Origin of the sequence: Bradyrhizobium sp. HKCCYLRH1034 (assembly GCF_051168375.1) — a bacterium.
GTDB lineage: Bacteria > Pseudomonadota > Alphaproteobacteria > Rhizobiales > Xanthobacteraceae > Bradyrhizobium.
Map to the genome: position 1 here is coordinate 334,143 of NZ_JBNPUW010000004.1, position 56,534 is coordinate 390,676.

Here is a 56,534-nt window from a genome sequence, read left to right on the forward strand (position 1 = left end):
CTCAGGAGGGCTACAAGCCGCGCGAGTGGGAAAAGCCGCATGAGCCGAACCTGACGGGGACTGCGCTGGCGTATCGCCCGGCCGGCTCGACCTTGGGCAGCGGTCGCAGGCCAAAGGCCACCGGTGATTATCAGCCCTGGACTCCTGGCGGCTGATTCGATTTCGCTCGAGATGACCCGATCGGAAAAGGCCGCCCCGAGCTCCGGGCGGCCTCTTTACGGTCGGGAGCCTGCCAAGCCTGCGCTACGCCGGGTTGGTCTTGAGGGCGGCCGCCGCATGCTCCGCCGCCTCGATCCGCCGCTTCCGGAACGGTGCGATCCGCTCCAGCATCCGTGACACCACCTCGGGCGGCGCCGTGTCGGGGGATCCAGCGGTGAAAGGGGGCGCCGGATTGTATTCGAGTCTGAGCTGGATTGCCTCCGCTGTCTGACGATCGACCAACTGCGCCACCAGGGTCAGCGCGAAGTCGATGCCGGCCGTGACGCCGCCGCCGGTGATCCGGTTGCGGTCGATGCAGACGCGCTCGGTGCTGGCGGTTGCTCCGAACAGCGGCAGGCACTCGCGCGCGCTCCAATGGGTTGCCGCGCGATAGCCATCCAGCAGGCCGGCGGCGCCGAGCGCGAGCGAGCCCGTGCACACCGAGGTGACGTACCTTGCTCCTTCGGCCTGGCGGCGGATGAAGCCGATGACCTCGGCGTCATCGAGGATGGCGTCGACGCCGAAGCCGCCGGGAATGCAGATCACGTCCGCCTGCGGACAGTCAGCGAAGGTGGTGGTCGGCATCAGTGTGAGGACCGAGTCGGTCGGAATCGGCTCGATCCTCTTCCACGCCAGATGCAGTGTCGCCCCCGGCACGCTGGAGAACACCTGCACCGGACCGGTGAGATCGAGCTGGGTCAGATGTGGAAACAGGACGAGAGCGATCGAGAGCGGTTGGGCCATGGCGGTGCTCGCAGGTGTGGTGCTTGACGGCGGGCATTCTGCATGGTCCGCTGGATGGCGCATATGCCAAAGTTCCCTCGTTTCCGGACGGGCTTGGGATTTCACACTTGGGCTCACGGACTTGGGCTGACGGAGCCATCCACCATGATCGGCGTGCTCATCTACCCCGATTTTCAGTTGCTCGACGCCGCCGGACCGATCTCGGTGTTCGAGATCGCTTCGCGTTATGCGCGCGCCGCGCCATCGATCAGGGTCGTCGCCGCCACGCCCGGACCCGTGCGGTCGTCGTCAGGGGCCGAAATGCTGGCGCGCAAATTCGGTCCGGTGTCGGCGCTGACCACGCTACTGATCGCCGGCGGCGAGGGCGTGGAAGCTGCGAGCCGCAACGCATGCACGCTGAACTTCGTTCGTAAGGTCGCGCAGCGCGGCACCCGTCTTGCCAGCATCTGCTCCGGCGCCTTCGTGCTGGCCGAAGCGGGCCTGCTGGACGGGCGGCGCGCGACGACGCATTGGCAGCGCACGCGGCAGTTCCTGCGCGCCTACCCCCATGTGAAGCTCGAGCCTGACAGCATCTATGTCCGCGACGGCAATGTCTGGAGCTCGGCTGGGATCACTGCCGGCATCGATCTCGCGCTTGCCATGGTCGCCGACGATCACGGCGAGGAGATCGCGCAAAAGACGGCACGGCAGCTCGTGCTGTATCATCGCCGCAGCGGCGGGCAGTCGCAGTTCTCCTCGCTGCTGGAGCTGAAGGCGCCGAGCGGCCGCTTTGCGGATCTGCTCACCTGGGCGCGGGAGCACCTCGATGCCCCGCTGACCGTCGACGATCTCGCCGAGCGTGCCGGCATGAGCACGCGGCATTTCACCCGCGCCTTCGTCGCCGAGACCGGCACCACGCCGTCGAAGGCGATCGAGCGTCTGCGGCTGGAAGTGGCGCGCGATCGGGTGCAGGCCTCGCATCAGCCGATCGAGCTGGTGGCGGAAGCGACCGGCTTTCGCGATCCTGAGCGGATGCGTCGCGCCTTCATTCGCGCCTTCGGCCAGCCGCCGCAGGCCCTGCGGCGCGCGGCACGCGTCACCACCTGACCTGCATCAGTGGACGAGGAGCCGCGGGCAGAGATCCTCGTCGGCAATTGAAGCAATTTAAAGTTGTATAACATGCAGGATGCGCTCATAGTGAGCGCATTGCCACTGTTCATGGAGGATACGATGCGCGTATTGCTTTACCTGATTTTATTCGTTGCTGCCGCGGTCGGCGGTCTCGACAGCGCTTTTGCGGCGAAGGCCGAACTCACCGGAATGTGCGTCTGCAAGAAGGGCGGCAGCGTGCTGAGCACCTATAGCGAGACGCAATGTGTGAAGAACGATCATGCGGGCTGCACGTCGGTGAAGGTGGCCTGCGTGAACGCCAATGCCGCCGCATGCCGCACGGCCGGCGGCGCGATCTCCCAGTCGACCAAGACGTGCAGCGTCGGCGCCAAATGCTGAGCAACTGATTTTATCAGCTTCGCTCGGACGGTTCCGAACGTCTGAGGTAACAGGCAGTCCCGCGCGGCGGACATCGGCGCATGTCCGTCCGCGTGTTGGCATCGGCAGGTCCGGGACCTATAGTCCGCCCCGCGAAACGAGGGGCAGACCAGGGCGCGATGCGTGTCACCATCATCACCGGCAGCGGGGCCGGCATCGGCGCTGCCGTGGCGCGCCGCCTGGCCGCGCCGGGGCAGGCCGTGATGCTGCACGGGCAGGGGGCTGACGAACCGGGTCTCGCGCGTCTGCGGGACGTCGCCGCGGCGTGCCGGGAGGCCGGCGCCGAAGCCGAGTTTCATTGCGGTGACCTGGCCAGGCAGGGCGTTGCCACCGGTTTGGCGGCTGCGGCACGAACGCGTTTCGGCCGGATCGACGCGGTGGTGCATGCCGCTGGCTTTGCCGACCGCCGCAGCTTTCGCGATCTGCCGCGCGACGGGCTCGACCGCTCACTCGCAGTGATGCCGGCGGCCTTTCATGAACTCGCCAGCGCCGCGCTCCCTGACCTCGTGCAGAGCACCCATGCGCGCGTGGTCGCGATCTCCAGCTTCGTCGCGCACCGCTTCGTGCCGGGCGGCACCTTCCCGGCCTCGGCCGCCGCCAAGGCGGCGCTGGAGGCGCTGGTGAAATGTCTGGCCATCGAGCTGGCTGCGTGCGGCGGCACGGCGAATGTCGTCGTGCCCGGCTATACGCGCAAGGATGCGGGACGGCTCGGCTCGCTCGATCCGGCCGCGTGGCAGACGGCGGCGTCTGCCAATCCGCAACAGCGCCTTGCCGAGTCCGACGACATCGCCGCGGCTGTCGCCTTCTTGCTGTCGAAAGATGCCGGCCACGTCACCGGCGCGGTGCTGCCGGTCGATGGCGGCCTGACCCTGATGTAAACGGCGGATGGATCGAGAGACGATGGAGCGTATGCAGCAGACAGCCGACGTGGTCGTGCTGGGAGCGGGGATCGTCGGCGTCTCCTCCGCCTACGCCATCCGGGAGCGTGGGTTCTCGGTGGTGCTGGTCGACCGCAAGGCGCCGGGCGAGGAGACATCGTATGGCAATGCCGGCATTCTCTCCTCCGGCTCGATCCTGCCGCTCAACAAGCCCTCGCTGTTCTCGGCGCTGCCGTCCTATCTCCGCAATCGGAGTGCGGCCGTGCGCTGGGATCCATCGTGGACTCTGCGCAACCTCGAATGGGTGCTGCGCTTCCTCGCCAATGCCGTGGAGTCCCGCGTCAAGCCGCGCGCGACCGCGCTGCATGGCCTGATCGGCGCTTCGCTGACGCTGCATCGCGACTGGATCGTCCGATCTGGCGAGCCGCAGCGCATCCGCGAGACTGGCTGGCTCAAGGCGTGGCGCAGCGATGCGGTCGCAGCTGCCAAGGCCGAGCAGGCGTTCCTGGCCGAATATGGCATCAAGAGCGAGCTGCTCGACCGCCAGGGCATCTCGGCGCTCGAGCCGAATTTGCTGCCGGTCTACAAGGTCGGCCTGCTGCATAGCCAGACGGCGTCGGTCGATTCGCCCGGCAACGTCACCAAGGCCTATGCGCGCATGTTCGAGGGCGCGGGCGGCGTGCTGCGCCAGTCCGAGATCAGGGCCTTGCTGGCCGACGGCGATGGCTGGCGCGTCGTGCTCGGCGACGGCGAGATCCGCGCCCGCCAGGTCGTGGTCGCGCTCGGGCCGTGGTCGCCGGACATTCTCAGGTCGCTCGGCTACCGCGTGCCGATGGCGTTCGAGCGCGGCTATCACCAGGAGTTCACACCCAATCCGGCGCGCATGCTGCACCGTCCGATCCACGACGCCGAGGGCAGCTTCCTGATGACGCCGATGGAGAACGGCGTGCGCGTCACCTCCGGCGTCGAGCTGACCGATCGCGATGCGCCGTCGAATTTCGCCCAGCTCGAGCAGGTGGTGCCGCTGGCGCGCGGCGTGGTCGAGTTCGGCGAGGCCGTGGCCCAGCCCTGGCGCGGCGCGCGGCCGACCTTGCCGGATTCGCTGCCGATGATCGGGCCGGCGCCGCGCCATTCCGGCCTGTGGCTTGCATTCGGCAATCAGCACATCGGCTTCACCACGGGGCCGGCCACGGGCGCGGCGATCGCCGCGATGATCGCGGGCGAGGCGCCGCCGTTCGACGCCTCCGCCTTTGCTCCGAGCCGGTATCTGTGAGGGGCCGCGACCGCGTCACGCCGGAGCTGCGATGAACTATACCTGGGATTTCGCCATCCTCGCCAAGTACAGCCATCTGTTCTGGGTGGGGCTCGGCTGGACGATGGCGTACACGCTCGGCACCATCCTGCTCGGCTCGGTGATCGGGCTCGTCGTCGGCATCGTCAGGCTGCGCCGCCCGGTGGTGATCGACTGGCTGCTGATCGGCTATATCGAGCTGTTCCGCTGCACGCCGCTGCTGGTGCAGATCATCTGGTTCTACTACGCGTTCCCGGTGGTGATCGGCATCAACATTCCGGCGCATGTCGCCGCCGTCACCGTGCTGTCGCTCTATGCCGGGGCGTTCTATGCCGAGATCGTGCGCGGCAGCATCGAGAGCGTGCCGCGCGGGCAGTGGGATGCGGCGCGCGCGCTGGGTCTGCGTCCGTGGCGGATGATGCGGCTCGTGATCCTGCCGCAGGCGCTGAAGCCGATGCTGGCGCCTTACGTCAACCAGTCGGTGACGCAGTTGAAGAACACCTCGCTGGTGTCGGTGATCGCGGTGCCGGATCTCGTCTACAACGCGACGCTGATCAACGCCGACACGTATCGGCCGCTCGAGGTTTACACCATCATCGCGCTGATCTATTTCGCGATCCTGTTTCCGGCGACGCTGCTCGGCCGCCGCTTCGAGCGCGGCATGACCTACGACAAGGCGTGAGGCGATACATCATCGAATGCCTCCGTCGTTGCGAGCGAAGCGTAGCAATCCAGGGCGGCACGCGCGGTCCTGGATTGCTTCGTCGCTGCGCTCCTCGCAATGACGGTAGGAGAGAGCGTGGCTTCGCTTAGATATTAGATATTCACTTCGACCGGCACGTCCTCGGCCTTGACGCCGGCCAGCCCCAGGCCCTTGACGAACCATTCGCGCATCTGGCCGATGCCGCGGTTGTAGTCGATCCACACCGCGAGGAAGTCGCGCCAGCGCTTGTCGGCCTCGCGGCGCACGCCCATGCTGGAGGGGATCGCGACCGAGGGCGACTGCAGGATCTTGTAGGTGCCGAGATTGGGGTTCTTGGCGATCGCGGTGAGGCCCAGGATCAGCGCGTTGACGACGACGTCGACGCGGCCCGATGCCATCTCCAGCATCACCTCGTCGCGCGACTTCAGCGACTTGATGGTCGCGTTCGGCGCAAAACGGCGCGCCACCGCCTCGTTGGCCGAGCCGACGTCGACGGCGATCTTCACTTCCGGCTTGTTGATGTCGGCCCAGGTCTTGGCCTCCATCCCCTTCTTCAGCATCGCGCCGAACGGATGCGGAAACACCGTGCCGCAGAAGTCGATGACCAGCGCGCGCTGCGGCGTCGGGTTGAGCGCGAAGCCAAGATCGATCTTGCCGGCCTGCAGGTCGAGCACCGAATTGCCGTAGGTCGACTCGACATATTCGAGCTTCACGTCGAGCAGCTTGGCGATGTCGTTGGCCATCTCGATCGAGAAGCCCGACCACGTTCCGGAGGCGAGGTCCTTGTTGAAATAGGGCAGCTCGCCCGGCAGCACGGCGATGCGCAGCACCTTGTTGGCGCGGACCCGGTCGAGCGTGTTGTCGGCCGCTTGCGCCGAGGCGGGCGTCGTCGTCATGGCGGACGCGAGCGCGGCACCGGAGCCGATGGCGAGCGCGTAGCGCAGCGCATCGCGGCGGTCTTCGGAAATTTTCTGATCGTCTGACGTGGTCACATAATCCTCCTGCACCAACAGGCACGGAGCGTAGCGCCGGCCTTGCACGCCAGCAACAACCATGTCGGCCTTGATAGTAAGCGGCTGGCCGTCGCGTCATGCCGGAGCGGCCGCGTGCCGTTGCTGCTTTGCCTCATTCCGATGCAGGATTGATCAAGCCGTGATCGGTCCCGCCCGATGGAAGCGGCTTTGGACGCAGGCGCTCGGCGAGAGGGCGCAACAGTTGCGGCGCAAGGTGGATCGGGAACTGGCTCATCGCGAAATACAGCCAGGTGGTGCCGGGGATCGCGCCCTCGGTCGCCGCGAGCATCAGCCCCATGTTGCGTAGCGACACCATCATGCCGAGCGCCATCGCGCGTTCGCGCCCCGCGCCGCGAAACAGCAGCATCGTGGTACCAAGCAACAGGAAGAACACGGTGAAGGCGAGCAGCGCCAGTCCCAGCATGCGGAACGGGCTGGCGGCCAGGTCGGCCAGGAAATGGGCCATGATGGCGGACGCGAACACGAACAGGATGAGGACGTTGAAGCCGTCGATCGGCGCGCGGTGGCGGCGGATCGTCGCGATGCCGAGGGCAAGGCGGATCGCGGCGGCCGCCGCCAGGGCGCCCGCAAGGATGGCGGCGAGCTTCAGCCCGAGCGCGGCCGGAGACAGTGACAATGTCTCGCCCAAAAACACATAGGCGAACAGCGGCGCCGTCAGCGGCACCAGCGCGGTCGAGGTCACCAGCGTGATGAGAACCAGCGTCGCGTCGAGCCCCATCAGCGCGGCGAGTGCGGGCGAGGCCATCATCGGCGAGGCCGTCCCCTGCAGCATCAGCGCGAGATACAGGTCGGGCGCGACGGCATCGACGCCGGCGATGCGCCCAATCGTGCCGACCAGCGTCGGCACGGCGATCGTGGTCCATGCGGTCGCGGCCACCACCAGCAGCGGGCGGCGCAGATGCGCTGTTAGCATCGCGACGTCGACGCGCATGAAGGAGATGCAGAGCAGCAGGAAGATCGCCTGTGTGACGTAGGGCCGCGCCAGCTCGCCCAGCGGCGGCACGGCGATTGCCGCCAGCAGAACCGCGACGATGGCGCGGGTGCCCTGATTGCCGAGCCAGCTCAGGGCCTGCAGAGGAAAAGCGAGAGGCCCGAAGGACGGCATCTTCATTCCGAACGATGGGAATCAATGAACGCGCGAACCATGCGTCGGCCGCGCGTTCATGCAAAGTCACATCTGGTTACGGACGATGTCGGCGCCTGCGCATCACTGCGCGCTGGAGCCGCCGACCACGATCTTCTCGTTGAGCTTGAAGTCGACCGTCTGCACCGTCTGCTCGATCTCGGGGTTGGGCATGCCGAGCTGCTGCGAGATCAGCTTCACCAGAAGGTCGACGCGCTCGATGAACGGCGCGCCCGCGGCGACGGCGCGCGCGGCCGATGACGGCTTGAGCAGGCTCTCGGCCGCCTTGGCGTATTTCTCGAACGGCACCTGGTCGCTCGGATCGGCGCCGAGCTTGCGGGCGATGGCATCGACATGCTCATAGATCGATTTCGACTGGGCGAGATTGCCATGAACGGCATCGCGGATCGCCTGCGGTTCACCGCGGGTGATGCAGCGGTAGTTGCCGGTGAGCAGCATCGACCACTTCGCCAGCGGCACGAACAGCGAGTCGAACACCTTCAGCTTCACGGGCACGTCCTGGCCGTCGAGCCTGACCGCGTCGATGTCGCGCTCCAGCTCGCGGAGCAGCGCGTTGTGCGTCTCGTCCTCGAACGCGGCGGCCTTGAAGTTGGTCGGCAGGCCGACATGCAGCACGTTGGCGGCTTCCTCCGGCGGACGGAAGGCCTGCGGATCCGGCGAGCACAGCGTGACCAGCCCGGGCGTGAAGCGCTCCCACACCGCGGGATTGGTGTAGGCCTCGTCGAGGTCGACGTTGGCGAGCGCCGGGATGCGTTTGAGATAGGGCAGCGGCGGCATGTTCATGATCGAGAGGCACGGCAGCTTGGCCTCGGCGATCTTCACCATCAGCACGCGAATGGTGTGGTTGGTGTACTGTGGCTCCTGCATCGCAAGACCGACCAGGTCGTAGCGCGACAGGTCGACGCTATCGGGCGTGGCCGCGTCGAGCTTGCCCGGCAGGTCGCGCGAGAAGATCGAGCGATGCGCCGGCTCGTCGCGCAGCTTGATGCGGACTTCCGTGCCGTCGCGGTTGATCAGCTCGGCTGTCTTCTTGCGGCAGACCAGCGTCACGTTGTGGCCGGCCATCAGCAGCTTGGTGCCGAGGAGGGAGCCGTAGGAGGCCCCGAGAATCAGAATGTTGCGTGCCATACCTTGGTCGTCCCCAGAGATCGGTTCGAGATTTTGCGTTCGCGTTTCTTGTTGGCGATCCAGCCGTACCGACGAGTCCGTCAGGCGTCCGGCAGGAGCGGACGGATGCGGTAACCCATTGCCTCGGTTGCTGGCATACCAGAGCTTTCATCCCACGGAATGCGCCGTCTGGCAAGGTGCAGCGCACTCGTGCGGCATCCGGCGCGTGTCACGGTGGGGCTATCCGAGCGCAGATCGACCGTGCGCTTGGAGCTCGGCCGTTCAGCTCAGCGCCATATAGCGCCCCGGCTTGTGGTTGATCGCGATGATGACGTTGACGATCACGATGCCGAGGATCGACAGCGCCAGCCGGTTCACGGGGATGACGAAGAATGCGGCGATCATGATGAGGAAATCGACGGCGAGCTGGAAATAGCCGGCGCGGATCTTCCAGTGCTCCTGCAGATACAGCGCCAGAATGTTGATCCCGCCAAGCCCGGTGCGATGCCGGAACAGCATCAACAGGCCGGTCCCGGTCAGGCCGGCGCCGATTACGGTGGCATAGATCGGATCGATATGGCTGATGTCGATCCATGACGTCGTCAGCCGTGAGAACAGGGCGACGAGCCCGACCGCGACAAAGGTGCGGATCGTGAACGGCCAGCCCATGCGCCGGACGGCCAACGCATAGAACGGCAGATTGATCAGGAAGAAGCTGACGCCGAAACCATAGCCGCTGATGTAGCTCAACAGCAGCGACAGACCGGCGGTGCTGCCGACCAGCAGCACCGTCTTGCTGTAGATCAGCATGCCGAGCGACACGAACAGCGTGCCCAGCGTCAGCGCCATCGCGTCCTCGTAGAGCTTGTGCCGCTCCTGAGCGACGATCTCTGTCACGGCCTTGATCCTTGCAGGCGATGTTTCAAAGCGACTTGAACAGGCCGGCAACGCGCGCGACGTCGGCGAGCTTCAGGCCTGCAATGTTGATGCGGCCCGAGGTCGGCATGTACACGCCGTGCTTTTCGCGCAAAGTCATGACCTCGGCCGGCGTCACCGGCAGCAGCGAGAACATGCCTTCCTGGACGCCGATCGCGATCGTGTTGGACCAGCGCCCGCCGAGCGCCTCGGCAAAAGAGCGGCGCAGCGCGGCGAGGCGCTGGCGCATCGTCTCGAGCTCGCTGCTCCAGTCGGCATAGAGGTCCGGCGTGTCGAGAATCGTCTTGACGATCGCCGAGCCATGGTCGGGCGGCATCGAATAGCTGGTGCGGGCGATGGAGACGAGATTGGAGCGCGCGGTCTCGGCTGCGGCCTGTGCCGAGGCGACGGCGTAGAGCGCGCCGGTCCGCTCGCGGTAGAGTCCGAAGGACTTCGAGCAGGACACCGCCAGCAGCGCCTCGGGCACGGCCGCGACCATTGCCCGCAGGCCGGCGGCATCGCCCTCGAGACCGGCGCCAAAACCCTGATAAGCGGAGTCGATCAGCGGCACGAGGCCACGCGCGGCCATCACGGCGGTGATGCGCGCAAAGTCCTCGGTGCTGAGCGGGGCGCCGGTCGGGTTGTGGCAGGAGGCGTGGATCAGGACGGCGTCGCCGGGCGCGGCGCGCTGCAGCGCCTCCAGCATGCGGTCGAGCTGCAGCGTCTGCGACGGAACGTCGAAGTAGGGATAGGTCTCGACCTCGAGCCCCGCCGCGGCGAAGATGCCGGCGTGGTTGGGCCAGCTCGGCAGTCCGAGCCAGATCTTGCCGGTGCCGGCCTGGCGGATCAAATCGGCGGCGAGGCGGAGCGCACCCGAGCCGCCCGGGGTCTGCACGCCTGCGGCATGGACCGAGGGCGCGGGGCCGCCGACGAGCGACCACAACAGGTCGAGGAAGAGCTGGTCGCCTTCCGGCGCCACATAGCTCTTGCTGTCCTGGCTCTCCCAGATGATGCGCTCCGCAGCTTTCACAGCGCGGAAGATCGGCGAATGGCCGGCCTCGTCGCGATACACGCCGACGCCGAGATCGACCTTGTCGGCTCTCGGGTCAGCCTTGAAGATGCCGATCAGAGCGAGCAGGGGATCCTCGGGCTGGCGGGTCAAGCGGTCGAACATCGGGGCGATCCTATTGGAGGAGGGGCCTGCCAGACGGCCATAAGCCGTCCTTGCGGGCGACGGGACACTATCTCGGTTGCAGCGCAAGAACAGCGGACATTTCGGCGATGCTCCGCTTCGTTCGCTGCATGGGCGGCCGTTGCGCCCTCAGAACTTGCCGTGGCCCGCCTGAGCGAACTGAGCGACAAGCGTCAGCGACTGCCTTCTGAGCCAGAACGGGGCTCGGGAGCCGGCTGTGGGGACTCGTTGCGGATCTTGCGCGCGCGCCTGGCGGCAAGCTGTGAGCGAACCCTGCCATCGACTTTGCGGCCTGTCGCACGTTGCCATTTCCGAAGCTCGGCCGCGGTCAGGATCACTTTCACGATCCGCTCGTCCGGGCGACTGCCGATCGTGTCGATGACCTCCTGAGCGCTGGCCAGCCATTCTTCATAAGTGTCGTGCAGATCCGGGCAGATCCGCCTGATGTCCTCCCACTCTTCGGGCTTGAACCAAGCCAGCGCAATCTCCAGAGTTGGCTCCATGTTTATCCTGCTCACCTGTCCGCTCTGAATGATATCTCAAGCTCGCGGAGGCCCGAAGGTCTGACGCCTTCTGGCGAGTCAGATGCGCGGCTTGGGCGCGGGCACCCGGTCGGAGTCGCCGGAGTTCGGTTCGCCCTTGGGTTCGATCAGGAGCACCTTGACCTCCTTGGCCGCGCGCGGCCGGTGGACGACCCCTTTGGGGACGACGAACAACTCGCCGGCCTTCACCGTCCGCGACGGCTGCCCCTGAATGTCCATCTCCATCTCGCCTTCGAGGACCAGGAAGAAGTCATCCGTCGTGTCATGCTTGTGGAACGGGAATTCTCCCATGAACTTCACGACCATCACGTCATTGTCGTTGTAGTCCGCGACCACGTGCGGGTCCCAATGGCCTGAGAATTGGCTCAGCTTGTCGGCGAGGTTCACGGTCTTCATGTGGGAGTCTCCTGCTGCGAGGAATGAAATGTGAGCTGTCCAGTCGTCCCGGCCGGCTTGCGCGGGATGTAGCTGCTGCTCGAGCGCGAGCAAGCCGATCTCACACGCGACGACTTCGGCCGCATGTGAGCACGACCCGCGAACTCGCGGGTCGGTGCGTTCTGAGCTCAGCGCGGTAACGCTCAGATGCCGCCGGGCCGGTCGAGCTGCTTCAGCCAGGCGCCGATGTCGCGTGCGGCGACATTGGCCTGGTCGAGCAGCTTGCCCATCGTAAAGAAGCCGTGGAATTGGCCGGGATGGTTGCGATGCGTCACCGGCACGCCGGCCTCGCGCAAGCGGCGCGCGTAGTCGTCGCCCTCGTCGCGCAGCGGATCGGCGCCGGCCGTGAGCACATAGGCGGGCGGTAGCCCGGCTAGGGTTTCCGCCTTCGCCGGGGAGGCCCGCCAATCGTGGATGTCGGCGGCACTGTTGAGATAATGGTCGCGAAACCAGCGGATCACCGAATGCGTCAGCAGCACGCTGGTCTCGGGCTCGCTGTGCGAGGGATGGCTCATCGAAAAGTCGGTGGCCGGATAGATCAGCACCTGGCCTGAGAGCTTCGGGCCCTTGCCGTCACGCGCCAAGAGCGCGACGACGGCGGCGAGATTGCCGCCGGCGGAATCGCCGCCGACGCTGAGCCTGGCGGCATCGATGCCGAGCGCGGCAGCATTGTCGGCGATCCATCGTATGGCCGCGGCGGCGTCGTCGACCGCGGCCGGAAACTTGTGCTCGGGCGCGAGGCGGTAGTCGACCGAGATCACGATCAGTTCGCCTTCGTGCGCCAGCGCGCGGCAGACCACGTCATGCGACTCCAGATTGCCGATCACCCAGCCGCCGCCGTGATAGAACACCAATCCTGGTGCAAGACCGTTGGTCTGCCGCACCGTCCTTGGTCGATAGAGCCGTGCCGGGATTGTGCCATGCGGGGCAGGGATGGCGAGGTCCTTGACGTCCGCAAGCTCGGGCGGCTCGGGATTGCTCACGACGCGCGCGGCCAGGTAGTAGTCCCGCGCCTCCTGTGGTGTCAGCGTCTCATAGGCCGGCCGACCGGCCTCCTGAAATGCTTTGTAGACGGCAGCGGCATCGACATCGAGTTGCACGGGCATTGCAAAAACCTGTCGGGTTGAAAGACGGTCAAGTTGAAGGGACGTCAGGCGGCGGTGCGGCCGCCATCGACGGTGTAGGCCGCGCCGGAGACGTAGCTGGCATCGTCGGAGGCGAGGAAGGCGACGATCGAGGCGACCTCCGCGCCCTGGCCGAGCCGGCGCGCGGGGACGCGATCGACCACCTTGTCGGCCGGAACCGCGGCGCCGCTGCGCCCTTCGATGATCGCGCTCAGCATGCGGCTCTCGATCAGCCCGGGGCAGATGCAGTTCACACGGACATTGGTGCCGGTGCACTCCCAGGACGCGCTCTTGGTCAGGCCGATGACCGCGTGCTTGCTGGCGCTGTAGACGGCGATCTGCGGCGAGCCGATCAGGCCGGCGATCGAGGCGGTGTTGATGATCGAGCCGCGGTTCTGCTTCAGCATCACCGGCAGCACGTGCTTGAGGCCGAGGAAGACGCCGACGACGTTGACGTCGAGCACGCGACGGAACGCCTCCAGCGGATATGCGGTGATCGGCTTGATCTCGCCTTCGATGCCGGCATTGTTGAAGAACACGTCGATGGTGCCGAACCGATCGCACGCTTGTCGCACATAAGCCGCGACCTGGTCCTCGTCGGTGACGTCGGCGGCCACGGCGAGCGCCTCGGCGCTCGCCGGCAGGGCGGCCGTCGCGGCGGCGAGATCGGCCTCGCGCCGGTCCACGGCGACGATGCGGGCCCCGCGCGCGGCCAGCAACCGCATGGTCGCGGCGCCGATGACGCCGGCCGCGCCGGTAACGACGGCCACTCGGCCGTCGAGACGGATCGAATCAGACATCGATTTCCTTCCCTTTGGCGCCGGTTCCGATCCGGCTCTTGATCACGACTATCTCATTGGAAGAACCGGCTGACCAGCACGCGGAGTGCTGGCAGCTCGCCCTTCCCCCGCCGTATTCGACATGTTAACGGGAGGGCTGATCGAGAGCGGCGGATGGGTCATGACGCGATTTGATTGTCCTGAACCCCGATTCGCCTGATAAAGCCGCGCGAGATGCACCGAACAATCGTCCTGACCGGTATCGCGGCATTGCTGGCCGCCACATCCCTCACGCTGTCCGTGCCGGCGCGCGCGCAGATCGGTACCATTTTCTCCGATCCCGTTCCGCGCCCGCCGGGCAACATTCCGCGCCGTGGCGAGCCGATTCCGCCTCCTGAGGAAGAGGAGGAGATCCCGGAGCTGCCGCAGGGCCGGGTGCTGCCGGCGCCAACCCGTCCGCCGCCGGGGCAGGGCGCCGCCCTGCCGGGTCCGGTCCAATCCCAGCCGCTGGCGCCGCCGCCGGGAACGACGATCCTGCCACAGAACAATCCTCCGGTCGCGGCCGTGCCGCCACCCGGCCAGCCGGGGGCTGCGCCTGGTCAGCGGCAGGCACCGCCACGCGGCGCACCCCAGAATGCGGCGATCCCGCCGAACGGCGCGGTACCGCAGACCCCGGCCACCATCCAGCCGGGCGACGAGGTCGTGACCGAACCGCCGGCGCAGAAGATCGTCAACAAGAAGGCGAGCTTCTCCGGGCTCGACAAGATCACCGGCCGCATCATCAATTTCGACGAGGATATCGGCGAGACCGTGCAGTTCGGGGCGCTCCGGGTAAAGACCGACGCCTGCTACACGAGGCCAGCCACCGAGGCCGCCAACACCGACGCGTTCGTGCAGGTCGACGAGATCACGTTGCAGGGCGAGGTGAAGCGCATCTTCTCGGGCTGGATGTTCGCGGCTAGCCCCGGTCTGCACGGCGTCGAGCACCCGATCTACGACATCTGGCTGGTCGACTGCAAAGAGCCGCAGACCACGGTCGTCAGCGCCGCGCCGGATCAGAAGCCGGCCGCGGCGCCGCAGCCTGCGCAAAAGCGTCCGCCGCAGCAGCGGCAGGCGGCGCCCAGGCCGCCATCGCCGCCGCAGCAGTATCAGACCCAGCAGGTGCCGCCACCACCGCCGCCGCCCCAGGCGGGCGGACCGTTCGGCGGAGTGTTCAGATAACCTCGCTCAGCCGCGCGCTGCGATGATCGCGAGTGCCTCGGTGCCCGAGATCGGCCGATCAACCGCCAGCCTGGCGAAATTGGCGGCCGGCCCCCTCAGGGCCTTTTCGAGCAGCACGGTGTAGCGCCGGCGCGGGATCTCGACGGCGCCGAAGGTCTTGAGGTGCTCGGTGACATATTGGGTGTCGAGCAGCTCGAAGCCCCCGGCGATCAGCCGCGCGACGAGATGCACCAGTGCGACCTTCGAGGCGTCGCGGGTGCGGTGAAACATGCTCTCGCCGAAGAAGGCGCGGCCCAGGCTGACGCCGTAGAGGCCGCCCACCAGCTCGCCATCCTGCCAGCATTCGACGCTGTGGCAATGGCCGAGCGCGTGGAGGCCGCTGTAGAGCTCGCGGATACGCTTGTTGATCCAGGTGTCCTCGCGGCCGGGCTGCGGCTCGGCGCAGCCATCCAGCACCGCCTTGAACGCCTGGTTCACGGTCACGGCGAAGGCATCCGACCGGACCGTGCGCGCAAGGCGCGAGGCGACGCGAAAGCCGTCGAGAGGAATGACGCCGCGCAGCTCCGGCTCGACCCAGAACAAGGTCGGGTCGTCAGCGCTTTCGGCCATCGGGAAGATGCCGCAGGCATAGGCACGCAGCAGGACCTCGGGCGTGATCTCGGACGCTGCAGAGTCGCGCGTATTCATGGGACCAGCATAGCAGGCCGATGCCGGGCGCGCGATGGTCGCGTGCCGGCTGCGTCGGCTCAGCCGACCGCGGCAGCCGCGGGCTTGGGAGTATCTTTTTCGAGGCGGAAGCGGACCACGATCTTGGTGCCAGCATGGCTCGGATCGGGGCCGACGGTGGCGTCGAGCTTGGTCGCCATGGCGCTGACGATGCGCTGGCCCATTCCGGTCGAGCGCGGATCGCTGGTTGCGTTCAGGCCGACGCCGTTGTCGGCGATCGACAGCACGATGTCCCCGCCTGCAAGCTTAAGCTCGACGTGGATCGGGCCCGGCCCATCGGGGTAGGCGTATTTGACCGCGTTCATGACCAGCTCGTTGACGACGATACCGATCGCGACCGCGCGATCCGGGTCGATCTCGACCGGCTCCGCCTTCAGGGTCAGCCGCGACATCCGGTTGCCCTCGGCCGAGCGGCGCAAGTCGTCGAGCAGCGAATCCAGATACTGGTTGAGCAGCACGCTCTTGAGATCCTGAGACGTGTAGAGGCGGCGGTGCACCTGCGCCACGGCGGCGACGCGGCCCATTGCATTGGTGAGCGCGGCCTTGACGTCGTCCTGGGTGCTGGAGTTGGCCTGAAGATGCAGCAGCGAGGCGATGATCTGCAGCGAATTGCCGACGCGGTGATTGACCTCGCGCAGCAGGACCTCGCGCTCGGCCGCCAGCGCCGCGTAGCGGTCGCGTGATGCCCGCACTTCCGCCTCCGCCTCGTCGCGGGCCTTCTGCAGCCGGGCCTGGCGCACCGCGCCTTCGGCCGCGACCTGCAGCAGGGGAATGAACTCGCCCTGCACGTCCTTGACCAGGTAGTCGGCCGCGCCGGCCTTCAGGGCCGTGACCGCGATCTTGGAATCCTGTGAGGCGGTGACGAACACCACCGGCGGCGGTTCCGGCAGCGCCATGATGCGCTCCAGCGTCTCGAGCCCGTCGAAGCCTGGCATGTACTGGTCGAGCGCCACGACGTCGATGCCGCCGCGCTCCAGCCGCTGCAAGCCCGCGCTGCCGTCGGCGGCGTGTTCCACCGTGAAGCCCAATCGCTTGAGCCCGCGCTCGACCAGCCGCGCGAGCGCTGCGTCGTCGTCGATATAGAGCAGCGTGGGGGCGGCGGAGCTCATGCGGCGGGCGGAACCTGGATGACGGAGAAGAACAGGCCGAGTTGGCGAATGGCGTTGGCGAAGCTTTCGTAGTTGACCGGCTTGGTGATGTAGACGTTGCAGCCGAGTTCGTAGCAGCGCTTGATCTCCTGCGAGTCGTCCGTCGTGGTGAGGATGACCACCGGCGCGCTCTTCAGGAAACTGTTCTGCTTGACCATCTTGAGGATGTCGATGCCGGTCATGTCCGGCAGGTTCAGGTCGAGCAGGATCAGCAATGCGTGCCCCTTGTGATCAAGGCCGGTGCCGTCAGCACCCAGCAGATACTTCACGGCATCTGTACCATTGGTGAACGGCTTGATCTCGTTGTTGACGCCGGACCGGCGGATGTTGCGCTCGATCAGGCGGGCGTGGCCTTCGTCGTCCTCGATCATGATGATCGTCACGGGCATGGTCATCGGTCTGAGTTCCGGTTTGAGGCGTTCCAGTTGATCGGGAGCGTGATGGTGAACGTGCTGCCCTGGTCTAGCTCCGACGCGACCGACATGGTTCCGCCGAGCCGGCGCACCAGCGCGCGGACATGCGCCAATCCAATCCCCTGACCCGGACGGTCCTGGGTTCCGGCGCGACGGAAAAGATCAAAGATACGTTGATGATCCCTGGGATCAATCCCCCGGCCGTTGTCCGTAACCTCGAAGATGGCAAAACCGAGCTTGGTACGGGCGCGAATGGCGATGTCGCCGGGAACGCCCGGCTTGAGATATTTGATCGCGTTGTCGATCAGGTTGGAGAAGATCTGCTCCAGCGCCAGGCGGTCGCTGACGATGGCCGGCAACGGTTCCACGCGGATGGTGGTGTCGGTTTCCGCCGCCTGATGCGCCAGGGTCGAGACGATGCCCTCGATCAGCTCGCGGGTATCGATCCGCACCGGCACGAACTCGCGGCGGCCCTCGCGGGTCAGGTTGAGGATGGCCGTGATCAGCCGGTCCATCTTGGCGATCGAGGATTTGATGAAGCCGAGCGCCTCGCTGAAATCCTCCGACAGCTGCTGGTCGGCGCCTTCGAGCTCGGGCTCGGCGCCTTCCGCCGGCGGCGGCGCGTCGGAGGCCGCCCGCGCCAGCGTTGCGATCCGCCGGAAGATGTCGTTGCGCAGCTCGTCGAGCTCGCTGGTGAAGCCCATGATGTTGACGAGCGGCGAGCGCAGGTCGTGGCTCACGATATAGGCGAAGCGCTGGATCTCCTCATTGGCCTCGCGCAGGTCCGCGGTGCGCTCGTCGACGGTGGCTTCGAGGTTGAGGTTGCTCTCGCGCAGCCTGGCCTCGGCCTCGTCGCGCGCGCTGGTCGAGCGGCGCACAAGGAGCACCGAGATGATCGCGAGCAGGACGACCAGGGCCGAGCCAGTCACCGTCACGACGGTCGCCAGCTGCTGGCTGCGGTCGGCATTGGCGGTGCGCAGCACGAACAGCCGCTCTTCCTCCAGCCGCATGCGATTGGCGAGATCGCGGATGTTGATGCTGGTGTTGCCGGAAGCGGCGCTCCGCACGAGCGCGGCGGCGGCGGCGAGGTCACCCTGCGCGGCCAGTTCCTTCTCCCGCCTGAACTGGCCGAGGCGGGTGTCGATTTCGGCGCGGACCTGGCGGAGCAGCTCGACCTGGGCAGGATTGTCGGCCACGAGTGTTCCGAGCTTGTCGAGCACCGGCGCGATCGCGGTGACGGCGGCGTCGTGATCCGTCAGAAACGTATTGTCCTGGGTCAGCAGGTAGGCGCGGGCGCCGCTCTCGGCCCGGCGGACCTCGAGCAGCAGCGCGTTGATCTGGTTCTCCGCCTCGATGGTGTGCACCACCCAGGCGTTGTCTTTGCGGGCCTTGTTGACGAGCAGCACCGAGGCCGTGCTGACGACGACCAGCACCAGGAATCCCGCCGACAGCAGCAGGATTTGTCCCAGCGTGCGCCTTTGTCCAATCTCAGGCGCCACCGCTCACTCGCATGCCAATTGAAATACCTGCCCCCTCAGCGGAACCGCCGAAAGAGCAGAACGCAGTGCGGGCTGGAGGGTTCCGGCGCGTCAGTGGAATTTTGCGGTTAGCCGCTCACTCCGCCTTCTGGCCAGCGAGGTACTGTTCGAGCCAGTGGATGTGATAGTCGCCATCGATGATGGCCGGCTCGCGGACAAGGGCCCTGAACAGCGGCAGCGTGGTCTCGATGCCGTCGACGACCATCTCGTCCAGTGCGCGCCGCAGCCGCATCAGGCATTCGACCCGGGTCTTGCCGTGGACGATCAGCTTGCCGACCAGCGAGTCGTAATAGGGCGGGATCACGTAGCCCTGGTAGACGGCAGAGTCGATGCGGACGCCGAGGCCGCCAGGCGGGTGGTACTGCAGGATCTTGCCCGGCGAGGGCCGGAAGGTGACAGGGTTTTCCGCATTGACGCGGCACTCGATGGAGTGGCCGTTGATGACAACCTGGTCCTGGGTCATCGGCAGGTCGCCGCCGGCGGCGATGCGGATCTGCTCCAGCACGAGGTCGATCCCGGTGATCATCTCCGTGACGGGATGCTCGACCTGGATGCGGGTATTCATCTCGATGAAATAGAATTCGCCGTCCTCGTAGAGGAATTCGATGGTGCCGACGCCGATATATTTCAGCTCCTGCATCGCCTTGGCGACGGTGTTGCCGATCTTGGCCCGGGCCGCTGCGTCAAGCACCGGGGAGGGGCCTTCCTCCCAGACCTTCTGATGGCGCCGCTGCAACGAGCAGTCGCGCTCGCCGAGATGGATGGCGCCGCCGCGGCCGTCGCCGAGCACCTGGATCTCGATGTGACGCGGCTTCTGCAGATACTTCTCCAGATAGACCGAGGCGTCGCCGAACGCCGATCTCGCCTCGTTGGCCGCTGTGGTCAGCGCCAGCTGTAGGTCGGCCTCGGTGTGGGCGACCTTCATGCCGCGGCCGCCGCCGCCGGCGGCTGCCTTGACCAGCACCGGGAAGCCGATCTCCTTGGCGATCGCCATCGCGTCGTGGTCCGGAGTGACAGCGCCATCCGAGCCTGGAACGACGGGAATGCCCAGCCGCTTGGCCGTCTTCTTGGCCTCGATCTTGTCGCCCATCAGGCGGATGTGCTCCGCCTTCGGCCCGATGAAATGCAGATTGTGGTCCGCGAGAATCTCGGCGAAGCGCGCGTTCTCCGACAGGAAGCCGTAGCCGGGATGCACGGCGTCGGCGCCGGTGATCTCGCAGGCGGCGAGCAGGGCGGGAATGTTGAGATAGCTGTCCTTCGACGGCGGCGGCCCGATGCAGACGCTTTCGTCCGCGAGGCGGACATGCATCGCATCGGCGTCGGCGGTGGAATGCACCGCGACGGTGGAGATACCGAGCTCCTTGCAGGCCCTGAGGATGCGAAGGGCGATTTCGCCGCGATTGGCGATGAGGATCTTGTCGAACATGGTGCCTCGGGCGCGAGTGGCGAGTAGCGAATAGGGAGTAGCGAATAGGGAACGGACGGCTATTCGCTATTCGCCATTCGCTACTCGCAATTATTCAATGATCACCAGCGGCTCGCCGAACTCAACGGGCTGGCCGTCCTCGACCAGGATCTGCGTCACCGTCCCGGCGCGCGGTGACGGAATCTGGTTCATCGTCTTCATCGCCTCGATGATCATCAGGGTCTGACCGACGGACACCTTGGAGCCGACCTCGACGAACGGCTTGGCGCCGGGCTCGGGCGCCCAGTAGGCGGTACCGACCATGGGAGAGGGCACCACGCCGGGATGTTTTGACAAGTCCGCGCCGGCGGCTGCCGCGGTGGCGGCTGCGACCACGGGAACGCCAGCGGCGGCGGTTCCGATGGCCGAATGGACGGCCGCCGCAACGGTCACGTTGCGGGCAACGCGGATGCGAAGGCCGGCACGCTCCAGCTCGATCTCGGTCAGGCTGGTCTCATCCAGCAGCGCTGCGAGCTCGCGAATGAGCTGGCTGTCTTCGGATTTCGCGATGGTCTTGTCGTCGGGCTGGGGCGCCATGATCTGATCCGGAACGTTGGGTGCGTGAGGACTGTGACGTCAGGCTTGCGCTAGATGTCGGTCTGCGTGACGGCTTTGGCGCCGATCTTGGCGGCGAGGCCGGTGATCGCCAGCCGGTAGCCGTCGATGCCGAAGCCGCAGATCGAGGCAAACGCGGCCTTCGCGGTGAAAGAATGGTGCCGGAAGCTCTCGCGGGCGTGAATGTTGCTGATGTGCACTTCGACGGTGGGGATCTTCACCCCCATCAGCGCGTCGTGCAAGGCAATGGAGGTATGAGAGTAGGCGCCGGCATTGAGGATGATTCCGACCGCACCGCGGCTGCGGGCCTCATGGATGCAATCCACGAGCACACCCTCATGGTTCGACTGCCGGCACTCCGCCGTCAGGCCGAAGCGCGCGGCCGTCTCGACGCAGAGCCGTTCGACGTCTGCCAGGGTGGCATGGCCATAGGTCTCCGGCTCGCGGGTGCCCAGCAGGTTGAGGTTGGGTCCGTTGAGGACATAGATCGTGTTGTGCGCGGCGTCGGCCATTCCCATCCCGGCGGTGTGGCGGCAGTGGGCGGCGTTATAGGTAACAAAGCCGCCAAGGGGAAGCCTTTCGGCAGCCGGGCCGGCTGCCCGAGGCTTGGTCCGTCAGACGAAAAAACCGTCTTAAGTGTACGAAATTGCTGGTTAACCAGGTTTGTCCACCCGGCTGCACGGGCTGCGTGTGATCGCCCTTACGTGCTCTTTGCGCAATAGAATGGGGCGGGCATTGCTGCCCGCCCCATGTCCTCATCGCCTGCCTGGTCGGGATCAGGCGTCGAGAACTGCGACGATCTCGTAGGTGCGGGGATCGATCACGATGATCTGCTCACGAACCAAGATGAAGTCGTATCCGCGCCATTCCGGATAGATCGTCACGACTTCCGCCGGGAGCCGGTGGAAGTGAACGTCGCGCGGCACCCGGGTGCCGACCGAGATGTTGAAGTTCACGTTGGTCACCGGCTCGACGCGCTGGCTGCGGATCACGCTGGTGATCTTGGTGCGCTGCTCGGTCGAGAGCTTGGCGCCGGCGCCAGCCTGTCCGGTGGTGGTCTGCGACCGGTCGCTGCCGGTCTTGGTTTCGGCGTTCGTGCTGGTGCCGCTCTTGCTGTCGCGACCCTCGGCCTTCATGTTCTTGGAGCCGGCCTTGTCGGTCTCGGAGGTCGCGCCCTTGGCATTCGGACCCTTCATGCCTTCCTCGGCGCGCTGGCCCTTGGTCGCACCGGGCTTCTGCTCGGACTGACTGGAGCGCATGTCGGACGCAGGCGAGCCGCTGTCGCGATGCATCGCGCCGCCGGGCGCGTTCATGCCACCGCTCGATGCTCCGCCGGCAGCACCACCGGTCGCACCGCCCTGCATGGCTGCGCCGCCGGACTGTCCAGCTGCGCCGCCCGCACCGCCGGTACCTTGCGCATGAGCAAAACCTGCACCCGCCAGGAGCGCGATTGCAGCAACTGATACCATCAAGCGATTGGTCATCCTCTATCCTCCTCGTATTTGCACTGCCCGCGCCGACAACGGCAGGAGGTAGGAGTCGTTCCGTGCGTCGCTGATCGTTCCGGAAAAATGTCGCAGATCGCAACTTTATGAACGGATGCTCAGGGTCATGAATGCTGCATGACGACAACAGTGATCCGTTGCGTGTCGCCGGCGACCTCGCATGAGCTACGCGCCGTGACGTTCGCGCGCGTAGCGGACGAGCGCCAAGAATCGATAGAGGCCGTGCACGAACTTGCCGTAGGGCATCGTGATGAAGAGCGCGAACACCGCACCGAGATGGAGCGCGAGCAGCAGGCCCATCGTGCTGGTCTCGCGTAGCAAGAGGAGGGCGAGCCCGGTTGCGCCGGTAAGGACGAGCATCGCCAGGAACGCGACATCCATGGCGCGACTGCCCGCATCCATCATCGCAGGCTCACGCCTGCGCTTGGCGGTGTGGAGTCCGAGCGGACCGACCACGATGCCCAATCCGCCCAGCGTGCCGAGCACGACCGGCAGGTCCCACAACGGATAGGGCGCCTCACGGTGCAGAAGATAGTGATAGAGCGTCGCGACGCTGGTCGATGCGACGCAGAGCATGAAGCCCCAGAACGTCAGATGGTGATAGAACCGCCGGGTGTCGCGTGGCCGCTCATCCTCGTTGTAGCAGCCAACGCCGCCGCCATCGAGATAGCGCAGGCTGGCTGCGTCGCGAACGGCGCGCAGCAGTGGACGTGGGCGCGTCAAGGTCGAGCTCGGCTCGCCGATATCATTCCAGAACGCCCGAGCGCCCATGATGAAGGCGATGATGGCCCACAGGAAGGCGGCGCCGAACAACAGCGCCATCGCGTTGTGGGGCATGAGCGCGTAGAACGAGCCGGGGCCGTGCCGGCTTGCAAACACCGCGGCGGGATCGTTGAAGGCCACGATGCCGACGATGAACGCGGCCATGCTGACCACCACGATGAGCGACACCGCGAGACCATTGCGCCTGAACAGCGGCGCCAGCGCGCGCGGCCAGGCATAGTCGGCATAGCTCTCGTGCCGCACCCGGGCCAGAACGGAGGGGACGCGAACGTCGAACTCGTGCGGGGGGGAGAACTGGCAGTCGACGTAGCAGGCCCCGCAGGCATGGCAGAGATTGGCGAGATAGTTGAGGTCGCCGCCGGTGAAGGCGCGGCGCATCTCCATTGCCGGAAACACGGCGCAGAGTCCCTCGCAATAGCGGCAGGAATTGCAGATCGTCATCAGCCGATCCGCCTCGGTCAACGCCTCACTGCGCTGCATGTGTCGCTGCTCCCTGGCCGGCGATACGCCCGAACACGCTGCCGATCGTCATGCCGATTCCTGCGGCATAGCCGCGGCCGAGCACGTTGCCGGCCATGATCTCGCCTGCGGCGTACATGTTGTCGGCGGGACCGCCGGACTTCATCATCATCTTTGCGGCGTGATCGACCCGCACGCCGAGATAGGTGAAGGTAATGCCGGGCCGAACTGGATAGGCGTAGTAGGGGCCGCTATCGATGCGGCGCGCCCAATGCGATTTCGGCGGCGTCAGGTTCTCGGTGCGGCAATCGTCGAGGATGTCGGGATTGAATTGTCCGTCGCGCACCGATGCGTTGAAGTGCGCGACGGTGGCGGTCAGCTTGTCCGGATCGAGGCCGAGCCTGCCAGCGAGCTCGGTGATGCTGGCCGCCTCGATCGCGGGGTAGAGCGACGGCATGAACAGGTTCGCCGATTTCGCGTCGAAGATGATGTAGGCAATCTGGTCCGGCTGAGCGGCAACCAAGCGTCCCCAGATCGCGTAGCGCTTCGGCCAGACGTCCTCGCCTTCGTCGTAGAATCGCTCAGCGTTGTTGTTGACGACGATGCCGAACACGACGCAGTCGAGCCGCGTGATGATGCCGCCGTCATATTTGGGGGCGCGCGCATCGATGGCCACCGCGTGGCACTGGGTCGGATCGCCAATGCTGTCGACGCCGGCGCCGAGCAGCATGTCGAGCACCGTACCGCGATTGTTGGGCGTGCCGCGGATCAGGAAGTTGCGCGCGATCTCGCCCCAGCCCTCGACCAGCCTGTCGATGTTGGCTTCGAAGCCGCCCGCTGCCGCAACCAGCGCCTTGCCGCAGATTCGCGTCCTGGCGTCACGCTGCCGGATGATCGCAGCGTCGAAACGGGTCTCATCGATGTCGAGCCCGACGACCTCCGCCTCATACAGCACGTCGACGCCGAGCCGCTCGGCGGTGAGATACAACGCATTGAGCATGGCCCGGCCGCCGCCCAGGAAGAACGAGTTGGTCCGCCCTAAGCTCAGCGTCCCGCCGAGCGACGGCTGGAAACGCACGCCCTGTGCGACGATCCAGTCGAGCATGTCCTTGGACTCGCGGATCATCAGGCGCGCCAGTTGTTCGTTGGTCTGGCCTTCGGTGACGCGCAGGAGATCGTCCCAGAACTCGTCCTCGGTGTAGGGGCCACTCAACGTCGCGGTCGCCGCGTCATGGGCGCAGCGCATGTTGCGGGTGTGGCGCGTATTGCCACCGCGATAGAACTTGGAGGCAGCCTCCAGCACGATGACCGAGGCCCCGGCGCGCCGTGCCGCAATGGCGGCGCAGAGGGCTGCGTTGCCGCCGCCAACCACGACGACGTCGTAGGTCAGGGGATGGTCGGCGATATCGCTCTGATCAGTCATTGCAGGCCCTCGCGGACGCAAGGCGGCGGGGCCTGGACCGGGTTTGGTCCACACAGCCACCCCTCCGCATGCCAGCCGTCGGCCAAGCGATGATGGATGGTACGGAAGTAAAGGCTGCAGTAGGCATAGAATTGGTATGCCATTGTATACAAAAATATGCAAGATAGGCTGTTGTTCGCAACGAGATTGTGAAATCGTGACCCCCATGTCCTCGGAAGCGCCATCGCTCACCATCGATCGTGACAACGTCTCTCTCGGCGAAGCGGTATTTCGTGCGCTGTGCCATGCGCTGGAGAACGGCTTCTATCGCTCCGGCGATCGGCTGCGTGAGGACGAGGTCGCCCAGAAGCTGAACGTCAGCCGGACGCCGGTCCGTGAGGCTTTCGGCAAGCTGGTGGCCAAGGGGTGGGTGCAGCCGGCTGGTGGACGCGGCCTGATCGTGCGCAGTCTCGACGAGAATGAAGTCCTCGAGCTGTACGCGATGCGGGAAATTCTCGAAGGCGCCGCGGCCCGGCTCGCCGCGCAGTATGCCGTGTCGGCCGAGATCGCGGCGCTCCGCGACATTCATGCACGCTTTGTCAGCGGGGGGGACGACGCCGCCGAGCTCGCGCGGCTGAACCGGCTAATGCACGGTGCGATCCAGCGCGCGGCGCGCAACCGCTACCTCGATGCCGCCCTCGAGGACATGCATGTCGCGACAGCGCTGCTGGGAACCACGACGTTTGCGGCCGAAGGACGTGCAGCAACAGCCGCGGCCGAGCATGGTGAGCTGATCGAAGCGATCGCGATCCGCGATCCCGATCGGGCCGAGGCGATTGCACGCGGGCACATCCGCGAGGCACTTCGAACCCGGCTCGGCATGAAGCTGAAGGGATAGGCGAGGGCGCTGCCGCCACCCGGCTGCCGCTTCGCCACCGGCTCACGGCAAAAGCAGAAGGCCGGCTGAGACAGCCGGCCTTCGATTGATCCCGTGATGGCGAGACGCTTTGGCAGAGATGCTCAGCAGCTCGCCTTGCCGCAGCGGGCCGCGCTGATCTTCTCGCGCAGGCCCTCGACGCCGACGGCGCCGATCACGACCTGCTTGCCGATCACGTAGCTCGGCGTCCCGTTCATGCCCATCTCCTCGGCGAGCTTGAAGTTTTCCTCGATCGTCGCCTTGGCCTCGGGGCTCGCCATGTCCTTCTCGACGCGCGCCATGTCGAGCCCGAGATCCTTGGCGACCGCGAGCGCATGGGCCTTGTCGGCTTGGCCGCGGCCGCCCAGCAGCTTCTGGTGGAAGTCGAGATATTTCTGCGGGGCTTGAATGCGAACGGCAACGGCGACCTGCGCGGCCTCGACGGAGCCCTGGCTCAGCACGGGAAATTCCTTGAGCACGACCTTCAGCTTCGGGTCGCTCTTCATCAGCTCCATCATGTCGGCCATCGCGCGCTTGCAGTAGCCGCAATTGTAATCGAAGAACTCGACGAAGGTGACGTCGCCATCCTTGTTGCCGAGCACGACACCGCGCGGCGAGTTGAAGATGGTCTCGGCGTTCTTGCTGACGCTGGCCTCGTGCTTGGCCGCCTCGGCTGCCGTCTGGCGCTTCTGCAGCTCGGCCATCGCCTCTTCGAGCACCTCGGGATGCGCGATCAGGTAGTTTCGGACGATGGTCTCGATCTCGCCCCGCTGGCTGTCGGAGAAGCTCTCCGCCGACGCGAGCTGAGGCACGCCGCAGAGCGAAAGCGCGAGCAACATCGCGGGAATGAGCGTGCGGACTGACGGCATGAAGGAGGTCCTCTGGGTCAAATGATCGGGTCCTTGTCGATGGTCGTGACGGTATTTTGATATTCTGGATCGGATGATAGCAGTAGTTCAAAACTTCAGCGGGCGCCAACCCCGCTGTCCGACACCCTACTGGCCGGAAAGCGGCTTTGCCGTGACGATGTCGTCAGCCCTGACCCAGCCTGGCGAGCCGACCGCGAAGCGGGTTTTTGCACGCGAGGCAAGCTCGCGCGCCGTCTTGTTGTCGCCACGCAGGAAGGCGGCCTGCGCCGAGGCGAGATCCGCCTCCGCATAGTCGCCCTTGCGACCGTAGGCCATCGCGAGCTGGGAATAGCCGAGCGGCGCCTCGGATTCGCGCGCGACCGCCGCGCGCAAGATCGAGATCGCCTCCTCAGTGTAGGCTTTGTTCTCGGATGCCACCAAGGCCTGACCAAGTAACATCTCGATGAGCGGGGCGTTATTGGACAGGTGCACCGCCTTGCGCAGCGGGGCGATCGCCTCAGTGGGGCGGCCGCCCTCCAGCAGGGCCTGGCCGCGGACCTCGTAGAAATAGGCGTTGTTGGGTTGCACCTGGATCAGGGCGTCGATCTGGCTCAGGGCGCTGCGCAGGTCGCCATGCAGGTAGGTGGAGATTGCCCTGGCGTAGCGGGCGGGCAGGCCGGTGTCCGACAATGGATAGCGCCGTGCCACCGTGTCCGGCCGTTCCATGAAGGCCGAGATCTTGGCACGGACCATGTCGTGACGGAGCTGCAATGCGGGGTCGTCCTTCTTGTCCCAATAGGGGCTTTGGCGCGCGAGGCCCTCGAGCGCCTCGACGCGATCGGCCGGCATCGGATGTGATTGCAGATAGGGGTCGGCGCCGCGCGCGGCGAACAGGCTCTCATTGGTGAAGCGCTTGAACGTCTCGTACATGCCCTTCGGCGATTGCGCCGTCGCAGTGAGGAATTTCACCCCCGCACGGTCGGCGTTCTCCTCCTGCTGACGCTGATACGACAACAGCGATCGGCGGATGACCTCGCCCGGGGCCGACAGCGTCGCGGCGCCGGCATTGGCAAGGCCGCTGCCGCCGCCGCGCGCGCCGACCGCGAGGGCGCCGGCGCCGAGAATGGTGGCGATGATCATCTGGGTCTGGGCGGTGGCGAGCTGCTGGCGCAGCTTGGCGAGATGGCCGCCGGCGAGATGGCCGGTCTCGTGCGCGAGAACGCCGATCAGCTGGTTCGGATTTTCCGACTGCAGGATGGCGCCGTAATTGACGAAGATGCGGCGGCCGTCGGCAACGAACGCGTTGAAGGACGCATCGTTGATGATGACCATCTGGATGTTCTGCTTTTCGAGCCCGGCGACGCGCAGGATCGGCCGGGTATATTCACGCAGCAGCACCTCGGTCTCGGTGTCGCGCAGGATCGGCGGTCCCTTGCCTTGCTGCGCCGATGCAGGCGCGAGCGGCGCCAGCGTCACGGCCGCCGCGACGACCGCGGCAAGCCCGCCGGACAGTTTCTTGCGAAGCACGATACGGAGCGACATCAGGCGATCTTTGCAATTGGCGCGAGGCGCGAGACGGGCTATTGCCCACCAAACGGCGGAATGCGGCTCATCTGCGGCGAACGAGGCCCATGGGCTGACCCCGACCGGTTCACGGAGCGGGTCCGAACAGCCGGGGTCAATAGCAGATATCGATGGTGGATGCGACAGTGATACCGACATTGGAACAGCGGATCGCCGACCTGACGGCGCCGTCCGCGCGCAGCAATGTTCCGCCGTTCATGGTGATGGACGTGATGGCTGCGGCCGAGCGGATCGAGGCGGGCGGTGGACATGTCATCCACATGGAGGTCGGCCAACCGGCGGCGCCTGCGCCACGAGCGGCCATTGCGGCCGCGCATGCCGCGCTCGATCAGGCCCGCATCGACTACACCTCGGCGCTCGGTCTGCTGTCGCTGCGACAGCGAATCGCGCGGCACTATCGCGAGACGCACGCTTGCGAGGTCGATCCGGCGCGGATCGTGATCACGACGGGATCCTCGGCCGGATTCATCCTGGCGTTCCTGGCCATGTTCGAGCCCGGCGACCGCGTGGCCGTGACCGTGCCGGGCTATCCGCCCTATCGCCATATCCTGACGGCGCTGGGCTGCGAGCCGGTGCTGATCGAGACCACGGCGGAGAACCGTCACGCCCTGACCGGCGAAGCGCTGCTCGCCGCGCACCGCAAGACGCCGCTGAAGGGTGTGCTGGTGGCAAGTCCCGCCAATCCGACCGGCACCATGATGTCGCGTGAGGCGCTGGGCGGTGTCATCGCAGCCGCACGCGACGCCGGCATCCGCTTCATCTCCGACGAGATCTATCATGGTCTGGACTACGCGTTTCCGGCGGTGACGGCGGCGGAGCTGTCGCGCGAGGCCCTGATCATCAACTCGTTCTCGAAGTACTTCTGCATGACGGGCTGGCGCATCGGCTGGATGGTGGTGCCAGATGCGCTGGTGCGGCCGATCGAGCGTCTGCAACAGAACCTCGCGATCTCGGTTCCGACCCTGTCGCAGATCGCTGCGGAAGCGGCGTTCGACGGCCGGACCGAAATGGAGGCCATCAAGCACGGTTACCAGGAGAACCGGCGCATCCTGATCGAGGGTTTCCCGAAGGCCGGCCTGACCCGGTTCCTGCCGGCCGACGGCGCCTTCTACCTCTATGCCGACGTGTCCGACTTCACCTCCGACAGTTTCGACTTCGCCAAGCGGATGCTGGAGGAGACCCATGTGGCGGCCACGCCGGGCGTCGACTTCGATCCGATCCACGGCCGCAGCTTCGTGCGCTTTTCCTATGCGCGTTCGGCCGAGGACATGCGTGAGGCGGTGGCCCGGATCGCGCGCTGGTTAGGCTAGGGCGCGCGAGCCGCGTGCACTGACCAACATCACCGCAACTGCATCGCCGCCGTGTTCGTCTCGTGGCGCGAAGACGAACTCGACCATGATCTCCTGCAGCGACGGCTCAATCAGCAGATCGATCCGTCGGATGTCGAGACGGCCGTGACGACCGGCTGAGCGGCCTCCGGTCGTCACGGTCAAGAACGATCGCCATACGAAGAACGCCATATGAAAAACGCCATATGAAAAACGCCCGGCCAATCTGGCCGGGCGTTTTGCATCGAAGCGTCGGAGAGCGGGGGCTTACTGCCCGCCACCGAAACGGCGGGACCACCAGCCGGCCCGGCGCGGGGCCGCAGGGGACGAGGAATCGGTGGCCGCCGGCTCGGAGGCAACCGGTCCGGACGCCGCGACGTCGACAGCCGGAGTGGGTGCGCTGCTCTCGGCGACGTTGACGGCTGAAACCGCGCCCTCCGGCCTCGGCTCGGTGAGGAAGCTGACCTTCTCGCGAACCGTCGAACGGCGTGGGGTCTTCTCGGATTCCGTCTTCGGAGCCTCGGTCTGCTGCACTTCGGGCTGTCCCGGAGCAGCCTGTGGCATGGGCACGGAGGCGCCAGCGACGGACTCATCGGCCTCGGTTGCGGCCGACGCATGGACCGGCGCCGCAGGTTCTGCCGGCTCTTCCTCGTCGTGGTGGGAAGCGCCATTGCCGTCGAAATCGGCCACGGCGGCTTCTGCCTCCGATGCCGAAGCCGGCGCGAGCTCGTCGCCGATCGACGCGGCGAGACCTTCTTCCGCGCCACCGCGCCGACGACGACCGCCGCGGCGTCCACGCCGGCGCGGACGCCGCTCGCCGCCAGGCTGATCCGTCTGCTCGCCTTGTGCGAATGCAGGCTGTTCCTCCGACTCGTCGTCTTCGCCGTCGGTGTCCTCGGCTGACTGCTCGGCGGCAGAGCCCGGCTCGGCGGGTTGCAGTCCGGCCGTGCCTTCGGGGAGCGCGCCCTCGCGGGCCTCGCCGCCGCGGCCACGCCGGCGCCGTCGCCGCTTGCGGCGCGCGCCGTCCCGCTCGCCTTCGGCAGCGCTGCCGTCGGCTGCGTCCTCGGACAGGCCTTCGGTCTCCTCGGTCTCGACCTCGGATTCCGTCTCGATGTCGAACGGTTCTTCCTCGTCGTAGATTTCCTCGGCCGCCAGCGGCGGGGCAGAGGCCTGCGCGGCGAGCAGCGCCTTGGCGGCCTCGAGCGTGTGCACCTGCTCGCCCCGATCGATGATGAAGGATTGCTGGCCGCTCACGCTCGGATCGGCGATGACGGCGAGCGAGACCTTGAAGCTGTTCTCGAGGTCACGCAGATGGCCGCGCTTGTGATTGAGCACGTAGAGCGCCACCTCGGTGCGGGTGCGGACCACGAGATTGTGGGTGGCGCCCTTCATCAGCGTCTCTTCGAGGCTGCGCAGCAGTTGCAGCGCCACCGAGGACACCGAGCGCACGTGACCGGTGCCGCCGCAATGCGCGCACGGCTCGGTCGAGCTTTCGAGCACGCTGGCCCGGATGCGCTGCCGCGACATCTCCAGAAGGCCGAAATGCGAGATCCGGCCGACCTGGATGCGCGCGCGATCCTGCCGCAGGCAGTCCGACAGCTTGCGTTCCACGGAGCGGTTGTTGCGCTTCTCGTCCATGTCGATGAAGTCGATGACGATCAGCCCGGCCAGGTCGCGCAAACGGAGCTGCCGCGCCACTTCCTCGGCCGCCTCCATATTGGTCTTGAGCGCTGTGTCCTCGATGTGATGCTCGCGCGTGGCGCGGCCGGAGTTCACGTCGATCGAGACCAGCGCCTCGGTCTGGTTGAGCACGATATAGCCGCCTGAGCGCAGCTGCACGGTCGGCGAGAACATCGCGTCGAGCTGGCTCTCGACGCCCATCCGGGAGAACAGCGGCTGGCCGTCGCGATACTGCTTCACCGCCCGGACATTGGTCGGCATCAGCATCTTCATGAAATCGTGCGCCTCGCGGTAGCCGTCTTCGCCGGCCACGAGGATCTCGTCGATCTCCTTGTTGTAGAGGTCGCGCAGCGAGCGCTTGATCAGCGAGCCTTCCTCATACACGAGGGTCGGGGCCTGCGACTTCAGGGTCATGTCGCGGACCGTTTCCCAGAGACGCAGCAGATATTCGAAGTCGCGCTTGATCTCGGGCTTGGTGCGGTTGGCGCCGGCGGTGCGCAGGATCACGCCCATGCCCTCGGGCACGTCGAGGTCCTGCACCACTTCCTTCAGGCGCGAGCGGTCCTGCGCCGAGGTGATCTTGCGGCTGATGCCGCCACCGCGCGCCGTGTTGGGCATCAGCACGGCATAGCGGCCGGCCAGCGACAGATAGGTCGTCAGCGCCGCGCCCTTGTTGCCGCGCTCCTCCTTCACGACCTGCACCAGCATCACCTGGCGGCGCTTGATGACTTCCTGGATCTTGTACTGCCGGCGCGGACGGAAGGTGCGCTCCGGCACTTCCTCCAGCACGTCATCGCCGCCGACGGATTCGACGAGCTCTTCCTCGATCTCCTCGCCGTCGTCCTCGTCGTCCTCATGGTCGCCGGACGCGGTGTCGGAGCCGTTCTCGTCGCCGGGCACGATGGTGACGCCGTGATCAGCATGTTCGCCCACGGCAGCGACGTCATCGTCGTCGTGCTCATCGTGATCATGCTCATGATGGTGGTATTCGTGATGTTCGTGCTCATCATGCTCGTGCTCGCCGTCATGATGCTCGTCGTGACCGTGGTGCTCATGGTCATGCTCGTCGTCGTGCTCGTCTGCCGCGACAGCCGGGCTGGCCGCCTCGGCAGGGTGCGAGCCGCCGGTCTGCGCGCTCGCGGCCTCCGCAGCTTCGCCGGAGGGCTGCTCGGCAGCAGCGTCATGGTCCTGCGCGGCGACGGCATCAGGCTGGCGGTCGGCATGCTCGCGCGATTCGTCGGCTGCGCCCTGCCGAGCTTCGCCCGAGGCGTCCCGACCTTGAGCCTCGACCGGGCCTTCGGAGAAGCCCTGCGCCTCGCTGGGAGCGGTCGCGTCGGCGTGCGGCTGATCGTCCTGCGCATAGGCGTGGTGGTCTTGCGCCTCGTGGTCGGCCTCGTGCCCTTCGGTCGGGGCAGGGAGGCCCGCCTCGGCGGCCTCGACGATCTCGCTCTGGACCCGTTCGCCGCTGCCGCGGCGCCGTGAACTGCGGTGCCGGTTGCGGCGGCGGTTGGAGCGGTTCTCGCTTTCCTCTTCGGCTTCGCGGTGCGCGCGCTCCTCGGCCTCGATCAGAGCCTGCCGGTCGGCGACCGGGATCTGATAGTAGTCCGGATGGATTTCGCTGAAGGCCAGGAAACCGTGGCGGTTGCCGCCATACTCGACGAAGGCGGCCTGCAGCGAGGGCTCGACCCGGGTAACCTTGGCCAGGTAGATGTTGCCGCGGAGCTGCTTGCGTTGGGCCGTTTCGAAATCAAATTCCTCGACGCGGTTGCCGCGGACGACAACGACCCGGGTCTCTTCCGGGTGGGTAGCATCGATCAACATCTTGTTGGGCATATTGGAACTCTTGGAGGCGACGGGCGCGATTGGCCGCGAGCGCGTGGCGCGCTGTCGGATGACGCGACGGTCCACCTGATTCGGGGGTGAGGGGAAGGCCTAAACGCAGCTGGTCGCGCCGCGCCAACCCTGATGCCGGCGGGGCGATTGGCCGGACGGGGGTCTGGCCCCGCATCGGCGCGGATCGTCCGCTGGTCATGGTTGGCAACTCAGTCTGGCGCATCAAGCGTCGGCCCGTCTGGAATATGTGGGCGGCAGCGGGTGCCGCCTTCTCTGTTGCCGAAGGCCAGATTGCGCCGAAACGCTTGCCTGGATCGAATACCCACCCTGTCACGGGTGCGGTATCAGGCTATACCGTGTCTGACCTGGTGCCCGGGCGGTCTCTGCGAGGAGGCGCCCTGACAGGCGCCACTCGGCTCGTGACCGGCTCTCCGTTGCGGCCGCGCGGGATCGCGCAGGCTTTGGTGGAGCGTCGGAAAGGCGCTGGACTCTTCGCAACGACCGAGGACCCGATATCGAGCACCCCGATCACGAAGCTTCCGGCGTTTCACCGGAGGTTGAACGCGACACAACCGGCAGTAAGGATTAGCCTTCAGCCCTTCGTACATACGAGGAATGGTCAGGTCGCGCAAGCGAAGCGTCGCGGAACCGCAACAATCGGTGGCCTTTAACGAAAATGACAAAATTTGGCGGTTAACCCCTGGGATTGGTTGCGGTAAGACGATCCCGCGGAGGCATCGATTTGGCAATTGGCCGGGCGAATTACCTTTCCTTGCTGGGATGCGCGTCGCTGTGCGTCACGCAAATGTTATGTGCGGCGGTCATTCCGGCCCGCGCCCAGAGCGGGCCGGTCGGCCAGGTGCCGCCTGCCGTGGTCGGGCCCGGGTTCCCCATCGCCACCGACGCACGGGTCGCCGGCGATTCCCGACAGACCCGATTCGTGCTCGATCTCGACCGGACGGTGCCGTTTCGAACCTTCCTGCTCAGCGAACCCTATCGCGTCGTCGTCGACCTGCCCCAGGTCAGCTTTCATCTGCCCACTGGAGCCGGGACCAGCGGCCGTGGTTTGGTGAAGGCGTTCCGCTATGGGATGGTGATGCCCGGTGGGTCCCGCATCGTCTTCGATCTCACCGGCCCAGCTCGAATCGCCAACTCCACGGTGCTGGATGCCGCCAACGGTCAGCCGCCGCGGCTGGTGCTCGAACTGGAGGAGGTCGACGAGGCGACCTTCGCCCGCGCCATCGGCAGCGACAGCCGTCTTGCGCCCAGGGCTGCCGATTCGGGGTCCGCGACGGCGTCGGTCGCGGTCGCAGGAAACCCTGCGCCGGCAGTCCGGCCGCCGCCGACGACGGTCGCCATCGCCCCCCCTCCGGCGGATGGTCCGCCGGACACCCGGCCCGTGGTCGTGATCGACCCCGGTCATGGTGGTATCGACTACGGCACCCAGGGCGGCGAGGTGCCGGAGAAGAATCTGGTGCTCGCCTTCGGCCAGGCGCTGCGCGACCGGCTGGAACGATCGGGCAAGTTCCGCGTGATCATGACTCGCGACGACGACACCTTCATCCCGCTTGGAGACCGGGTCCGCATCGCCCAGAAGCAGTCGGCGGCTCTGTTCGTCTCCATCCACGCCGATGCGCTGCCGCGAGGTGAGGGCACTGCGCAGGGCGCGACCATCTATACGCTGTCGGACAAGGCGTCCGACGTCGAGGCGGAACGGCTGGCCGAGGCCGAGAACCGGGCCGACCAGATCGGCGGGGTCAATCTGACCGAGGAGCCGGCTGACGTCGCCGACATCCTGATCGATCTGGCCCGCCGGGAAACCCGCACGTTTTCCAACAGGTTCGCCCGTGTGCTGATGAACGACATGAAGACGGCGGTGCATATGCATAAGCGCCCGCTGAAATCGGCCGGTTTCCGCGTGCTCAAGGCGCCCGACGTGCCATCCGTGCTGGTCGAACTCGGCTATGTCTCCAATAAGGGCGATATGGGGAACCTGGTCTCCGACGCATGGCGGTCGCGCACGGCGGACGCAATGGCGCGGGCGATCGATGCCTTTCTGGCCAAGCGCATCGCCAACGCGGGCCCCGAGAGGCCGGACAAGCCGGCGGCGGTACGCGCAAAGCCCTAGTTTGGCCACAGCAACATCCGTATAAACGTGCTGCGAGGCACCCGGAATCAGTGAGGATTCCTTCTCGGCAGACTTGTGATAGGCTTGACCGCTGATAGGCTTGACCATGCGTTTCTCTGGCATGGGTCACGCGGCATTGCAGCCGACCGTGTGATTTTTGGCGGTAGCGCCTGTGGGTGCGCCGCGTCCGAGCCGAGAGACGAAACAAGAGTTGGAACGGATATTCGCCGATGCGCTTTCTGGTGCGGTTTTTGGGCTTCCTGTTCGCGGCCGGTACCGTCTTGTTCCTGGTCGGTGTGGCAGCAGCGGCCGGCCTGATCTGGCATTTTTCCAAGGACCTGCCTGACTACTCCCAGTTGCAGGATTATGAGCCGCCGGTGATGACGCGCGTGCACGCGGTCGACGGCTCGCTGGTCGGTGAATATGCCCGGGAGCGCCGGCTGTACCTGCCGATCCAGGCGGTTCCCAAGCTCGTGATCAACGCCTTCCTCGCCGCCGAGGACAAGAACTTCTACGAGCATGGCGGCATCGATTTCACCGGCATGGCGCGCGCCGCCGTGGTCTACGCCCAGAACTTCGGCTCCAATCGCCGTCCGCAGGGCGCCTCCACCATCACCCAGCAGGTCGCCAAGAACTTCCTGTTGACCAACGAGGTGTCGTTCGCCCGCAAGATCAAGGAAGCGCTGCTGGCGATGCGCATCGAGCGCACCTACTCGAAGGACAAGATTCTCGAGCTCTATCTCAACGAGATCTATCTCGGCTCGGGCGCCTATGGCATCGCCGCGGCGTCGCTGGTCTATTTCGACAAGTCGGTGAACGAGCTCACCGTGGCGGAGGCGTCCTATCTCGCCGCGCTGCCGAAGATGCCGGGCAGCCTGCATCCGATCCGCAATCGCGACCGCGCCATCGAGCGCCGCAACTACGTCGTCGATCGTCTGCTCGAGAACGGCTGGATCAAGCAGGCCGACGCCGACAAGGCGCGCAAGGATCCGCTGACGATCGCGAGCCGCAACACCGGCGCCCACATCTTTGCGGGTGAATATTTCGCCGAGGAAGTTCGCCGCGACATCTTCGAGCGCTATGGCGAGAAGAAGCTCTACGAAGGCGGCCTGTCCGTCCGGACGACGCTCGATCCGAAGATTCAGGTCATGGCGCGCAAGGCCATGGTCGCCGGACTCGTGAGGTACGACCAGGAGCAGGGCTATCGCGGGCCTGTCTCCAAGCTCGATACTTCGGGCGATTGGGGGGTGAAGCTCGCCGACATCAAATCGCTCTCGGACATCTCACCGTGGCGGATGGCCGTGGTGCTCGAGACCAGTGACCAGTCCGCCCGCATCGGCTTCCAGCCGCCGCGCGAACTCGGCGGCGCCGTCAGCAAGGAACGCCAGACTGGCCTGATCACGCTTGACGGCGTGAAATGGGCGCGGGCTGCGACGGCCAACGGCCGTGGCAAGGTGCCGACGTCGGTCGCCCAGGTGCTGCAGCCGGGCGACGTGATCTATGCCGATCCGCTGTACAAGGAAGGCAATCCGGTCGAAGGCCAGTATCGCCTCGAGCAACTGCCCGAAGTGTCCGGCGCGATGGTTGCCATGGACCCGAACACCGGCCGTGTGCTCGCGATGGTCGGCGGCTTCTCCTTCGACCAGAGCCAGTTCAACCGCGCAACGCAGGCCTACCGGCAGCCCGGATCGTCATTCAAGCCGATCGTCTATTCTTCGGCGCTCGACAACGGCTATACGCCGTCGACCCAGGTCGTCGACGCACCAATCGAGATCGACCAGGGGCAGGGCGGGCAGGTCTGGCGCCCCGACAACTTCTCGAACGGCAAATATCTCGGGCCCACGACCTTGCGCAACGCGCTGCGTCTGTCACTGAACACGGTGACCGTGCGTCTCGCGCAGGACGTCGGCATGCCGCTGATTTCCGAATACGCCAAGCGGTTCGGAGTCTATGACGAGCTGCCGAATTACCTCTCCTACGCCCTCGGCGCCGGCGAAACCACGGCCATGCGCATGGTCACGGCCTATTCGATGATCGCCAATGGCGGCCGTCGGGTGAAGCCGACCTTGATCGACCGCATCCAGGACCGCTACGGCCACACCATCTTCAAGCATGATGCTCGCGAGTGCCGCGGCTGCGACGCCCCGGACGGCTGGAAGAACCAGAGCGAGCCGCAGCTGGTCGACCGCCGGGAGCAGGTTCTGGATACGATGACGGCCTACCAGATCACCTCGATGCTCGAGGGCGTGGTGCAGGCGGGCACGGCGACCGTGCTGAAGGAGGTCGGCAAGCCGATCGCCGGCAAGACCGGCACCACCAACGAGGCCAAGGACGCCTGGTTCGTCGGCTTCTCGCCGGACCTCGCCGTCGCCATCTACATGGGTTACGACAAGCCCCGGCCGCTCGGTAGGGGTAATGCTGCGACCGGCGGTCATCTGGCCGCGCCGATCGCAAAAGACTTCATGAAGCTCGCGCTGGCCGACAAGCCGGCCACGCCCTTCAAGATCCCGGCCGGCATCAAGCTGGTCCGTGTCGATGCCAAGACTGGCATGCGCGCGAGCCCCGGCGATGGCGGCCGCACGATCATGGAAGCGTTCAAACCTGGTACGGCGCCGCCGGACAACTACTCGGTCATCGGTGTCGCCGACGCCGATGGACGCGTGATGCCGTCGCAGAGCGGCGGCCAGCCTGATGCTGGCAGCTTCATCATCCGTCCAGGCACGGGAAGCCTCTATTAGGCATTGGGCCGGGCTGAAACTGATGCTGGTGCGGTGCAGAGCGATTGCGCTTTGCGCCGAGCGCCGTTACATCCCCCTGTGAGAGATGATGCTGCGGCGCTTCGAGCCGTGGCCTGAAGAGAGCGACATGCGCGCGGAAATCGAGAAAATCGTAGAAGAGATCAAGCAGTCGGTCGGGCTGCTGAGGAGGCATCTTTGACGTCGAGACATCGACGGCAAGGCTGGCCGAGCTGAACAAGCTCGCCGAAGACCCCAATCTCTGGAACGACCCCCAAAAAGCTCAGCGGCTGATGCAGGAGCGGACCTCGCTGGAGGATTCGCTCACCGGCATTGGCAAGGTCGAGCGTGAGCTCAGCGACAACATCGAGATGATCGAGCTTGGCGAGGCCGAGAACGATCCCGGTGTCGTCACTGAAGCCGAGAATGCGCTGAAGGAGCTGAAGAAGGAGGTCGCGCGGCGCGAGCTCGAGGCGCTCCTGTCCGGTGAGGCCGACAAGTTCGACACCTATCTCGAGGTCCATGCCGGCGCCGGCGGCACCGAGAGCCAGGACTGGGCGCAGATGCTGCTGCGCATGTACGCCCGATGGGCCGAGAAGCACGGTTTCAAGATCGAGTATCTCGAAGAATCGTTGGGCGAAGAGGCCGGCATCAAGTCGGCGACCATCCAGATCTCCGGGCATAATGCCTATGGTTGGCTGAAGACTGAAGCTGGCGTGCATCGCTTGGTCCGAATCTCTCCGTTCGATTCGAATGCACGCCGCCACACCTCGTTCTCTTCGGTGCAGATCTTCCCGGTCATCGACGACAGCATCAAGATCGACATCAAGGAGTCCGATGTCCGCGTCGACACCATGCGGTCCGGCGGCGCCGGCGGCCAGCACGTCAACAAGACCGAATCGGCGGTCCGGCTGACGCACATCCCAACCGGCGTTGCCGTGGTCTGTCAGGCTGGCCGGTCACAGCACAAGAACCGCGCCCAGGCCTGGGACATGCTGCGCGCACGTCTCTATGAGATCGAGTTGAAGAAGCGCGAGGAGAAAGCGGCGGCCGACCAGGCGGCCAAGACCGAGATCGGTTGGGGCCACCAGATCCGCTCCTACGTGCTGCAGCCGTATCAGATGGTGAAGGATCTGCGCACGGGCGTGCAGACGTCCGACACCGCCGGCGTGCTCGACGGCGATCTCGACGAGTTCATGGCGGCGACGCTGGCGCAGCGCGCGTTCGGCACGACGCCAGGCGCTGCGATCGAGGACGTCGATTGAGCGTGGCGCGCGTTGCCTTCATCGGGCTCGGGCGCATGGGCCATGGTATGGCCGGTCGTTATCTCGACGCAGGCTATTCCGTGGCGGTCTGGAATCGCAGCCGGGCGAAGGCGGAGGATCTGATCGCGCGCGGCGCGCGCTGGTCGACCTCGCCAGCTGATGCGGCAATCGATGCCGATGCGGTCGTGACGATGGTGGCTGATGACGACGCCTCGCGCGCGGTTTGGCTCGGGCCGGATGGCGCCGCGGCCACCATGCGGGTCGGCACGATCGCGATCGAATGCTCGACCGTATCGCGCGACCATGCGCTGCGTCTGTCGCGCGAGCTGGATGCGCGCGGCGTGACCTATCTCGACTGCCCGGTGACCGGGCTGCCCGACGCGGCCGCGAGCGGCAAGCTGACCTTGCTGGTCGGTGCCGACGCTGCCGATCTCGACCGCGCGCGGCCGTATCTGGCGCCGATCGGCTCGGCCATTCGCCATTTCGGGCCCGTGGGCGCCGGGACAGTCTACAAGCTGATCAACAACCTGCTTGGCGCGATGCAGATCGCAGGTCTTGCGGAGGGGCTCGCAATCGCCGAGCAGGCCGGCCTCGACATGAAGCTCGTGCTGGAGGCGATCCAGAGCGGCGTCGCGGCGAGCCCCCAGGTTCTGCGCCACGCGCCGCGCATGATCGCGCGCAACTTCGCCGATGCAAGCTTCACCGCGGCGCTCCGTCACAAGGATGCAGCCTATGCGCTGCAGCTCGCCGAGCAGCTGCTTGGTGAGCGTCCCATCATGGCCCAGGCAGCCGTCGATGCTTATGCGCGGGCGAAGGCGGCGATGCCGGATGAGGACGAAGGCCGCATGATCGAGCTGGTGTCGCGGCCGAGATCCATGCCGTAGGCACACCAACGGAAAGCGGGTGGACGGCGCGAGGCTTCGCCTGCAAGGCTCGCGCAGATGAAACAGCGGTTTGCGGCGATGACATCCCAGAACGAGAGCATGGACGCGCGGGACTGGTCGCTGCTCTGCCTGCTCTCGCTGCTGTGGAGCGGATCGTTCATCTTCAACGGCCTCGCCTTGAAGGAACTGCCCCCGCTGACGCTGGTGCTGCTGCGCATCGTGCTGGCGGCGGCGATTCTGCTGCCGGTGGCGCGACTGCGCGGGCTCGGCTTTCCCAAGGGGATTGTCGGCTGGCTGCCGTTCCTTGCCGTGGCGCTGTTCAACAATGTCGTGCCATTCTGCCTGATCGTGATCGGCCAGACGTTCATCACCTCCGGCCTTGCTGCTGTCCTCAATGCGACGACGCCGCTGTTCACAATCGTGGTGATGGCCGCCGCGGGAGAGGAAAGGCTGTCGGCCCGGCGGGCAGCGGGTCTGGTCGTCGGCCTCGTCGGGGTCGTGATGCTGCGGGGCGGACCGGGGCTCGACGGCTCGGCGGGCGGCTACGGCATTCTGTTCGGTCTTGGCGCGTCGCTCAGCTACGGCATCGCCGCGCTGCTGGTGCGCCGCCATCTTGCCCATTCGCCGCCGCTTGCAACCGCCACCTTCCAGCTCTCGGCTTCCAGCGTGATGATGCTGGCCATCGCCGCTGTCGTCGACCAGCCCTGGCGTCTCCCGCTTCCCGGACTGCAGACCTGGGTCGCGGTCATAAGCCTTGCGGCGCTGTCGACGGCGTTCGCCTATATCGTGTTCTTCCAAATCCTGCGCCGCTCCGGGGCGACCAACGTGATGCTGGTGACGTTGTTGATCCCGTTGACGACAATCCTGCTCGGGTCGCTGGTGCTCGGCGAAAGCATCTCGTTGGGGGAGATCAGCGGCGCGCTGGTGATCGGGAGTGCGCTGCTGGTGATCGACGGTCGCATCTTCAGCGTCATTCGCCCTTCACCGCGACCGTCCTGCTGAACTGCACGCGCACGATCACTTCGTGCCGAACATCCGATCGCCGGCATCGCCCAGACCGGGCACGATGTAGGCGTGGTCATTCAGCTTCTCGTCGATCGCCGCGGTCCAGATCGGGATGTCCGGATGCTCCTTCTCGAACTTGGCGATGCCTTCCGGTGCCGCCAGGAGGCAGACGAAACGGATGTCGCGGGCGCCGCGCGTCTTGAGCAGCTCGGCAGCCGCGCAGGCGGAGTTGCCGGTCGCGAGCATCGGGTCCATCAGGATCACCGTGCGGTCGCTCAGGTCCTGCGGCGCCTTGAAGTAATACTCGATGGCCTGCAGCGTGTTGGGATCGCGGTAGAGTCCGATATGGGCGATGCGCGCGGACGGCATCAGCGCCAGCATGCCGTCGAGGAAGCCGACGCCGGCGCGCAGGATTGGCGCAAGCGTCAGCTTCTTGCCGGCGATCTTCGGCGCCTTCATCGGCGCGATCGGCGTTTCGATGTCGACCAGCTCGAGCGGCAGGTCGCGCGTGACCTCGTAGGCCAGCAGCATGCCGATCTCGTTCAACAGCTCACGGAAGCCCTTGGTCGAGCGGTCACGCTCGCGCATCAAGGAGAGCTTGTGCTGGACCAGCGGGTGATCGACGACGTGAACGCTCGTGTTTGCCATGATTCAAGTCCAGCAGGATCGCAGGTTCTGTGGGAGATGGGTGCGTGCCAGGCTCATGGCAGCACCTCGCGGCGGTCGGCGAGCATCGTCTCCGCCTGGCTGCGGCGCTCGGAGAGGAGCCCGGCGCTGACGTCCTGGATCAGGTTGAGCAGCACCTGCGCATCGCTGAGCCGCGGCACGGTCACGTAGTCGGCGCCGGCAGCGTAGAGGTCGTTGACGTCGGCGAGCAGGTCGGCGGTCGCGATGATCTTGGCCGTTGCATTGATGCTGCGGACATGGCGCACCAGCTTTTCGTTATTGGCACCCTTGAGCAGCGAATCCGGGATGCTCAGGATGATCAGCTCGGCCTGGCCCACCCCCGCATGAATCAGCGTGTCGACGTTGCTGATGTCGCCATAGGTCACCTGGATGCCGCGATCGGACAAGGTTCGGAAGACGACGGGGTTGAAATCGACCACGCCGATCTGCTCCAGCAGCGCCGGCTCGTTGCGCTCGATCTCGCTGAGCAGGGCGCTGGCGGTGCGGAAGAATCCGAGGAGAACGATCGGCCGTCCGGCGCCGTGTCCGCCCTCATGTCCGGCCTCGCCATCCTTGCTTGCATCGAGGTCGCGCAGACCGATCCGCTTGAGCAGCGGGATACTTCGCCGCGCGATCGGATCGGAGCGTACGATGACGAAGGTCGAGAGCACGGCGAGCAGCACGAAAGCAAAGGACGCTGCGCTCGACGTGCCGTTCTTGAGGTGCCCGGCGGCGGCGCCGGTCTGGATCACCACCAGCGAGAATTCGCTGATCTGGGCGAGGTTGAGCGCCGGCAGCAGGCTGGCACGCAGGCCCTGCCGCATCATGTAGAGCGGCGTGAACGTCGTGAGCAGCCGGCTCGCCACCGTGAACAGCGCGATCACGAGCGCCAGCCCCACCACGGACATCGTCGGGATCGGGATCGTCATGCCGAGCGCGACGAAGAACAGCGTGATGAAGAAATCGCGCAACGTCGTGACCTTGGCGGTGACGTCGAGCGCGTAGGGGAAGGTCGACAGCGAGACGCCCGCGACCAGCGAGCCCATCTCGCGCGACAGGTGCAGCCTTTCAGCGATCTCGCCGATCAGGAAGCACCAGGCCAGCGCGCCGAGCAGGATCAGCTCCGGAGTACGCGCGATGCGATGGAACACCGGCGGCAAGACGTAGCGGCTGAGGAGCAGGGCGATCGCGACCAGTGTGCCGGCGCGGGCGAACGACAGCAGGATCACGCTGACATGGAGGTCGTCGAGGCTCGGCTGCACCGCCAGGAACAGGATCGCGAACACGTCCTGCAGCACGAGCACGCCGAGCGTGATGCGGCCGGGCAGGGTGTCGAGCTCGCGCTTCTCGTACAGCACCTTGACGATGATGACGGTCGAGGACAGCGCGCAGGCGACGCAGAGATAGAGTGCGTCGTAGCTCTCGGCGCCCATCCGCATGCCGATCGCGACGAAGAACAGGATGCCGAGCGCGGCACCCCCGAGCAGTTGGACCCCACCGGCGATCAGAATCACCGGGCCGGCACGGATGATCTTCTTGAGGTCGATCTCGAGCCCGATCATGAACAGCATGAAGATCAGGCCGAGCTCGGAGATCACCGAAATCGACTCCTGGGACTTGACCCAGCCGGTGCCGAAGGGGCCAATGGCGAAGCCCGCGACCAGATAAGCGAGAATCGAGGGCTGGCGCCATCTATGTGCCGCCAGTCCAAGCACCCACGCAAACAGGATGCAGAGCGTGATGTCGCCGATCAGTTCATGCATGAAGCAACCCCCAAGGCGGCAATTTATGTCGCGCCGCCGCGCAAGGAAACCCGCAATCTGTCACATCCGGACCGGCGCATTCGCGCTGCTGCTCATCGCGGCTGTTGCGGCCGGCGCGGCGCGGGCCGCCGACGACGTGACCACCGCTTTCGCGAGCTCGCTGACGCCCGTTCCGGCGGAGCCCGTCACGGTCACGGGCGCCGTCTATGTCCCCGTCTATTCCAGCGTCGCGATGACCCCGGGCCGGGTCCAGGCCGATTTCTCGGTGACGCTGAGCATCCACAACGCCTCCGAGCAGCGGCCGCTGATCGTCCGGCGCATCAACTATTACGATACGGCCGGCACGCTGGTGGAGGCGCATCTGCGCGAGCCCGTCGCCTTGAGGCCGTTCGCGACCGTCGAGATCTTCGTGCCCATCAAGGACACCCGCGGCGGCACCGGCGCCAATTTCGTCATCGACTGGGCCGCGACCGGTGAGATTGCCGAGCCCGTCGTCGAGGCGCTGATGGTCGGCGGCATCGGCGCCGGCCATTACGCCTTCATCAGTCAGGGCCGCCCGATCCGGCTGACCGGGCGGTGAGCGCGGGGCGGCTCAGGCCGCCCGCACGTTGCCGAGGAATCGGTCGACCTCCTGCCGCAGCCGGTCGCTCTCCCGCGACAGCGACTGCGCCGCCGACAGCACGTTGCCCGAAGCAGAGCCGGTCTGCGAGGCGCCGCGCTGGACGTCGACGATGTTGGTGTTGACCTCGGTGGTGCCGCGCGACGCTTCCTGGATGTTGCGCGAGATCTCCTGCGTCGCCGCGCCCTGCTGCTCGACGGCGGCGGCGATGGTCGAGGAGATTTCCGACAGCCGCTCGATCGTCGTGCTGATCTCGCGGATCGCCGACACCGATTCCTGTGTCGCTGCCTGGATGCCCGAGATCTGCTGGGCGATCTCACCGGTGGCCTTCGAGGTCTGCTCGGCGAGCGCCTTGACCTCGGACGCGACCACGGCGAAGCCGCGGCCGGCATCGCCGGCGCGCGCCGCCTCGATGGTGGCGTTCAGCGCCAGCAGGTTGGTCTGGCCGGCGATGGTGTTGATCAGCTCGACCACGTCGCCGATCCTCGCGGCTGCCTTCGAGAGCTCGTTGACGCGGTCGTTGGTGGTGCGCGCCTGATCGACGGCGCCGTTGGCGATGCGCGCCGATTCCTGCACCTGGCGGCTGATCTCGGTCACCGACGAGGTCAGTTCCTCGGTGGCCGAGGCGACCGACTGCACGTTCGTCGCGGCCTGCTCGGACGCGGCGGCCACGGTGGTGGCGAGCTCCTGCGAGCGCGTCGCGGTCGAGGTCAGCGTGCCGGCGGACGTCTCGAGCTGCGACGAGGCCGAGGACACCGTCTGCACGATGCCGCCGATCGCGCTTTCGAATTCGCTGGCGAGCTTGTTCATTCCGGCCTTGCGCTTGACCTCGGCCGAGTGCTGCACGGCCTTCACTTCCTCGCTGTTGAAACGGACGATCGCCTGCACGGTCTGCAGGTTGCGCAGCGCCTCGCCGAGCTCGTCGTCGCGCTCCACCGGAATGCGGTTGTCGAGCTTGCCGGCGGTGATGTTCTGCATGGCGTCGTTGAGCACCTTGAGCGGCCGCAGCACCGCGCGGATGCTCTGCAGGCTGAACGTAGCGCCGATTCCGATACCGGCCAGGATCATCACAGAAATGATCGCGAGCACCACCAGATATTGTCTCTCGGCCTCCTCGTAGAGCGCCTTGCCTTCGTTCACCTGGATCTGAACGAGCTTATCGAGCTCGTGCTTGGCGGCCTCGAACAGATCATGCCCCTTGGTGGCGATATGCTGGCTCGCCTCGTCGAACTTGCCCTGCTCGAGCAGGGCCAATCCCGGCCTGATGCCTTCCTCCAGATAGGCCTTGCGCCTGATCGCGAAGGCATCGGCGACGATCTTCTCCTCCGGCGTCAGGTAGCTCGCCATGTAGTCGGCCCAGACCTTGGTGATTCTGGCGCTGTTTCCGTCCACCAGCGCCCTGATGCCGTCGATCGGTTTTCCGGCCTTGCCGTTCGCCGCCGCAGACTGTTGCGACGACATGTTCTGCAAGGTGCGATCGTTGATCTCGAGCAATTGCGCCAGCGGGATCGTGCGATCCTCGTACAGCGACTTCATGGCGACGTTGGTGGAGCGGGTCGACAGCAGGCCGGCCGCGCCGATGATCAGCATGAATACGCCCAGCACCGCGGCCAAGGTCGTCAGGCGCGCCCTGAGCGTACCCGTGAAGAGCGACAGGCGGTCGAACACCGAGCGGCGGCGGATGACGCCCGCGCTGATCGCGTAGCCCTGCGCCTTGTTCTGATTCAACAGCCCGTAGACCTTCTCGGCCTCGGCGCGCTGCTCGGCCGGCAGCTTGGTGCGGATGGAGGTGTAGCCCGTGATCCGGCCGTTCTCGCGGATGGGGGATGCGCTCGCCAGTACCCAGTAGAAGTCACCGTTCTTGCGGCGGTTCTTGACGGCGCCGGCCCACGGCTTGCCTTGCTTCAGCGTGTCCCAGAGATTGGCGAATGCGGCCTCCGGCATGTCGGGGTGGCGGATGATGTTGTGCGGCTGGCCCATCAGCTCGTCGGGGGTGAAGCCGGCGGCATCGACGAACTGGTCGTTGAAGTAGGTCAGCTTGCCCTTCAGATCGGTGCGCGAGACGATCAGCGTCTCGTCGGTGATCGGGTATTCGTTGTGGGTGACAGGCAGATTTTTGCGCACGGTATGACTCCAAATTGTCCCACCTGCATGCGGACACTGGATGCAGAGTTTCAGATCACCGCCTAGAAGGCGCCGACTCCTTAAAAGTTGCGTAAAACCTAGGCACCGTACGACTACGCACTGCTCATAAAGGTTGCAATTTGTATGGAATGCTCGCTCTCGCGCGCAAGTATGTGATTCAGCGTGCAGAAAGAGCTCCCGCGGCGCGGTGCACCCGGGGTTTTCGGCAGCGCCCCCTCGACGCGAGGGTGCAGGGAATGCCGGGTGAAGGCCTCACCCATGGCCCGCCTGCGAAAAAAATGCAGGCGGCAGGTACCACAGGCAAAGCCGTAACCGGCATTCCCTGCGCGATGGTTTTAACAACTTATACGCGATCTCCCCGGGGACCGGCTTTCTTGCCCCCGTCATCCGCGCCAGCGCATCTGCACCGGCACGAACTTGGCGCCAGCATCGGGGCGCCAGGACCACGCGACTTCATCGTCCGCGGCCGCCATGCCCGTCGTGCATCGCAGCCCACGTCCACCGCATCCCGCCCCAACGTCCGTGACGACGCGTACGCCCCTCGCAGAGAGGGCAGGATGGGGGGATCATACATGATTTCTGTAAAAAAGAAATAGCAAAATCGCGTGGGAGAATTCGGATGAGGGAGTTGCTGCCGGGCGTGGTCCTCCCCTTCAGCCGAATGATGGCGCCCACCCGCGGTGGGGCCGGCCACGTCTTCGTGCTCCCGGCCAAGCGATGATCAGCCGCGTGGACCTTTTCGGCGGTCCGTTGGCCGTTCTTCACCGGTTCACGCGCCGTGCGGCTCTTCCGTTCGAAAGCCCGCCGCGGCGATGCCGGCGATCGCGCAGGCTTCGTCATTGTCGCCGAGATCGCCGGAGATGCCGACGGCGCCGAGCACCTGCCTGTCCGGTCCGAGCACCAGGACGCCGCCGGGCGAGGCGACGAGGCGGCCGCCGGTCGTGGCTGATAGCATCGTGAAGAATGTCGGCATGTTGCCGGCGCGACGGCTCAGCTCGCGTGATCCGAAGCCCATGCCGAGCGAGCCGAAGGCCTTGCCGAAGGCGATGTCGAAGCGGACGATGCCGGCGCCGTCCTCGCGCTGATAGGCGATCAGGTGTCCGCCTGGATCGAGCACGGCGACCGCAAGCGGCGCGAGGTTCTTCGCACGCGCTTCGCGCAGCGCGGCGTCGATGATGATCACTGCGTCGGCGAGCATCAGCATGATGTGCGGTTCCTCATTCAATCTGCGATGGTGCCTCAGACGAACATCGCGAGGATGCCGAGAGGGTTCTCGGGCCGCGGAACGCGGAAACTGATCGTCTTCCAGTCCGCAGCGGCCGGCCGTTCCAGGCAGCGATCGAGCCAGCGGTCGACATGGGGCCATGGTGACATGTCGAGCGTGCCGAGCCGGGCCAGCGTCATGACGGCGGCGACATTCAGGTCAGCCACGGTGAAGCGGCCGCTGACGAGATAGGGCCTTTCGGTGAGATGCCGATCGAGGACCGCCAGCGGACGGCCGAGCTTGGTGAGCGCGATCCCGAGCTCGTCGGCATCGCGCTTGTCGGCATCGAACAGGACGCGATTGGCCGCGGCGAGAAGCAGGGGCTTCTCGATCTCGGTCACGACCCAGAAGCTCCACTGGGTGACGAGCGCGTCTTCTTCCAGGGTGGCCGGAGAAAGGTCGCTGCGGTAGCGGCGCGCCAGATGGAGGTTGATCGCGAGCGACTCGAACAGGCGGATCTCGTCGGAGACGAACGCGGGCACGCGTCCGTTGGGATTGATCTTCAGGAAGTCCGGCGTGTGGGTGCTGCCGTCGGTGAAGCCGGTCGGAACGTGCTCGAAGTCGAGCGCGAGCTCCTTCAGCATCCAGGCGCAGCGATGCGCGCGCGAGTGCATCGAGCCGTACAGACGTATCATGGCGTTTCCCCGGTTGTGACAGGCCTGCTGCGAGGCTCTTTGTCATTGGAGTGTTTGTCGTTCGGCGTGAGGCGCTGGCGGATCCGCGGCTGGCGCCTCCGGTGGCCGGACGCGTTAAAGGACGTCGGCGTTTACCCAGATGCCGTGGAAGCCCTCGTGCACCCGGCACGGGAAGCGGATTGTCGCGATGGGGCCGGCCGACAGATTGCGTGCGTCGAGGATGACGAGATCGGTGCGGTTCTCCGCCCGCCGTCCGACGATGCTGAGCAGCCAGCCGTCGCCCTCGGCTGCGTCCGCGCTGCGGGGAACGAAGCATGGCTCCTCTGGCGAGCTCTCGGGGCCGGCGTAGTAGAAGTCGAGCTTGCCTGTCTCCTCGTCGAAATGTCCGAGGCAGGTGAAGGGCGGTCCCTTGGGGCCGAAGGGCAGCATCGGGCCGAGCCTGGGATTGTTGGTGCCGAACCAGAAGTGCCGGACGCGGGTCATCGCGAAGCGCTGGTCGATGACCGGCATCTCGCCGATGTGTCCGATGAAGCGCGAGATGTCGATGGCGCCAGATGCACTCGACAGATCGATCGTCCAACGTTCGCCGAAGGGCGGCAGCTCCTTGGCCTCGGGATCGTGGATGTCCGGGAACTGGCTGAGCCAGCCGGACTCCGTGACGAACTGGTCGAGCACCAGGCGGCTGCCGTGCTCCCAGGCGTTGAAGGTGTGGGTCTGCATTGCGAGCTTCGGCGCGGTGAACCAGTGGATGCCGGCCACGCCCTGCCGGCGCGGGATCACGGCGACATGGGTCTGCCTGTGGCTGTCCCAATGCCAATAGGGCTCGCCCTTCCTGATGCGATCCCAGTCGCAGACCATCGGGCAGATCACGAAGGCGATGTAGTTGCGTGATACCAGGAAGTCGTGGACCATCGAGCAGTAGGGCGCGGTGAAGCGCTCGGTGCGGGTGAACTCGCCGTCCGGCGCGATGGTGTAGAGCTCGATGTCATTGCTGGCCGTGCCCTCGCAATTATAGGCGAACGCGATGCACTCGCCGGTGAGCGGGTCCATCTTGGGATGGGCGGTGAAGGTGCGGCTCCGGAGCTGGCCGCCGAAATCGGTCTCGCCACGGGTCTCCAGCGTGACCGGATCGAGCTCGTAGGGGCGGCCGGATTCCTTCAGGGCATAGAGCTTGCCATGGTGCCACATCACCGAGGTGTTGGCGGTGTTGGCATCCTCGCCCGCTACCTCGGGTGAATCGGTGAACGGATTGCGATAGGCGCCGAACAGCGCCTTGCGCGCCTGCCGCTCGATCAGGAACTTGCGGGTACGGACGTAGCGCATTGCCAGATCGGCATGACCGTTCTGGATGCGGACCATGTGCACCATGCCGTCGCCGTTGAGGAAGATGTCCTTGCCCAGCAGAGGCGGGTAGGTGTGGTCGGCGCTGTTGCGGTAGTAGACGCCTTCCAGCCCCGCCGGAATGCGGCCGATCACCTCGAGGTCGTGCACCTCGCCCTCGATCCGCACCGGAGCGGCATAGCCGGAGAACACGATATCCTGCGGAAACTCCAGGCCGTTGTGCTGCGTGACGTGTTTGTTCATGGGACTCTCCTTGGTGGCAGGGGGCTCAGGCGGAGCGCAGCATGGCCGGTGATGCGGCGGTGCGTGCCTTGAAGGTCAGCATCAGGACGACGGCGAGCGTGGATATCGTTCCGGCCACGTAGCTCAGACCCCCATAGCCCAGGCTCTCCACGATCGCGCCGGCGACGGCGGGTCCCGCGGCCGATCCGATCATCATCATCGCCGGTGTCGCCGCGACCGCGCGCCGGCTCGGGTCGATCCGCGACAGCAGTCCGAACAGGAACGTGTGGGTGAAGATCACGATCGAGACGTAGGGGATCGCAAAGGCCGCGTAGGTCGAGAAGCCCTGGGCATTGACGATCACGAAAGCCAGCATGGCCTGAAGCAGGGGGCCGGCGATGCCGATCGCGATCGGCGATAGACGTCGTTGCAGGGCCGCCGCCAGCGCGCCGGGAAGCAGGTTGATGAAGCCGACGGCGATCAGCACCTTGGTGACGTCGTCCTGCGACAGCCCCTTGTGATGGCCGATGCGCTCCAGGAAGGAGAAAACGAGCGACTGGTTGAAGGCGAGGCAGATCACGACGGCGATGATCAGCCAGGCTCGGCCGGGCATCGCGTGCAGCATCTCGCCGCCGGTCTGGGCGGCGGCGACGGAGCGCGGGAAGCCGAGAGAGGCCAGCAGCGCCGCGACCGCCATGCTGGCTGCGAACACCGCGAACAGCAGGCGCGGGCTGATCGCATGGATCAGGGCCGGCACGGTGGCGAAGAAGGCGACGCTGAAGACGGCGAGCGCGACATTGGCGAGGCCGAACAGGCGGTGCGGATTGTCGGTACGGCCCATCGTGCCGTGCGTCATCGACAAGGCGGCACCGGCTGCGAGGCCCGCGATGGCGTGGATGACCGGCAGGACCCAGAATGGCACCAGCTCTGGTGGCCTGCTCGCCAGATAGCCGAACGCCGCAGCGGCCACGATGAAGCCGCCGACCACGATGCTGCGCGCGTCGAGCCGCGTGAACGATCGCGCGGTCACCAGGCTCGCGAGCACGATGCCCGCCAGGAAGCTGGTGACGGTCGCACCCGCCTGCGCCGGCGACAGACCGTAGAATTCGATGAACGTTCCGACCCAGACCGGCAGCGCCACCAGGTCCAGCATGCCGGCCACGTGGCACGTGGCGAGCACGACTCCACCCGAGCTCGATCGGCTCATGTTTCCCTCCCCGTGAACGGACCAGTCGCGGGGGCCCCTTGGCCCGGGCTTTCGCGCCCTCTGCCGACGCTGGTCCGAGCACACGCTAGGTCGAACCCGTGATCCGGCAAAATCGATTGAATTGCGCATCATCATCGATACGATCGATACCAAGTGACAAGTCCAGGGGAAGGGAGCGCGCTGCGATGCGGCTGGACAGGTTCGATCTCAATCTGCTGGTGGCGCTCGACGCGCTGCTCGACGAGCGCAACGTCACGCGGGCTGCGGATCGCCTCCGGCTCGGTCAATCCGCGACCAGCGCCGCGCTGGCGCGTCTGCGCGAGTTCTTCGAGGACGAGTTGTTGACCCAGGTCGGACGGCAGTTCGAGCTGACGCCGCTCGCCCAGGCGCTGGTCGAGCCGGTCAAGGACACGCTCGTTCGTGCGCGCGCCGCGATCAGCACGAGGCCGGACTTCGATCCCTCGACGATCAGCCGCACGTTCCGGATCTGTGCATCCGACTACGCGACCTATGTGCTGGTGTCGCGAGTGGCGATCGCGCTCGCGCAGCGCGCGAGCGGATTCCAGCTCGAGATCGCGCATCTGCCCAAGCATGTCGAGCAGGTGTTCGGGCTCGGCGACATCGACCTGCTGATATTGCCCGAGCAGTATGCATCACGGATAGCGCATCCGCAGACGCATCTGCTGTCGGACGATCATGTCTGCATGATGTGCCGGGAGCGGCCATTGCGGCGTGGCAAGCTGTCCGAGGACGATTATTTCGCGGCCGATCACGTCAACGTCCGCCTCGGCGAAGCCGGCTCCTTCTCGTTCGAGGAATTGTTCTTCCCGCGCGCCGGCCGGCCGCGAAAGATTGCCTGTACGGTCGATTCCTACTGCCTGCTGCCCAGGATGTTGTGCGGGACGGACCGGATCGCGACACTGCATCGGCTGCTCGCGCAGGATCTGGCGCTGCATTATCCCGTGAAGTTCGTCGGCTTCCCGTTCGAGATTCCGCGCCTGAACGAGTCCATGATCTGGCCCTCGTTCAGGGATCAGGACCCCAGCCACAAATTCCTGCGCCAGGTGTTCGCCGAATGCGCGGCGCAGATTGCGTCCGAAGGCCGGAGCGGGGCACGCGCGTCGCGCAAATGACCGGATGTTGTCTCGTGTCCGTCGGTCGGCGACCATTCCGACCTGCTGCTCGGCGCGATCACGGTGAAGGATCTGGCCTCGCGCAAGGCGCTCAAGGATGTGCTGGTGCGGCTCAGCATCGGCCTCGAGGAGCCGGGCGAGTTGTGGGAAGATTTGTCGCGCTTTGTCGATGCGCTCGGCGCGGCGTGAGCCGGCCGGGTCCGGGCGCGGCCGGGCCAGCCATGGGCGGCCTCGGCGGCCGGTATCCCGGAATTGTCCGGTGTCGTGCCCGCCCGGCTGCAATGGTGTTTCGCCGGACCGGATGGTATGGCTCGACACACGCGCGATCGACGCGACCAGCAACGGACCGAGGCATGATCATGAGCGGCAAGCCGGTGATCCGGATCATTCTTGGGGTCGCGGCCCTCGTTGTCCCGGCGGCAGCGCTGGTCGTCGTGTTCGATCCCGCCCTGGTCCGTGACGTCCCGATCATCGGGCGGGACAGAACGGCCGCGAGCGGAGCGGCAATCCCGGCGGCCGAAGCGCCGGGGCAGTCCGCATCGGTTCCGACCGACGATCAAGCGCCGTCCGCGGCGGACCATGGTCGCGGCGCAAGCCCGCTTGCGACGATGCAGCAGCAGGCGAGTGGTCTTGCCGACGCGCTGGGCCCGCTGGTTCCGCAGTCGGGCGCCGAAAGCGATGGTCCGGCCTTCGATGTCGTCAACGTCGCTCCTTCGGGTGACGCCGTCGTCGCCGGGCGCGCGGCGCCCGGCGCCACCGTGGAGCTGCTGCGCAACGGCGAGGTTCATGACCGCGTCGTTGCCGACCGGGCCGGACAGTTCGCCATGGTGCCGCCCCGTTTCCCTGCCGGGACCTACGATCTGACCCTGCGATCGAAGCTCGCCGACGGACACGAGGTGACGTCGAAGCAGAGCGTGGCGGTGAACGTCGAGGCCGGGCGGCAGCAGGCCACGGTGGCTCTGCTGTCGCCGGATGAGCCGACGCGCGTTCTGTCGAAGCCGGCCGGCGCGATCCCCCAGGCGCTGGCGGTGGACGCGGTGGATCACGAGACGAATGGCGTCCTGCGCGTCAACGGCCGGGCGCGTCCGGGCGCGACGGTGAGGCTTTATTTGAACGATCGCCTGGTCTCTTCGACGGTGGCGGGCGCCGACGGACGTCTCGGCATCGCGATCGGCAAGGACGTCAGCCGGGCCGGCAACGACCGGATCAGGCTCGACGAGGTCGATCCGGCATCCGGCTCCGTCCAGGCGCGCGCCGAGGTCCCGTTGAGCCTGCCCGACGACGCGACGACTGCATCGCTGTCCTCGGTTGTTGCGGGGGCCGAGACGGCCAAGGCACGCGCGGCCGCTCAGTCCACGCTGGTCGCGGCTGCAGGCAACCCGCGTGAGGCGATCGTGCCCGCTGCCAGAGGCGAGCCGAAGATGACGACGGTCACGGTCGCCCGCGGCGATAGCTTGTGGCACATCAGCCGCCGCCTGCTCGGAGGCGGCACGCGCTACGCGGTCATCTACAAGGCAAACCGGGAGCAGATCCGAAGTCCCGATCTGATCTATCCGGGGCAGGTCTTCATGCTCCCGGCCAGGCGATAGGCCCGGCTCCGGAGCGCCCGCGCGGGGCGCTGCACCGCACCAACTTGATGTGAGCGAATTGACTTAGCCCGCGCTCAGCCGGACGCCGGCGCGCAGGAATTTCTGCGGGTCGACGGCTTCGCCGTCGATGCGGGTCTCGTAGTGCAGATGCGGGCCGGTCGAGCGGCCGGTCGAGCCGACCTCACCGATGATGTCGCCGATCTTCACATGCTGGCCGATCTTGACGTTGATCTCGGAGAGATGGCCGTAGCGGGTGGAGAGGCCGTTGCCGTGATCAACCTCGACCATGCGGCCGTAGCCGCCGGCCCAGCCGGCGTTGACCACCTTGCCGTTGGCGGTGACGCGGACCGGATCGCCGGTGGCGGCGCGGAAGTCGAGGCCGGTGTGCATGGCTGGGCGGCCGAGGAACGGATCGGAGCGCACGCCGAAGCCGGAGGTGAACTCGACCTCGCCGATCACCGGCTTGCGATAAGGCACCAGCGACAGCGTGCGGTTCATCTTCTCGACCTGGGCGCGGGTGATGCTGATGCGGTAGAGCTGGCGCTCGAACGGACCGGATTCGGCGCCGAGCTTGACCGGCACGAACGGGCCGCCCATGCCGCCCTTCGGTGCCGCGGCTTCGAGCTGACCCATGTCGAGGCCGAGATCGGTGATGACGCCGCGCATCCGGCGCAGCTTCGATTCCAGCGTCTCCTCGGCCGAGGACAGCATCGCGATCTGCCGCGCCTCGACCTGGTCGAGCGAGCGCGTCAGCCGCGTCAGCACGTTGTCGACGCCGGCGAGCTTGGTCGATGGGTTCGGCTGCGCGTTGGCCATCACGGGGCTGCGCGATTCGAGCCGGGCCTCGCGGTCCGGCGGCGCGGTGAAGATCACGGTGTCGCTGATCGGCGACGGCTTGGGCGTGGCTGGCGCCGACGGCGGCTCGATCGCGACAGGCGCGCGCGCCGGGGCGCGGATCGAGCCGGTGATGTCAGGCATGCTGCCGAGCGCGGTGGCGCGGCCTTCAAGCGCGCTCTGGCGCTTCAGGATCTGGTCGAGCTTCTGGTCGAACTGCTCCTGGTCGAGCAATTGCCGGCTGGTGGCGCGATCGACCTTGGCGCGTAGCTCGGCGATGCGGTCCTCATAGGCGTATTGCATCTCGGCCTGGCGCGCGATCAGCCGCGTCAGCACGTCGTCGCGAAACGCGAAATAGGTCGCGGTCGCCGCCGACCACAGCCCGAGCAGGCTGACGGTGCCGACCACGATCCAGAATACCACCGGGCCGATGCGCACCTGCTTGCCGGCATGCACCAGCGTGTAGTCGCTCTGCGACGCGGCCGCGACCGGCGCCGGATGGCTGACGTGGGCGCGCCGATGGTGATGGGCGTGCCCACGGTCATGAGAATGGTGCTGGGGATATTCGGCGTGATGGCCGGAACGATACGACATCGGCACTCCCGCGCCGGCCGGAGATCGTCGTTCCAGCGGCGTCATTTACGGGAGCGATTTGACCCCTGCATGGTTAATTTTCCGCCAACGCCGTCAGGCGCATTCTCAGAGCGCGCGCGCCGCCGCGAGCACCGCGTCGGCATGGCCGTCGACCTTGACGTTGCGCCACACTTTGGCGACGCGGCCGTCGGCGCCGATCAAGACGGTGCTTCGGATGATGCCGAGAAACTTGCGGCCATAGAGCGACTTCTCGCCCCAGGCGCCGTAGGCCTCCAGCATCTCATGTGTCTCGTCCGAGATCAGGGGCACGGCGAGATCGTGCTTGTCGCGGAAATTGTCCTGCGCCTTGACCGAATCGGCGGAGACGCCGAGCACTGCGGCGCCGGCGGCCGCGAAGTCCTTCGACAGGCGGGTGAAGTCGATCGCCTCCTTGGTGCAGCCGGGCGTATTGGCCTTGGGATAGAAGAACAGCACGAGCTTCTGGCCGCCGTAATCGGCCAGCGAAACGGTTCCGCCGCCATCGCGCGGCAGCTTGAACGCGGGTGCCTTGACGCCCTCGGCGAGGCCCGTTCCAGTGGTGGCTGGCGTCCTGGGCCCGGCCTTCGCAGCTCCCGTTTTGGTGGTCGCGGCTTTGGACGTCGCGGTCTTTGCGGAGGTCGTCTTTGCGGAGGTCGTCTTGGTGGCTTTCGTCACTGCCGGTTTGGCCGTCTTCTTGGTGGCCTTCTTGGCCGCGGTGGCGAGCCGGTTCCCGTCAATCGCCCCGTAGGACGCCGGGTTGGAGGATTTCTTTTGTGATTCCTTTGACATACGCCTTCCTTTCGTCGCTTTCGGCGGCTCAAAAATGAAAGTATCTCGGTTCTTGTCCGGTGTCCCGGGATCGATCTGGAATCCGTGCTTCGCGGCGCGCAGGGGATTGCGCCTCTTGCGATGAAGCGAAGATCATGGCTACCAGCAGGCGTGAGCACCAGCGCAGTTGAGCACAGTGCAATGACGACTCTCGTACCGTCTCCGGATCAGACGTCCCCGCCACAGAATTCGTCCGGCGGTGGAGAGGCGCCGGTCCGCTGGCGCGAGCAGGTGGGCAAACCTGACGGCGGCGGGGTATAGTGACGAGGATGTCGCGCGTCGTCCGCGCCGCCGGCGAAGCGCCAGCGGCGTGTTGACAGCACCCGCCGAAGCGTGACGGGATCATTTGGGGCATCGAGTCCTGCCGGCAGTGAGCACGCGCGCTGCGTGAACGGGCGGGGCCACACCGGCGACCAACCTGGCCGAGGCCAGGTTGGCACGAATGTTTCGGACACGAGGGGCCGGCACCGAGAGGCAATGGCAAGACAGACATCACCCCACCGGCCCCATCTGCAAGCGGACACCCAGGGCCAGCAGTGGGATGAGGCCGACTGGGATGTGGCCGACCAGTATGAGGCTGCCGCCGAGCACGACGAGACGGTCGGGCAGCGCGCCCGGCGCCTGTTGTCGCGGCCCGATTCG

50 protein-coding genes and 2 pseudogenes (2 of these 52 cut by a window edge) are annotated in these 56,534 nt (G+C 66.3%); 20 read left to right on the forward strand and 32 right to left on the reverse strand.

The window, feature by feature from the left end; all coding sequences use genetic code 11:
• Positions 1–155 carry the 3' end of an NADH:ubiquinone oxidoreductase subunit NDUFA12 gene (locus ACQR0W_RS11840; protein WP_315712239.1) on the forward strand. It extends 256 nt beyond the left edge of the window, so only the last 155 of its 411 coding nucleotides appear in the window; the start codon falls outside the window, past its left edge; the stop codon is at positions 153–155.
• An 88-nt stretch (positions 156–243) separates the two neighbouring features.
• On the opposite strand, the gene ACQR0W_RS11845 is transcribed toward ACQR0W_RS11840, so the two are convergent.
• On the reverse strand, positions 244–942 hold the full coding sequence (locus ACQR0W_RS11845) for a DJ-1/PfpI family protein (RefSeq protein WP_315751712.1): 699 nt from the start codon (positions 940–942) through the stop codon (positions 244–246).
• Positions 943–1,086: 144 nt separating this feature from the next.
• Between ACQR0W_RS11845 and ACQR0W_RS11850 the strand changes: the two genes are divergently transcribed.
• The 5 genes from ACQR0W_RS11850 (at position 1,087) to ACQR0W_RS11870 (ending at position 5,320) form a co-directional block, all read left to right on the forward strand.
• Complete coding sequence (locus ACQR0W_RS11850; RefSeq protein ID WP_315755639.1) at positions 1,087–2,028, forward strand: GlxA family transcriptional regulator; 942 nt, start codon at positions 1,087–1,089, stop codon at positions 2,026–2,028.
• A gap of 72 nt (positions 2,029–2,100) precedes the next feature.
• Positions 2,101–2,430 (forward strand): hypothetical protein, encoded by a 330-nt coding sequence (locus ACQR0W_RS11855; RefSeq protein WP_316186929.1) that lies wholly within the window; start codon positions 2,101–2,103, stop codon positions 2,428–2,430.
• Between the two features lie 158 nt (positions 2,431–2,588).
• Positions 2,589–3,347 carry an SDR family NAD(P)-dependent oxidoreductase gene (locus tag ACQR0W_RS11860; RefSeq protein WP_315755637.1) on the forward strand — a complete coding sequence of 253 codons (759 nt, stop codon included), beginning with the start codon at positions 2,589–2,591 and terminating at the stop codon, positions 3,345–3,347.
• A 22-nt stretch (positions 3,348–3,369) separates the two neighbouring features.
• The gene (locus tag ACQR0W_RS11865; RefSeq protein WP_315755636.1) at positions 3,370–4,620 is read left to right on the forward strand and encodes an NAD(P)/FAD-dependent oxidoreductase; all 1,251 of its coding nucleotides are present in this window, start codon (positions 3,370–3,372) and stop codon (positions 4,618–4,620) included.
• Positions 4,621–4,651: 31 nt separating this feature from the next.
• Positions 4,652–5,320, forward strand: a complete 669-nt coding sequence (locus ACQR0W_RS11870; RefSeq protein WP_315755635.1) for an amino acid ABC transporter permease — start codon at positions 4,652–4,654, stop codon at positions 5,318–5,320.
• 134 nt (positions 5,321–5,454) lie between these two features.
• Here the strand turns inward: ACQR0W_RS11870 and ACQR0W_RS11875 are convergent, their stop codons facing one another.
• The 9 genes from ACQR0W_RS11875 to ACQR0W_RS11915 all read right to left on the reverse strand — a co-directional run bounded on the left by ACQR0W_RS11875 (position 5,455) and on the right by ACQR0W_RS11915 (position 13,634).
• A complete protein-coding gene (locus ACQR0W_RS11875; protein WP_315737759.1) occupies positions 5,455–6,333 on the reverse strand; it encodes a transporter substrate-binding domain-containing protein in 879 nt (292 codons plus the stop codon).
• 133 nt (positions 6,334–6,466) lie between these two features.
• On the reverse strand, positions 6,467–7,480 hold the full coding sequence (locus ACQR0W_RS11880; protein WP_316186930.1) for a Na+-dependent transporter: 1,014 nt from the start codon (positions 7,478–7,480) through the stop codon (positions 6,467–6,469).
• A gap of 102 nt (positions 7,481–7,582) precedes the next feature.
• The gene (locus ACQR0W_RS11885) at positions 7,583–8,647 is read right to left on the reverse strand and encodes a ketopantoate reductase family protein (RefSeq protein WP_316170459.1); all 1,065 of its coding nucleotides are present in this window, start codon (positions 8,645–8,647) and stop codon (positions 7,583–7,585) included.
• A 261-nt stretch (positions 8,648–8,908) separates the two neighbouring features.
• A complete protein-coding gene (locus ACQR0W_RS11890) occupies positions 8,909–9,523 on the reverse strand; it encodes a YitT family protein (RefSeq protein WP_315712219.1) in 615 nt (204 codons plus the stop codon).
• Positions 9,524–9,548: 25 nt separating this feature from the next.
• The gene (locus ACQR0W_RS11895) at positions 9,549–10,715 is read right to left on the reverse strand and encodes an amino acid aminotransferase (RefSeq protein WP_315751705.1); all 1,167 of its coding nucleotides are present in this window, start codon (positions 10,713–10,715) and stop codon (positions 9,549–9,551) included.
• Positions 10,716–10,906: 191 nt separating this feature from the next.
• A complete protein-coding gene (locus tag ACQR0W_RS11900; RefSeq protein WP_315712215.1) occupies positions 10,907–11,236 on the reverse strand; it encodes a hypothetical protein in 330 nt (109 codons plus the stop codon).
• A 78-nt stretch (positions 11,237–11,314) separates the two neighbouring features.
• Complete coding sequence (locus ACQR0W_RS11905) at positions 11,315–11,671, reverse strand: cupin domain-containing protein (RefSeq protein ID WP_315712213.1); 357 nt, start codon at positions 11,669–11,671, stop codon at positions 11,315–11,317.
• 182 nt (positions 11,672–11,853) lie between these two features.
• Entirely contained in the window at positions 11,854–12,816 is a 963-nt protein-coding gene (locus tag ACQR0W_RS11910) for an alpha/beta hydrolase (RefSeq protein ID WP_316186931.1), read from the reverse strand.
• A 44-nt stretch (positions 12,817–12,860) separates the two neighbouring features.
• Positions 12,861–13,634: an SDR family NAD(P)-dependent oxidoreductase gene (locus ACQR0W_RS11915; RefSeq protein WP_315712210.1), complete on the reverse strand. Its 774-nt coding sequence runs from the start codon at positions 13,632–13,634 to the stop codon at positions 12,861–12,863.
• A 213-nt stretch (positions 13,635–13,847) separates the two neighbouring features.
• Between ACQR0W_RS11915 and ACQR0W_RS11920 the strand changes: the two genes are divergently transcribed.
• Positions 13,848–14,834, forward strand: a complete 987-nt coding sequence (locus tag ACQR0W_RS11920) for a DUF2155 domain-containing protein (RefSeq protein ID WP_315751702.1) — start codon at positions 13,848–13,850, stop codon at positions 14,832–14,834.
• A gap of 6 nt (positions 14,835–14,840) precedes the next feature.
• On the opposite strand, the gene aat is transcribed toward ACQR0W_RS11920, so the two are convergent.
• The 10 genes from aat to tcuA form a co-directional block, all read right to left on the reverse strand.
• On the reverse strand, positions 14,841–15,521 hold the full coding sequence (gene aat / locus ACQR0W_RS11925; RefSeq protein WP_315826859.1) for a leucyl/phenylalanyl-tRNA--protein transferase: 681 nt from the start codon (positions 15,519–15,521) through the stop codon (positions 14,841–14,843).
• Between the two features lie 59 nt (positions 15,522–15,580).
• Positions 15,581–16,669, reverse strand: coding sequence for a sensor histidine kinase (locus ACQR0W_RS11930; RefSeq protein ID WP_315751700.1), 1,089 nt, complete (start codon positions 16,667–16,669; stop codon positions 15,581–15,583).
• Positions 16,666–17,103: a response regulator gene (locus tag ACQR0W_RS11935; RefSeq protein ID WP_172109443.1), complete on the reverse strand. Its 438-nt coding sequence runs from the start codon at positions 17,101–17,103 to the stop codon at positions 16,666–16,668. Before ACQR0W_RS11935 ends, ACQR0W_RS11930 begins: the two co-directional genes overlap by 4 nt.
• A complete protein-coding gene (locus ACQR0W_RS11940) occupies positions 17,100–18,620 on the reverse strand; it encodes a sensor histidine kinase (protein ID WP_315712204.1) in 1,521 nt (506 codons plus the stop codon). Before ACQR0W_RS11940 ends, ACQR0W_RS11935 begins: the two co-directional genes overlap by 4 nt.
• 115 nt (positions 18,621–18,735) lie before the next feature.
• Positions 18,736–20,085: an acetyl-CoA carboxylase biotin carboxylase subunit gene (accC, locus tag ACQR0W_RS11945; protein WP_315712202.1), complete on the reverse strand. Its 1,350-nt coding sequence runs from the start codon at positions 20,083–20,085 to the stop codon at positions 18,736–18,738.
• Between the two features lie 90 nt (positions 20,086–20,175).
• Positions 20,176–20,661, reverse strand: a complete 486-nt coding sequence (gene accB, locus ACQR0W_RS11950) for an acetyl-CoA carboxylase biotin carboxyl carrier protein (protein WP_315712201.1) — start codon at positions 20,659–20,661, stop codon at positions 20,176–20,178.
• Positions 20,662–20,711: 50 nt separating this feature from the next.
• Positions 20,712–21,191, reverse strand: a complete 480-nt coding sequence (aroQ, locus tag ACQR0W_RS11955; RefSeq protein WP_315712200.1) for a type II 3-dehydroquinate dehydratase — start codon at positions 21,189–21,191, stop codon at positions 20,712–20,714.
• A 264-nt stretch (positions 21,192–21,455) separates the two neighbouring features.
• Positions 21,456–22,163 (reverse strand): DUF1236 domain-containing protein, encoded by a 708-nt coding sequence (locus tag ACQR0W_RS11960; RefSeq protein WP_315826861.1) that lies wholly within the window; start codon positions 22,161–22,163, stop codon positions 21,456–21,458.
• A 186-nt stretch (positions 22,164–22,349) separates the two neighbouring features.
• A complete protein-coding gene (gene tcuB, locus ACQR0W_RS11965; protein ID WP_315826862.1) occupies positions 22,350–23,447 on the reverse strand; it encodes a tricarballylate utilization 4Fe-4S protein TcuB in 1,098 nt (365 codons plus the stop codon).
• On the reverse strand, positions 23,434–24,849 hold the full coding sequence (tcuA, locus tag ACQR0W_RS11970; protein WP_315751696.1) for an FAD-dependent tricarballylate dehydrogenase TcuA: 1,416 nt from the start codon (positions 24,847–24,849) through the stop codon (positions 23,434–23,436). Before tcuA ends, tcuB begins: the two co-directional genes overlap by 14 nt.
• A 205-nt stretch (positions 24,850–25,054) precedes the next feature.
• Here tcuA and ACQR0W_RS11975 point away from each other — a divergent pair, with 205 nt between their 5' ends.
• Entirely contained in the window at positions 25,055–25,726 is a 672-nt protein-coding gene (locus tag ACQR0W_RS11975) for a GntR family transcriptional regulator (RefSeq protein WP_315712636.1), read from the forward strand.
• A 122-nt stretch (positions 25,727–25,848) separates the two neighbouring features.
• Here the strand turns inward: ACQR0W_RS11975 and ACQR0W_RS11980 are convergent, their stop codons facing one another.
• Entirely contained in the window at positions 25,849–26,613 is a 765-nt protein-coding gene (locus ACQR0W_RS11980; RefSeq protein ID WP_316194156.1) for a DsbA family protein, read from the reverse strand.
• 126 nt (positions 26,614–26,739) lie between these two features.
• Complete coding sequence (locus ACQR0W_RS11985) at positions 26,740–28,134, reverse strand: M48 family metalloprotease (RefSeq protein ID WP_315767296.1); 1,395 nt, start codon at positions 28,132–28,134, stop codon at positions 26,740–26,742.
• A gap of 152 nt (positions 28,135–28,286) precedes the next feature.
• Here ACQR0W_RS11985 and ACQR0W_RS11990 point away from each other — a divergent pair, with 152 nt between their 5' ends.
• Both ACQR0W_RS11990 and ACQR0W_RS11995 read left to right on the forward strand, forming a co-directional pair.
• A complete protein-coding gene (locus tag ACQR0W_RS11990; RefSeq protein WP_316170462.1) occupies positions 28,287–29,486 on the forward strand; it encodes a pyridoxal phosphate-dependent aminotransferase in 1,200 nt (399 codons plus the stop codon).
• 7 nt (positions 29,487–29,493) lie between these two features.
• A pseudogene (locus tag ACQR0W_RS11995) lies at positions 29,494–29,645 on the forward strand (dicarboxylate/amino acid:cation symporter); the annotation flags it as partial.
• Between the two features lie 126 nt (positions 29,646–29,771).
• Here the strand turns inward: ACQR0W_RS11995 and ACQR0W_RS12000 are convergent.
• A complete protein-coding gene (locus tag ACQR0W_RS12000; RefSeq protein ID WP_434840680.1) occupies positions 29,772–33,017 on the reverse strand; it encodes an Rne/Rng family ribonuclease in 3,246 nt (1,081 codons plus the stop codon).
• A gap of 805 nt (positions 33,018–33,822) precedes the next feature.
• Here ACQR0W_RS12000 and ACQR0W_RS12005 point away from each other — a divergent pair.
• The 5 genes and pseudogenes from ACQR0W_RS12005 (at position 33,823) to ACQR0W_RS12025 (ending at position 41,031) form a co-directional block, all read left to right on the forward strand.
• Complete coding sequence (locus ACQR0W_RS12005) at positions 33,823–35,145, forward strand: N-acetylmuramoyl-L-alanine amidase (protein WP_434840687.1); 1,323 nt, start codon at positions 33,823–33,825, stop codon at positions 35,143–35,145.
• Positions 35,146–35,375: 230 nt separating this feature from the next.
• Positions 35,376–37,883, forward strand: coding sequence for a penicillin-binding protein 1A (locus ACQR0W_RS12010; RefSeq protein WP_315712186.1), 2,508 nt, complete (start codon positions 35,376–35,378; stop codon positions 37,881–37,883).
• A gap of 127 nt (positions 37,884–38,010) precedes the next feature.
• Positions 38,011–39,145, forward strand: a protein-coding gene (gene prfB / locus ACQR0W_RS12015) for a peptide chain release factor 2 (protein WP_315712184.1) whose coding sequence is annotated in 2 segments (ribosomal slippage) — positions 38,011–38,079 and positions 38,081–39,145 — 1,134 coding nt in all. Because the reading frame shifts where the segments join, the coding sequence is not laid out codon by codon here.
• A pseudogene (locus ACQR0W_RS12020) lies at positions 39,124–40,029 on the forward strand (NAD(P)-dependent oxidoreductase); the annotation flags it as partial. The gene prfB and the pseudogene ACQR0W_RS12020, both read left to right, overlap by 22 nt.
• A 57-nt stretch (positions 40,030–40,086) precedes the next feature.
• Positions 40,087–41,031 (forward strand): DMT family transporter, encoded by a 945-nt coding sequence (locus ACQR0W_RS12025; protein WP_316170466.1) that lies wholly within the window; start codon positions 40,087–40,089, stop codon positions 41,029–41,031.
• A gap of 15 nt (positions 41,032–41,046) precedes the next feature.
• Here the strand turns inward: ACQR0W_RS12025 and upp are convergent, their stop codons facing one another.
• Entirely contained in the window at positions 41,047–41,682 is a 636-nt protein-coding gene (upp, locus tag ACQR0W_RS12030; RefSeq protein WP_315751689.1) for a uracil phosphoribosyltransferase, read from the reverse strand.
• 53 nt (positions 41,683–41,735) lie between these two features.
• On the reverse strand, positions 41,736–43,463 hold the full coding sequence (locus ACQR0W_RS12035) for a cation:proton antiporter (RefSeq protein ID WP_315712180.1): 1,728 nt from the start codon (positions 43,461–43,463) through the stop codon (positions 41,736–41,738).
• A gap of 25 nt (positions 43,464–43,488) precedes the next feature.
• On the opposite strand from ACQR0W_RS12035, the gene ACQR0W_RS12040 reads away from it, so the two are divergent.
• Positions 43,489–44,043 carry a DUF3124 domain-containing protein gene (locus ACQR0W_RS12040; protein ID WP_315712178.1) on the forward strand — a complete coding sequence of 185 codons (555 nt, stop codon included), beginning with the start codon at positions 43,489–43,491 and terminating at the stop codon, positions 44,041–44,043.
• 12 nt (positions 44,044–44,055) lie between these two features.
• Here ACQR0W_RS12040 and ACQR0W_RS12045 read toward each other — a convergent pair whose 3' ends face one another.
• The 5 genes from ACQR0W_RS12045 to ACQR0W_RS12065 form a co-directional block, all read right to left on the reverse strand.
• Positions 44,056–46,206, reverse strand: a complete 2,151-nt coding sequence (locus ACQR0W_RS12045; RefSeq protein WP_316186932.1) for a methyl-accepting chemotaxis protein — start codon at positions 46,204–46,206, stop codon at positions 44,056–44,058.
• A gap of 790 nt (positions 46,207–46,996) precedes the next feature.
• Positions 46,997–47,431 carry a GlcG/HbpS family heme-binding protein gene (locus ACQR0W_RS12050; protein ID WP_316186933.1) on the reverse strand — a complete coding sequence of 145 codons (435 nt, stop codon included), beginning with the start codon at positions 47,429–47,431 and terminating at the stop codon, positions 46,997–46,999.
• A 35-nt stretch (positions 47,432–47,466) separates the two neighbouring features.
• Positions 47,467–48,126 carry a glutathione S-transferase family protein gene (locus tag ACQR0W_RS12055; RefSeq protein WP_315751685.1) on the reverse strand — a complete coding sequence of 220 codons (660 nt, stop codon included), beginning with the start codon at positions 48,124–48,126 and terminating at the stop codon, positions 47,467–47,469.
• A gap of 114 nt (positions 48,127–48,240) precedes the next feature.
• Positions 48,241–49,710 carry a carotenoid oxygenase family protein gene (locus ACQR0W_RS12060; RefSeq protein ID WP_316186934.1) on the reverse strand — a complete coding sequence of 490 codons (1,470 nt, stop codon included), beginning with the start codon at positions 49,708–49,710 and terminating at the stop codon, positions 48,241–48,243.
• Positions 49,711–49,735: 25 nt separating this feature from the next.
• On the reverse strand, positions 49,736–50,896 hold the full coding sequence (locus ACQR0W_RS12065) for an MFS transporter (RefSeq protein ID WP_316186935.1): 1,161 nt from the start codon (positions 50,894–50,896) through the stop codon (positions 49,736–49,738).
• Between the two features lie 185 nt (positions 50,897–51,081).
• On the opposite strand from ACQR0W_RS12065, the gene ACQR0W_RS12070 reads away from it, so the two are divergent.
• The 3 genes from ACQR0W_RS12070 to ACQR0W_RS12080 all read left to right on the forward strand — a co-directional run bounded on the left by ACQR0W_RS12070 (position 51,082) and on the right by ACQR0W_RS12080 (position 53,618).
• A complete protein-coding gene (locus tag ACQR0W_RS12070) occupies positions 51,082–52,029 on the forward strand; it encodes a LysR family transcriptional regulator (protein ID WP_316186936.1) in 948 nt (315 codons plus the stop codon).
• Positions 52,030–52,092: 63 nt separating this feature from the next.
• Positions 52,093–52,218, forward strand: a complete 126-nt coding sequence (locus ACQR0W_RS12075; protein WP_316186937.1) for a hypothetical protein — start codon at positions 52,093–52,095, stop codon at positions 52,216–52,218.
• Between the two features lie 164 nt (positions 52,219–52,382).
• Positions 52,383–53,618: a LysM peptidoglycan-binding domain-containing protein gene (locus ACQR0W_RS12080; RefSeq protein ID WP_316186938.1), complete on the forward strand. Its 1,236-nt coding sequence runs from the start codon at positions 52,383–52,385 to the stop codon at positions 53,616–53,618.
• A 63-nt stretch (positions 53,619–53,681) separates the two neighbouring features.
• On the opposite strand, the gene ACQR0W_RS12085 is transcribed toward ACQR0W_RS12080, so the two are convergent.
• On the reverse strand, positions 53,682–55,046 hold the full coding sequence (locus tag ACQR0W_RS12085) for a M23 family metallopeptidase (RefSeq protein WP_316186939.1): 1,365 nt from the start codon (positions 55,044–55,046) through the stop codon (positions 53,682–53,684).
• A gap of 105 nt (positions 55,047–55,151) precedes the next feature.
• Positions 55,152–55,853, reverse strand: coding sequence for a peroxiredoxin (locus tag ACQR0W_RS12090; RefSeq protein WP_315826877.1), 702 nt, complete (start codon positions 55,851–55,853; stop codon positions 55,152–55,154).
• Between the two features lie 516 nt (positions 55,854–56,369).
• On the opposite strand from ACQR0W_RS12090, the gene ACQR0W_RS12095 reads away from it, so the two are divergent.
• Positions 56,370–56,534 carry the 5' portion of a YhdP family protein gene (locus ACQR0W_RS12095; RefSeq protein ID WP_316186940.1) on the forward strand. The gene runs 3,528 nt beyond the window's last position, so the window shows 165 of its 3,693 coding nt (coding positions 1–165); it begins with the start codon at positions 56,370–56,372; its stop codon lies off the right edge, out of view.

Bases quoted from the DNA above. Each gene is read 5' to 3' on its own strand.
- ACQR0W_RS11845 (WP_315751712.1), bottom strand. From the start codon at position 942: ATGGCCCAACCGCTCTCGATCGCTCTCGTCCTGTTTCCACATCTGACC.
- ACQR0W_RS11850 (WP_315755639.1), top strand. From the start codon at position 1,087: ATGATCGGCGTGCTCATCTACCCCGATTTTCAGTTGCTCGACGCCGCC.
- ACQR0W_RS11855 (WP_316186929.1), top strand. From the start codon at position 2,101: ATGCAGGATGCGCTCATAGTGAGCGCATTGCCACTGTTCATGGAGGAT.
- ACQR0W_RS11860 (WP_315755637.1), top strand. From the start codon at position 2,589: ATGCGTGTCACCATCATCACCGGCAGCGGGGCCGGCATCGGCGCTGCC.
- ACQR0W_RS11865 (WP_315755636.1), top strand. From the start codon at position 3,370: ATGGAGCGTATGCAGCAGACAGCCGACGTGGTCGTGCTGGGAGCGGGG.
- ACQR0W_RS11870 (WP_315755635.1), top strand. From the start codon at position 4,652: ATGAACTATACCTGGGATTTCGCCATCCTCGCCAAGTACAGCCATCTG.
- ACQR0W_RS11880 (WP_316186930.1), bottom strand. From the start codon at position 7,480: ATGCCGTCCTTCGGGCCTCTCGCTTTTCCTCTGCAGGCCCTGAGCTGG.
- ACQR0W_RS11885 (WP_316170459.1), bottom strand. From the start codon at position 8,647: ATGGCACGCAACATTCTGATTCTCGGGGCCTCCTACGGCTCCCTCCTC.
- ACQR0W_RS11895 (WP_315751705.1), bottom strand. From the start codon at position 10,715: ATGTTCGACCGCTTGACCCGCCAGCCCGAGGATCCCCTGCTCGCTCTG.
- ACQR0W_RS11900 (WP_315712215.1), bottom strand. From the start codon at position 11,236: ATGGAGCCAACTCTGGAGATTGCGCTGGCTTGGTTCAAGCCCGAAGAG.
- ACQR0W_RS11905 (WP_315712213.1), bottom strand. From the start codon at position 11,671: ATGAAGACCGTGAACCTCGCCGACAAGCTGAGCCAATTCTCAGGCCAT.
- ACQR0W_RS11910 (WP_316186931.1), bottom strand. From the start codon at position 12,816: ATGCCCGTGCAACTCGATGTCGATGCCGCTGCCGTCTACAAAGCATTT.
- ACQR0W_RS11915 (WP_315712210.1), bottom strand. From the start codon at position 13,634: ATGTCTGATTCGATCCGTCTCGACGGCCGAGTGGCCGTCGTTACCGGC.
- ACQR0W_RS11920 (WP_315751702.1), top strand. From the start codon at position 13,848: ATGCACCGAACAATCGTCCTGACCGGTATCGCGGCATTGCTGGCCGCC.
- aat (WP_315826859.1), bottom strand. From the start codon at position 15,521: ATGAATACGCGCGACTCTGCAGCGTCCGAGATCACGCCCGAGGTCCTG.
- ACQR0W_RS11930 (WP_315751700.1), bottom strand. From the start codon at position 16,669: ATGAGCTCCGCCGCCCCCACGCTGCTCTATATCGACGACGACGCAGCG.
- ACQR0W_RS11935 (WP_172109443.1), bottom strand. From the start codon at position 17,103: ATGACCATGCCCGTGACGATCATCATGATCGAGGACGACGAAGGCCAC.
- accC (WP_315712202.1), bottom strand. From the start codon at position 20,085: ATGTTCGACAAGATCCTCATCGCCAATCGCGGCGAAATCGCCCTTCGC.
- accB (WP_315712201.1), bottom strand. From the start codon at position 20,661: ATGGCGCCCCAGCCCGACGACAAGACCATCGCGAAATCCGAAGACAGC.
- aroQ (WP_315712200.1), bottom strand. From the start codon at position 21,191: ATGGCCGACGCCGCGCACAACACGATCTATGTCCTCAACGGACCCAAC.
- ACQR0W_RS11960 (WP_315826861.1), bottom strand. From the start codon at position 22,163: ATGACCAATCGCTTGATGGTATCAGTTGCTGCAATCGCGCTCCTGGCG.
- tcuB (WP_315826862.1), bottom strand. From the start codon at position 23,447: ATGCAGCGCAGTGAGGCGTTGACCGAGGCGGATCGGCTGATGACGATC.
- tcuA (WP_315751696.1), bottom strand. From the start codon at position 24,849: ATGACTGATCAGAGCGATATCGCCGACCATCCCCTGACCTACGACGTC.
- ACQR0W_RS11975 (WP_315712636.1), top strand. From the start codon at position 25,055: ATGTCCTCGGAAGCGCCATCGCTCACCATCGATCGTGACAACGTCTCT.
- ACQR0W_RS11980 (WP_316194156.1), bottom strand. From the start codon at position 26,613: ATGCCGTCAGTCCGCACGCTCATTCCCGCGATGTTGCTCGCGCTTTCG.
- ACQR0W_RS11985 (WP_315767296.1), bottom strand. From the start codon at position 28,134: ATGTCGCTCCGTATCGTGCTTCGCAAGAAACTGTCCGGCGGGCTTGCC.
- ACQR0W_RS11990 (WP_316170462.1), top strand. From the start codon at position 28,287: ATGGTGGATGCGACAGTGATACCGACATTGGAACAGCGGATCGCCGAC.
- ACQR0W_RS12000 (WP_434840680.1), bottom strand. From the start codon at position 33,017: ATGCCCAACAAGATGTTGATCGATGCTACCCACCCGGAAGAGACCCGG.
- ACQR0W_RS12005 (WP_434840687.1), top strand. From the start codon at position 33,823: ATGTTATGTGCGGCGGTCATTCCGGCCCGCGCCCAGAGCGGGCCGGTC.
- ACQR0W_RS12010 (WP_315712186.1), top strand. From the start codon at position 35,376: ATGCGCTTTCTGGTGCGGTTTTTGGGCTTCCTGTTCGCGGCCGGTACC.
- ACQR0W_RS12025 (WP_316170466.1), top strand. From the start codon at position 40,087: ATGAAACAGCGGTTTGCGGCGATGACATCCCAGAACGAGAGCATGGAC.
- upp (WP_315751689.1), bottom strand. From the start codon at position 41,682: ATGGCAAACACGAGCGTTCACGTCGTCGATCACCCGCTGGTCCAGCAC.
- ACQR0W_RS12035 (WP_315712180.1), bottom strand. From the start codon at position 43,463: ATGCATGAACTGATCGGCGACATCACGCTCTGCATCCTGTTTGCGTGG.
- ACQR0W_RS12040 (WP_315712178.1), top strand. From the start codon at position 43,489: ATGTCGCGCCGCCGCGCAAGGAAACCCGCAATCTGTCACATCCGGACC.
- ACQR0W_RS12050 (WP_316186933.1), bottom strand. From the start codon at position 47,431: ATGCTGATGCTCGCCGACGCAGTGATCATCATCGACGCCGCGCTGCGC.
- ACQR0W_RS12055 (WP_315751685.1), bottom strand. From the start codon at position 48,126: ATGATACGTCTGTACGGCTCGATGCACTCGCGCGCGCATCGCTGCGCC.
- ACQR0W_RS12060 (WP_316186934.1), bottom strand. From the start codon at position 49,710: ATGAACAAACACGTCACGCAGCACAACGGCCTGGAGTTTCCGCAGGAT.
- ACQR0W_RS12065 (WP_316186935.1), bottom strand. From the start codon at position 50,896: ATGAGCCGATCGAGCTCGGGTGGAGTCGTGCTCGCCACGTGCCACGTG.
- ACQR0W_RS12070 (WP_316186936.1), top strand. From the start codon at position 51,082: ATGCGGCTGGACAGGTTCGATCTCAATCTGCTGGTGGCGCTCGACGCG.
- ACQR0W_RS12080 (WP_316186938.1), top strand. From the start codon at position 52,383: ATGATCATGAGCGGCAAGCCGGTGATCCGGATCATTCTTGGGGTCGCG.
- ACQR0W_RS12085 (WP_316186939.1), bottom strand. From the start codon at position 55,046: ATGTCGTATCGTTCCGGCCATCACGCCGAATATCCCCAGCACCATTCT.
- ACQR0W_RS12090 (WP_315826877.1), bottom strand. From the start codon at position 55,853: ATGTCAAAGGAATCACAAAAGAAATCCTCCAACCCGGCGTCCTACGGG.